General features: G+C 64.7%; 53 protein-coding genes, 2 tRNA genes and 1 other RNA gene (1 of these 56 running past the window's edge). 29 read left to right on the top strand and 27 right to left on the bottom strand.

Translation table 11 applies throughout. The features are described from left to right. Positions 1 to 469, top strand: partial view of an ATP-dependent zinc metalloprotease FtsH gene (ftsH, locus tag ACWIVK_RS02355; RefSeq protein WP_448574929.1) — the final stretch only. 1490 nt of this gene lie to the left of the window's left edge; only the last 469 of its 1959 coding nucleotides appear in the window; its start codon lies off the left edge, out of view; the stop codon is at positions 467 to 469. A gap of 66 nt (positions 470 to 535) precedes the next feature. Here the strand turns inward: ftsH and ACWIVK_RS02350 are convergent, their stop codons facing one another. Then, entirely contained in the window at positions 536 to 808 is a 273-nt protein-coding gene (locus tag ACWIVK_RS02350; protein ID WP_448574928.1) for a hypothetical protein, read from the bottom strand. 92 nt (positions 809 to 900) lie between these two features. Next, a tRNA-Ala gene (locus ACWIVK_RS02345) sits at positions 901 to 976 on the bottom strand. Between the two features lie 496 nt (positions 977 to 1472). Here ACWIVK_RS02345 and ACWIVK_RS02340 point away from each other — a divergent pair. Next, a tRNA-Gly gene (locus tag ACWIVK_RS02340) sits at positions 1473 to 1545 on the top strand. Positions 1546 to 1828: 283 nt separating this feature from the next. On the opposite strand, the gene ACWIVK_RS02335 is transcribed toward ACWIVK_RS02340, so the two are convergent. Beyond that, on the bottom strand, positions 1829 to 3172 hold the full coding sequence (locus tag ACWIVK_RS02335) for a hypothetical protein (RefSeq protein ID WP_448574927.1): 1344 nt from the start codon (positions 3170 to 3172) through the stop codon (positions 1829 to 1831). A gap of 42 nt (positions 3173 to 3214) precedes the next feature. Further along, the gene (locus tag ACWIVK_RS02330) at positions 3215 to 4390 is read right to left on the bottom strand and encodes a hypothetical protein (protein ID WP_448574926.1); all 1176 of its coding nucleotides are present in this window, start codon (positions 4388 to 4390) and stop codon (positions 3215 to 3217) included. 259 nt (positions 4391 to 4649) lie between these two features. Here ACWIVK_RS02330 and ACWIVK_RS02325 point away from each other — a divergent pair, with 259 nt between their 5' ends. Beyond that, entirely contained in the window at positions 4650 to 5426 is a 777-nt protein-coding gene (locus ACWIVK_RS02325) for an enoyl-CoA hydratase/isomerase family protein (protein WP_448574925.1), read from the top strand. Here ACWIVK_RS02325 and ACWIVK_RS02320 read toward each other — a convergent pair. Beyond that, a complete protein-coding gene (locus ACWIVK_RS02320) occupies positions 5423 to 6238 on the bottom strand; it encodes a hypothetical protein (protein WP_448574924.1) in 816 nt (271 codons plus the stop codon). The two genes, ACWIVK_RS02325 and ACWIVK_RS02320, sit on opposite strands and share 4 nt — an antisense overlap. A gap of 116 nt (positions 6239 to 6354) precedes the next feature. Here ACWIVK_RS02320 and ACWIVK_RS02315 point away from each other — a divergent pair, with 116 nt between their 5' ends. Continuing rightward, complete coding sequence (locus ACWIVK_RS02315) at positions 6355 to 7203, top strand: MBL fold metallo-hydrolase (protein ID WP_448574923.1); 849 nt, start codon at positions 6355 to 6357, stop codon at positions 7201 to 7203. Here the strand turns inward: ACWIVK_RS02315 and ACWIVK_RS02310 are convergent. Then, positions 7200 to 7658: a J domain-containing protein gene (locus tag ACWIVK_RS02310; protein ID WP_448574922.1), complete on the bottom strand. Its 459-nt coding sequence runs from the start codon at positions 7656 to 7658 to the stop codon at positions 7200 to 7202. The genes ACWIVK_RS02315 and ACWIVK_RS02310 overlap by 4 nt on opposite strands. A 230-nt stretch (positions 7659 to 7888) precedes the next feature. Between ACWIVK_RS02310 and ACWIVK_RS02305 the strand changes: the two genes are divergently transcribed. From ACWIVK_RS02305 to ACWIVK_RS02285, 5 genes are all read left to right on the top strand, one after another. Beyond that, positions 7889 to 8818: an EamA family transporter gene (locus ACWIVK_RS02305; RefSeq protein ID WP_448574921.1), complete on the top strand. Its 930-nt coding sequence runs from the start codon at positions 7889 to 7891 to the stop codon at positions 8816 to 8818. Then, positions 8815 to 10161 (top strand): M20/M25/M40 family metallo-hydrolase, encoded by a 1347-nt coding sequence (locus ACWIVK_RS02300; RefSeq protein WP_448574920.1) that lies wholly within the window; start codon positions 8815 to 8817, stop codon positions 10159 to 10161. Before ACWIVK_RS02305 ends, ACWIVK_RS02300 begins: the two co-directional genes overlap by 4 nt. Next, a complete protein-coding gene (locus tag ACWIVK_RS02295; protein WP_448574919.1) occupies positions 10161 to 10874 on the top strand; it encodes an HAD family hydrolase in 714 nt (237 codons plus the stop codon). The genes ACWIVK_RS02300 and ACWIVK_RS02295 overlap by 1 nt, the downstream gene beginning before the upstream one ends. Before the next feature lie 293 nt (positions 10875 to 11167). Continuing rightward, positions 11168 to 11443, top strand: coding sequence for a hypothetical protein (locus ACWIVK_RS02290; protein ID WP_448574918.1), 276 nt, complete (start codon positions 11168 to 11170; stop codon positions 11441 to 11443). Between the two features lie 68 nt (positions 11444 to 11511). Beyond that, the gene (locus tag ACWIVK_RS02285; RefSeq protein ID WP_448574917.1) at positions 11512 to 12267 is read left to right on the top strand and encodes a rhomboid family intramembrane serine protease; all 756 of its coding nucleotides are present in this window, start codon (positions 11512 to 11514) and stop codon (positions 12265 to 12267) included. Positions 12268 to 12274: 7 nt separating this feature from the next. Here the strand turns inward: ACWIVK_RS02285 and ACWIVK_RS02280 are convergent, their stop codons facing one another. From ACWIVK_RS02280 to ACWIVK_RS02260, 5 genes are all read right to left on the bottom strand, one after another. Then, positions 12275 to 12838, bottom strand: coding sequence for a methylated-DNA--[protein]-cysteine S-methyltransferase (locus ACWIVK_RS02280; protein ID WP_448574915.1), 564 nt, complete (start codon positions 12836 to 12838; stop codon positions 12275 to 12277). Then, positions 12822 to 13976 carry a YibE/F family protein gene (locus tag ACWIVK_RS02275; protein ID WP_448574913.1) on the bottom strand — a complete coding sequence of 385 codons (1155 nt, stop codon included), beginning with the start codon at positions 13974 to 13976 and terminating at the stop codon, positions 12822 to 12824. The genes ACWIVK_RS02280 and ACWIVK_RS02275 overlap by 17 nt, the downstream gene beginning before the upstream one ends. A gap of 9 nt (positions 13977 to 13985) precedes the next feature. After that, positions 13986 to 16949 carry an ABC transporter permease gene (locus ACWIVK_RS02270; protein WP_448574912.1) on the bottom strand — a complete coding sequence of 988 codons (2964 nt, stop codon included), beginning with the start codon at positions 16947 to 16949 and terminating at the stop codon, positions 13986 to 13988. A 6-nt stretch (positions 16950 to 16955) separates the two neighbouring features. Beyond that, entirely contained in the window at positions 16956 to 17714 is a 759-nt protein-coding gene (locus tag ACWIVK_RS02265; RefSeq protein WP_448574911.1) for an ABC transporter ATP-binding protein, read from the bottom strand. Between the two features lie 286 nt (positions 17715 to 18000). Beyond that, positions 18001 to 18486 carry an STM3941 family protein gene (locus tag ACWIVK_RS02260; protein WP_448574910.1) on the bottom strand — a complete coding sequence of 162 codons (486 nt, stop codon included), beginning with the start codon at positions 18484 to 18486 and terminating at the stop codon, positions 18001 to 18003. A gap of 255 nt (positions 18487 to 18741) precedes the next feature. On the opposite strand from ACWIVK_RS02260, the gene ACWIVK_RS02255 reads away from it, so the two are divergent. Beyond that, positions 18742 to 19791 (top strand): M42 family metallopeptidase, encoded by a 1050-nt coding sequence (locus ACWIVK_RS02255; RefSeq protein ID WP_448574909.1) that lies wholly within the window; start codon positions 18742 to 18744, stop codon positions 19789 to 19791. 12 nt (positions 19792 to 19803) lie between these two features. On the opposite strand, the gene ACWIVK_RS02250 is transcribed toward ACWIVK_RS02255, so the two are convergent. Together ACWIVK_RS02250 and ACWIVK_RS02245 are read right to left on the bottom strand one after the other, a co-directional pair. Further along, on the bottom strand, positions 19804 to 20595 hold the full coding sequence (locus tag ACWIVK_RS02250; protein ID WP_448574908.1) for an enoyl-ACP reductase FabI: 792 nt from the start codon (positions 20593 to 20595) through the stop codon (positions 19804 to 19806). Between the two features lie 66 nt (positions 20596 to 20661). Next, on the bottom strand, positions 20662 to 22368 hold the full coding sequence (locus tag ACWIVK_RS02245; protein ID WP_448574907.1) for a sensor histidine kinase: 1707 nt from the start codon (positions 22366 to 22368) through the stop codon (positions 20662 to 20664). Positions 22369 to 22450: 82 nt separating this feature from the next. On the opposite strand from ACWIVK_RS02245, the gene ACWIVK_RS02240 reads away from it, so the two are divergent. Next, a complete protein-coding gene (locus ACWIVK_RS02240) occupies positions 22451 to 24076 on the top strand; it encodes an ATP-binding protein (protein ID WP_448574906.1) in 1626 nt (541 codons plus the stop codon). A 16-nt stretch (positions 24077 to 24092) separates the two neighbouring features. Then, the gene (locus ACWIVK_RS02235) at positions 24093 to 25352 is read left to right on the top strand and encodes a metallophosphoesterase family protein (RefSeq protein WP_448574905.1); all 1260 of its coding nucleotides are present in this window, start codon (positions 24093 to 24095) and stop codon (positions 25350 to 25352) included. 6 nt (positions 25353 to 25358) lie between these two features. Here ACWIVK_RS02235 and ACWIVK_RS02230 read toward each other — a convergent pair whose 3' ends face one another. The 6 genes from ACWIVK_RS02230 to ACWIVK_RS02205 all read right to left on the bottom strand — a co-directional run bounded on the left by ACWIVK_RS02230 (position 25359) and on the right by ACWIVK_RS02205 (position 34180). Then, positions 25359 to 27332: a prolyl oligopeptidase family serine peptidase gene (locus ACWIVK_RS02230; protein ID WP_448574904.1), complete on the bottom strand. Its 1974-nt coding sequence runs from the start codon at positions 27330 to 27332 to the stop codon at positions 25359 to 25361. A gap of 2 nt (positions 27333 to 27334) precedes the next feature. Next, entirely contained in the window at positions 27335 to 28513 is a 1179-nt protein-coding gene (locus tag ACWIVK_RS02225; RefSeq protein WP_448574903.1) for a hypothetical protein, read from the bottom strand. Positions 28514 to 28552: 39 nt separating this feature from the next. After that, positions 28553 to 29902, bottom strand: a complete 1350-nt coding sequence (locus ACWIVK_RS02220) for a (Fe-S)-binding protein (protein ID WP_448574902.1) — start codon at positions 29900 to 29902, stop codon at positions 28553 to 28555. A gap of 21 nt (positions 29903 to 29923) precedes the next feature. Next, positions 29924 to 31219 (bottom strand): FAD-binding oxidoreductase, encoded by a 1296-nt coding sequence (locus tag ACWIVK_RS02215; protein ID WP_448574901.1) that lies wholly within the window; start codon positions 31217 to 31219, stop codon positions 29924 to 29926. Positions 31220 to 31228: 9 nt separating this feature from the next. Next, a complete protein-coding gene (locus tag ACWIVK_RS02210; RefSeq protein ID WP_448574900.1) occupies positions 31229 to 32689 on the bottom strand; it encodes an FAD-linked oxidase C-terminal domain-containing protein in 1461 nt (486 codons plus the stop codon). 354 nt (positions 32690 to 33043) lie between these two features. Continuing rightward, positions 33044 to 34180, bottom strand: coding sequence for an ABC transporter substrate-binding protein (locus tag ACWIVK_RS02205; RefSeq protein WP_448574899.1), 1137 nt, complete (start codon positions 34178 to 34180; stop codon positions 33044 to 33046). 602 nt (positions 34181 to 34782) lie between these two features. Here ACWIVK_RS02205 and ACWIVK_RS02200 point away from each other — a divergent pair. From ACWIVK_RS02200 to ACWIVK_RS02135, 14 genes are all read left to right on the top strand, one after another. Continuing rightward, on the top strand, positions 34783 to 35079 hold the full coding sequence (locus tag ACWIVK_RS02200) for a hypothetical protein (protein WP_448574898.1): 297 nt from the start codon (positions 34783 to 34785) through the stop codon (positions 35077 to 35079). Positions 35080 to 35085: 6 nt separating this feature from the next. After that, positions 35086 to 35262, top strand: a complete 177-nt coding sequence (locus ACWIVK_RS02195) for a YtxH domain-containing protein (RefSeq protein WP_448574897.1) — start codon at positions 35086 to 35088, stop codon at positions 35260 to 35262. A gap of 2026 nt (positions 35263 to 37288) precedes the next feature. Then, on the top strand, positions 37289 to 38110 hold the full coding sequence (locus ACWIVK_RS02190) for an IclR family transcriptional regulator (protein ID WP_448574896.1): 822 nt from the start codon (positions 37289 to 37291) through the stop codon (positions 38108 to 38110). Next, positions 38107 to 39642: an ABC transporter substrate-binding protein gene (locus ACWIVK_RS02185; RefSeq protein ID WP_448574895.1), complete on the top strand. Its 1536-nt coding sequence runs from the start codon at positions 38107 to 38109 to the stop codon at positions 39640 to 39642. The genes ACWIVK_RS02190 and ACWIVK_RS02185 overlap by 4 nt, the downstream gene beginning before the upstream one ends. A 22-nt stretch (positions 39643 to 39664) precedes the next feature. Next, positions 39665 to 40843, top strand: coding sequence for a carbohydrate ABC transporter permease (locus ACWIVK_RS02180; protein WP_448574894.1), 1179 nt, complete (start codon positions 39665 to 39667; stop codon positions 40841 to 40843). A gap of 10 nt (positions 40844 to 40853) precedes the next feature. Then, complete coding sequence (locus tag ACWIVK_RS02175; protein WP_448574893.1) at positions 40854 to 41879, top strand: carbohydrate ABC transporter permease; 1026 nt, start codon at positions 40854 to 40856, stop codon at positions 41877 to 41879. Positions 41880 to 41898: 19 nt separating this feature from the next. After that, entirely contained in the window at positions 41899 to 42651 is a 753-nt protein-coding gene (locus ACWIVK_RS02170; RefSeq protein WP_448574892.1) for an SDR family NAD(P)-dependent oxidoreductase, read from the top strand. A gap of 13 nt (positions 42652 to 42664) precedes the next feature. Next, positions 42665 to 43045, top strand: coding sequence for an L-rhamnose mutarotase (locus tag ACWIVK_RS02165; RefSeq protein WP_448574891.1), 381 nt, complete (start codon positions 42665 to 42667; stop codon positions 43043 to 43045). Beyond that, positions 43042 to 44058 carry an aldo/keto reductase gene (locus tag ACWIVK_RS02160; RefSeq protein ID WP_448574890.1) on the top strand — a complete coding sequence of 339 codons (1017 nt, stop codon included), beginning with the start codon at positions 43042 to 43044 and terminating at the stop codon, positions 44056 to 44058. Before ACWIVK_RS02165 ends, ACWIVK_RS02160 begins: the two co-directional genes overlap by 4 nt. After that, the gene (locus ACWIVK_RS02155; RefSeq protein ID WP_448574888.1) at positions 44030 to 44884 is read left to right on the top strand and encodes an amidohydrolase family protein; all 855 of its coding nucleotides are present in this window, start codon (positions 44030 to 44032) and stop codon (positions 44882 to 44884) included. The genes ACWIVK_RS02160 and ACWIVK_RS02155 overlap by 29 nt, the downstream gene beginning before the upstream one ends. A gap of 184 nt (positions 44885 to 45068) precedes the next feature. Further along, on the top strand, positions 45069 to 45461 hold the full coding sequence (locus tag ACWIVK_RS02150; protein WP_448574887.1) for a DUF2267 domain-containing protein: 393 nt from the start codon (positions 45069 to 45071) through the stop codon (positions 45459 to 45461). A gap of 403 nt (positions 45462 to 45864) precedes the next feature. After that, the gene (locus ACWIVK_RS02145) at positions 45865 to 46341 is read left to right on the top strand and encodes an EVE domain-containing protein (RefSeq protein ID WP_448574886.1); all 477 of its coding nucleotides are present in this window, start codon (positions 45865 to 45867) and stop codon (positions 46339 to 46341) included. Next, positions 46338 to 46601, top strand: a complete 264-nt coding sequence (locus ACWIVK_RS02140; RefSeq protein ID WP_448574885.1) for a hypothetical protein — start codon at positions 46338 to 46340, stop codon at positions 46599 to 46601. The genes ACWIVK_RS02145 and ACWIVK_RS02140 overlap by 4 nt, the downstream gene beginning before the upstream one ends. 103 nt (positions 46602 to 46704) lie before the next feature. Further along, positions 46705 to 46929 carry a hypothetical protein gene (locus tag ACWIVK_RS02135; RefSeq protein ID WP_448574884.1) on the top strand — a complete coding sequence of 75 codons (225 nt, stop codon included), beginning with the start codon at positions 46705 to 46707 and terminating at the stop codon, positions 46927 to 46929. Between the two features lie 385 nt (positions 46930 to 47314). On the opposite strand, the gene ssrA is transcribed toward ACWIVK_RS02135, so the two are convergent. Both ssrA and smpB read right to left on the bottom strand, forming a co-directional pair. Further along, positions 47315 to 47667: a transfer-messenger RNA gene (gene ssrA / locus ACWIVK_RS02130) on the bottom strand. A gap of 184 nt (positions 47668 to 47851) precedes the next feature. Further along, a complete protein-coding gene (smpB, locus tag ACWIVK_RS02125; protein WP_448574883.1) occupies positions 47852 to 48334 on the bottom strand; it encodes an SsrA-binding protein SmpB in 483 nt (160 codons plus the stop codon). Between the two features lie 172 nt (positions 48335 to 48506). Between smpB and ACWIVK_RS02120 the strand changes: the two genes are divergently transcribed. From ACWIVK_RS02120 to aroA, 3 genes are read left to right on the top strand one after another with little or no spacing between them, the layout of a single operon-like run. Next, positions 48507 to 49316, top strand: a complete 810-nt coding sequence (locus ACWIVK_RS02120) for a class I SAM-dependent methyltransferase (RefSeq protein WP_448574882.1) — start codon at positions 48507 to 48509, stop codon at positions 49314 to 49316. A 21-nt stretch (positions 49317 to 49337) separates the two neighbouring features. After that, positions 49338 to 49793: a dTDP-4-dehydrorhamnose 3,5-epimerase family protein gene (locus ACWIVK_RS02115; RefSeq protein WP_287425408.1), complete on the top strand. Its 456-nt coding sequence runs from the start codon at positions 49338 to 49340 to the stop codon at positions 49791 to 49793. A 10-nt stretch (positions 49794 to 49803) separates the two neighbouring features. Further along, complete coding sequence (gene aroA, locus ACWIVK_RS02110) at positions 49804 to 51108, top strand: 3-phosphoshikimate 1-carboxyvinyltransferase (protein ID WP_448574881.1); 1305 nt, start codon at positions 49804 to 49806, stop codon at positions 51106 to 51108. A gap of 1 nt (position 51109) precedes the next feature. On the opposite strand, the gene aroC is transcribed toward aroA, so the two are convergent. Genes aroC through rfbB form a run of 6 tightly spaced genes read right to left on the bottom strand, consistent with a single transcriptional unit; the run spans position 51110 to position 56966 of the window. Further along, on the bottom strand, positions 51110 to 52180 hold the full coding sequence (gene aroC / locus ACWIVK_RS02105) for a chorismate synthase (protein ID WP_448574880.1): 1071 nt from the start codon (positions 52178 to 52180) through the stop codon (positions 51110 to 51112). 5 nt (positions 52181 to 52185) lie between these two features. Next, the gene (locus ACWIVK_RS02100; RefSeq protein ID WP_448574879.1) at positions 52186 to 53070 is read right to left on the bottom strand and encodes a GNAT family N-acetyltransferase; all 885 of its coding nucleotides are present in this window, start codon (positions 53068 to 53070) and stop codon (positions 52186 to 52188) included. Between the two features lie 29 nt (positions 53071 to 53099). Then, positions 53100 to 54827 (bottom strand): peptide ABC transporter substrate-binding protein, encoded by a 1728-nt coding sequence (locus ACWIVK_RS02095; protein ID WP_448574878.1) that lies wholly within the window; start codon positions 54825 to 54827, stop codon positions 53100 to 53102. Then, entirely contained in the window at positions 54817 to 55179 is a 363-nt protein-coding gene (locus ACWIVK_RS02090) for an AAA family ATPase (protein WP_448574877.1), read from the bottom strand. Before ACWIVK_RS02090 ends, ACWIVK_RS02095 begins: the two co-directional genes overlap by 11 nt. A gap of 42 nt (positions 55180 to 55221) precedes the next feature. Continuing rightward, entirely contained in the window at positions 55222 to 55935 is a 714-nt protein-coding gene (locus tag ACWIVK_RS02085; protein WP_448574876.1) for a PP2C family protein-serine/threonine phosphatase, read from the bottom strand. Beyond that, positions 55932 to 56966 carry a dTDP-glucose 4,6-dehydratase gene (rfbB, locus tag ACWIVK_RS02080; protein ID WP_448574875.1) on the bottom strand — a complete coding sequence of 345 codons (1035 nt, stop codon included), beginning with the start codon at positions 56964 to 56966 and terminating at the stop codon, positions 55932 to 55934. The genes ACWIVK_RS02085 and rfbB overlap by 4 nt, the downstream gene beginning before the upstream one ends. Between the last annotated feature and the right edge of the window lie 705 nt (positions 56967 to 57671).

Here is a 57671-nt window from a genome sequence, read left to right as displayed (position 1 = left end):
CGCAGCGAACGACATCGAGCGTGCCACCACGCTAGCTCGCCGTATGGTGACCGAGTTCGGGATGAGCGAGCGGCTCGGACCACTCGCTTTCGGCCGTAAGGAGGAGCTGGTCTTCCTCGGTCGCGAGATCGCTGAACAGCGGAATTACAGCGACCAGGTGGCGTACGAAATCGACCAGGAGGTGCGCCGTCTGATCGATCAGGCATATCGGACGGCCAAACAGATCTTGCTGGACCACATGGACAAGCTGGAGAAGATCGCGACCCTGCTGGTCGAGAAGGAGACCTTGGACGGTCACGAGATCGAGGCACTGTTCGACGAGCCGCGTCCGCGACCGGAACTGGTCGGCCCACCGCTCACCCGGCCAGCTGCTCTCATCGCAACGCCGGAGACAGCCCGTCCTGACTCGGCGTCCGAAGCACGGCCGGCAGCGCCGGTGCCGCACATCAAGCCCCAACCTGCATCGTGATCGTTTCGGCCAACGATTCAGCTCGCGGATGGGGCTTGAACTGAGCCCCCTCCACTGTGCTCTGCGTCAGGAGTGCTCGTGGGTGGTGAGCGAGGGCGTCGACTCGGCAGGAAGGGGGCAATCGGTTCGGATCAGCTCCTCGTACGAGAGCCACGTCGCACTGAGGATCGGTCGGTATTCGTAATTGCGGAGGAGCCGCTCGGCATCGCGTGCGGTCACCCGGACGAGGCGCCCGTTGCAACCCGGTCGGAGATAGTACCGACCCTCCTGGTCACGCACGAGCAGGACATCCGGTTGGCTGCTGCGTCGGCCGATCAGCTGGAATGTCCGTGTCTGCATCGATGCCCCCTCTCCGACGAGCAGCGAGGACGCTGAACCAACTCCGCGCGCAGAAAGATAAGGTAGCAGCTCGTGGAACCGATACCGAACAGTGGTGGAGGCAGGGGGACTCGAACCCCCGACCTCGACAGTGCGATTGTCGCGCTCTCCCAGCTGAGCTATGCCCCCACGTTCGCTATCGCCAAGTGTACCGGCCCGAAAGCCCCGTTGTCAAGCACGGTTGCTGCTCCCGCTCGGAGCTTCACGACCTCGTGCGGGTACCGCTGGATCGAAGCCGCGGCGACCGATACGTTCTTGACCGGCGCCGCCCAACCGCTCAGCATCGCGCCAACTTCTTCCCTACCATCCCATCGATCGGGTTGATGATTCGTCACCGGCCGCGTCGAGCCGGGAGCGAACTCGCTCGCAACTGACGCGAACGCGATGCCCCGAGCCGGCGAATCGGCAAATGCGAGTACCGCAACACAAGACCGTCGTTACGAAACGCTCTATCCGGACAGTGCAACGCAGCAGCCGTTCGTACGAATCGAACGGAGCACAAGAGACGAAGACTGATCGATCGTCTCCAAGCCGTGTGCTTCCGCGCGACCGCTCCACAGAGTTCCGATCGAGTCCCCCTGGACAACGCGAGCGGGTCAGGGTATACTAAAAATGACAAACGAGCGCGGGAGTAACTCAGCTGGTAGAGTGCCGGCTTCCCAAGCCGGTTGTCGCGGGTTCGAATCCCGTCTCCCGCTCCGAGCATGCGGACGGTCACAGGATCGTCCGCTTCGTGTTTCAGACCTCTCCGCCGCTTCCTCCCTGCGCTCCGCTCCACCTCGTCGGCTTGTACCGAGAGGGCGTGACCCGCCCGACCCGACCCCACTGGCCGTGGCTCTGTTCCCATACCGCCGCGACACGAGCGCTCTCGTGGGAAACCCGCATCCTGCTGGATCACTCGTCGCTCCAACGCTGACGAGCCGGGAAGGGCGCGATCGTCGCGAACCGTTCTCCTGTGGATTCCGCGCAACGTTCTCGCTTTCAGCCGACCATGTCCGCCGAGCAACCCCGTCGTCCGCCGAGAGTGGTCGGTCGCGACCGGATCGCCACGTCCGACGAAGCCCTCCCCACCCCGCGCCGAGCCGAGAGGACCAAAAGGCACTCGCGCAATTCGGACGAGATCCGCTCATCACACCGGATCGAGCGGCCCAGAAGTGCGTGCGCGTGGACGCGCGTCCGCTCCAGATGATCGAGTGGATCGATAGCCAGGGCGTACAGTACGCCGCAGGCTTCACGCAGGATTCCCTCGAGCAGCAGGAGCTTGCCTCCCACCGCCAGTGACCCATCGAGCCATCCAGCATCTCGTTCCGGGACCCCAGGAAGTCCGAGCCCCACTGCACACGTCCGGGCATAGGTTGTGGGGAGCAATGCCGTCAGCGGACCGGCCGCCTGGTGCCAGCGCTCCAGCGTGCCGATGCCTAGGAGGTGAAACACCGGCGGGAGCGGCTCGTCGGACTGCTTCGCGAACATCATCGTGACGCGATCCGCCAACTCGGCGGCAACCACGTCCGAATCGAACCAGGCAGCGAGAGCCCCGGCCGTCAGGACGGCAGACGCCACCTCGTCGCGCGGATAGTCGTGCAGCTGACCAGTCGACTCTCGCGGCGCCATCGGCGGGTCAGCGAGCGATCGCTCGTCCGCCTCGAGTGTCGCCATCGCTCTCCAGGACGCCGCGGTATCCCGACAGAGTCGCTCCAAGAAGCAGTCCGAGATCGCGAGCTCTCCGCGACTCCGCGCACAGGCGCTGGCAAACTCGGCCGCTGCCTGCTCGTCGAGCGCGAACGGATGCGGGATCCGATCGCGCAGGTGCCAGAGCAGCGGCCAGTCCAACGAAAACCGGTCCGGATCGTACCGGCCACGCACGTGATCTGCCAACTCCAGGACGGCGAGAGCAACCGAGATCGATCCTAGGCTCCAGCGCGAAAAGCGGCGCACCACTTCCCAAGGAACATGCGACCGCCGGGTGCCGGGCAACACACCCGCCTCGCGTTCCCGGAGCGCGACCACGACCCACGGCTCGATCCCGACGAGACCAGCCAGGCGCAGGGCGAGTTGCGTCTCCAGTAACGGCTGCAACTCGGTCACCATGATTCGGAAGAAGTCGAATGCGACCGCGTCCAGCCATGGCTCCCGGATCCGCCCCTCGAGACCCGAGCGCTGCATGGCAACCTCCAGTCCCAACGACTGGCCACGAGCCTGCCAGGCCCGAGCCGCTACCGCGTATTCACCGATCAGCCGATCGCGGCGAGCATCCGCCAGCGTCCTCTCCACGAACGCCCGATGCACCCGTTGTGCGATCTGGAACGTCCGCTCGTTCTCGCTCACGCCGTCGATCCTCTCGCTTCCTGTCCACCACCCATCGACGACTCAACCACCTTGCGAGGCGATCCGGAAGAACTGCTTCATCCTCTCGTCGAACTCGTCCCACACGTCCTCGTACTCTGCGAGCCACGCCTGTGGCTCGATGACGAGCGCGCGGACCGCCCCGGCCGACTCCCGCAGGATCGCCTCGAGCACGATCAGCCGCCACAGGAGGTCGTCGGGGCCGGACTGACTCGTCCGCGACGGACGGAGCACCCACTCGATGCCGAGTACCCGCGCGACCGTGCGGGCATAGCTGCTCTCGACGAGCGGCCCGAGTGCCGTACGGCTGCCCTCCCAGATCTCGAGCGTCTTTGCCGCGCTCAACAGTGCCGGCGGTCGCTCACCCCATCCGTTCATGAGGCCGACTGCTGCGCGCAGGAGCTGGGGGAGGACACCGTCGGCTGGGTCGAACGTGTCCGGGTAATGCCACGGCCGCCACGGCCGGCCCGAGCGGATGCGTGCGAACGAGCGTGGCGGTTCGCCGTAGCGCTCGACCCAGGCGAACGATGCCCGTTCGATGACGAACACCATCTCGTCGATGCCGCGATCCCACTGCTCCACCGCCGCGATGAAGTCGGTGCGATCCGGCTCGTCGATAAGCAACGGGTGAGGGATGCGCTCGCGGAGCGCCAACAGGGCGGGCCAAACCACCGGCTCCGCGGTGACAGCGCGCGCGATGTATTCAGGAAGAACGACCTGTCCAGCGACGTCGATCATCTGGAGGCCGAGCGCCCAGTTCCCGACCCATTGGATGACCAACTCCGGAACGTCCAGATCGGTCGGATCCTGCTTCTCGCGGCGCACGCGGCGCGGATAGACTGTCGCGAAGACGTACCACGGCTCGAGACCGAGCATGCTCGCTAAGGCGATCGCGCCTTGTGTTTCCGAGAGGGGCTTCAGCTGGTCGATGATGTCTTGCAAGAAGTGAATACCCAAGAGTTCTCGATACGATCCGAAAAGGTTTTCCCTCGGTAAGCCGGTCCGCGGATCGACGAGCGAGGGATCGACCTGCGCGAGTGCACGCCCCAGATCGAGTCGTTTCCCGCTCTGCCGCCATTCCTCGGCTGCTGCGAAGAGCTCGGAGAGCATCGTCGGTCGCTCCGTTCCGCGATCGCGTAGCCAGATCGCCATCAGTGCAGCTTGCCCGGCCATGACGAGCTTGCCGAAATCGATCATCACGCATCTCTCCTTACCTCAGCGACGATCCACCCCGTTCCCAGTCTCGGAGGTGTGCGGGAACATAGGGGTTCCTGCTTCTCGAGCGGTCCTCGCAATCCGATCGATCGTCCGCTCTTCAGGCTCTCGTACGCAGAGACCAGTGGACGACCCTCGTCAACGCTCGCAGCGAGTAGCGTGTGCCATACTCGGTCGTGCGGTAAGGAAGTCGCCACCAGTTACGAAGGGGACCTCACCTGATCGACCGGAGAGGACAGAAGCGATGGAGCAACCGGTCCTCCTCGTCACCCGCCATGCTGGGATCGTGACGCTCACGCTCAATCGGCCGGCTGTCCGCAACGCGCTCGATCTCGCTCTCGCCCGAGCGATCGCGACGACCGCACGGGAGCTCGCCCAGGATGCGAGCCTGCGCCTCGTCGTCCTGCGCGGTACCCCGCCCGCTTTTTGTGCCGGAGCTGACCTGACCGAACGTGCGCCGATGTCTCCACGCGAGCGGACCGCTCACACCGATGCCATCGCCGCCGCGGTCGAAGCGATCGCCGAGCTCCCGATTCCGACGATCGCTGCGATCAGCGGCGCCTGCTTGGGAGGCGGAGCAGAACTCGCCCTCGCCTGTGACCTCCGCTTCGCCGATACCACTGCCCGTATCGGCTTCCCGGAAGTGCGGCGCGGCATCTTTCCCGGAGCAGGCGGTGTGCTGCGTCTGCCCCAGCTCGTCGGCCGCGGGCGCGCAGCTGATCTCCTCTTTTCCGGCCGAACACTCGATGCGCAGGAAGCGTTCCGCATCGGGCTCATCGACCAGCTCTGCGAGTCGGGTCACCTCGACACCATGCTCGACCATTGGATCACGGAACTCCGGCAAGCGGCTCCCGGCGCAGTGCGCGCGGTCAAGGCTGCTCTCCAACGGGCACTCACCACCGACGCGGTCACGCTCGCCGATATCCGGTCCCTCCGTCGCGCACTCGACGAAAGCCCGGAGTACGAGGAAGGACTCCGGGCCTTCACCGAACGACGCCCACCGGGGTGGGTGACCGGTTAACTCGCGTCCACCATAAACGTCGTCTCGAGGTCGTTGACGACCAGGGTGTACGTTCCTGGTTCCAACTCACCGAGATCGACGGAGGTCGTGAACGGTCGCAGCACTTGTGCACACATGAGGCCGCGTGGTCGCTGCCACTGCACGGTCACGATCACCTTTGTCCCGTCGAAGGTGAGCTCGGGTGGGTTCACCAGTTCAGCGCAGGCATCAGGCAATGCTCCCTGGATATCGACGACGACCTGCTGCGGACGCCCGTCACCAGCGCGCACCTCGACCTGTTCGATCATGGCGTAGCCGTACTCGTGACTCCCGCTCCCGGGATCCTCACGTGCGACCGAGTTCACGTCGATCTCCACTCGGTTCAGCTCGATGATCCAGTCGTCAGTGACCACGACGCCGAGCGGGATGACCAGGGTCTCTTCGCGGAGCACCTGTGCACACAGCTGGTCGCTCGGCCCCTCTGCCCACACTTCGACTCGGACACGCTTCCCGTCGATCGTGACCGCATGACGAGGCTCCGTACACGCATCGGGGAGCGTGAGATCGATCACGAGCTCTGTCTGGTTCGAGTCTGGGGACTCGCGCAACGCCACGCGCTGGTAGAAGATCCCACGCCGCTCCATCTGCGGTGTTGGGTCAGCCGTCGGCTCGATCATAGCCGGTGCGCCTGGGGCAGACGTACCGCCAGTCGGCCCCCGATCGCTCGCGTTCGTCGCTGCGCCGCATGCGGCCAGTACGAGGCCAGCGAACAGCATGACGAGTGTCAAGAGCGTGCTCAGGCTGATCGTCCGTCTCTCGTTGGGTCGTCGCATAGCATCCTCCTCTCATGCTCTCGTCAATGAGACGATCGGCAAGGGAGGCAGGTTCCCAGAGGGTTGCCGCTTTCGCGACCGGCTAGACTTGGATAATGAGCGAAAGGAGCAACGCGATGCCGGTGACACTCGCTGGCTACACGGTGGAACCGCTCGTCGATGTCGAGGGAGCATTCTTCCCGCTCGCGGTCGTTTTCCCCGATGTTCCACGCGAGGCCTGGGAACCGTACCGAAACCGCTTCCCGGACACCTTCGCCCACGAGACCATGCTCTACACGCGTGTCGCCTGCTACCTGATCCGCAGCCATGATCGCACCGTGCTCGTCGACGCGGGCATCGGCCCCGGCCCCGATCCACTCTTCGGCCATCAGCGCGGGCGCTTACTCCAGGAATTGGCTCAGCGCGGACTCACGCCAGGCGATATCGATGCGGTCATCCTGACGCATTTGCACCCCGACCATATCGGCTGGGCAGCCCAGGGCGGACAGCCGACCTTCCCGCGCGCCCGGTATCTGGTGCACGCGCGGGAACTCGAGACCTTCCGCCGTGAAGACGTGCGTGCGGCCATGCACCAGATCGCGCCCGGGTACCTCGACCGCTGCCTCGACCCGCTCGAGCAGGCAGGCGTCCTGGCAACGGTAGACGATGACACCGAAATCGCGCCTGGACTCCACGTGACCATTTCGCCCGGCCACACACCCGGGATGCTGCGCCTCGTCCTCAGCGCAGCGGAAGGCCCGCTTTGGCTCGTGGCTGATACGTTCACGCATCCAGCTCAAGTGACCGAGCCGACCTGGTGTTCCGCATTCGATATGGACCGTTCGCAAGCGATCGCGACACGTCTCGACGTGCGCAGTCGAGCCGCTGAAGAGGACGCACTCGTGATGGCGAGTCACTTTCCGACGATGCCTGGTAGGATCCGGCAGGAGAACGGTTCGTTCCGCTGGGAGCCCATCAGCGATTAAGACCAGCTCTGCAGCAGGGTCGTCAGCGCGCTACTCGCGACCAGGAGGAGAACGAGCACGGCGACGAAGATGATCGTCACCGCCAAAAGCTGGACAAAGGCTGCTACATCAGCGGCGAACCAGGCTCGTGTTCGGCGAGCCGGCATTGGTCGAAATGGAGTCGGTGCTGGAGCGATATAGCGCTGGAACAGGAGTTCTGCAACTGCTCGCTGGCGCAACTGCTCGTCGTAGACTCGCCGCCGAGCCGGATCGCTCAGCACCGCGTAGGCAGCGTTCAGGAGTTTGGCTCGCTCCTCGGCGACGCGGCGTTTATCGGGATCCCTTACGCGATCGGGGTGACAATGACGGATGAGTCGCCGATAGGCACGCCGGATCTCGTCGCCCGTCGCCGTGACGGGAACCCCGAGAATCTGGTAGTAATCCATGGTCGGATCGAAATCGTGCACCCCAGTCATCGTCTCTCGCCCTGCTCGGCTGGGCGACCCTCCAATTCTAGCGCTCCTGGCGCCGAGCACGCTCCCCTAACATTTCCTCCCTCTCGGAATGTGAAACAGGTTCCTTAGTCCTGCCTTCGGCCGCCCTGCGCGAGCGAGTGAGCGAGGCTGGACAACTGTCACACCGCCGGACCGGAACCATGGTTGTGTCGAGGCGAAAGCTGGGAGACAATGACCCAAGGGGTGTGGCGGTGACGGCCGGTTGGCGCACCCGTGTCGAGCGAAGATGGCTCGTCGGCATCGACCCGCTCGGTGCTGGAGCCGTCGTACTCTCCGCCCTCGGTTTCGGCACGCTAGCCACCCTCACGAAGCTGGCCTACAGTGCTGGCGTGCCCGTCCCGACGCTGATCGCCTGGCGATTCGGGATCGCTGCACTGCTCGTGATCATGGCACTCCCGCCCGAACGTTGGCGTCGAGGGCAACTCGTCGGGCGTCAGCCCTGGAGCGTCCGTCGGCGTTTGGCGACGGCAGGAGCCGTCGCCTGTTTCGTGGGCAACACGACCCTGTACCTCATCGCCCTGGAACGTGTCTCGGTCGCGACGGCAGCGATCCTGTTCTACACCTATCCGCTCGTGGTTCTCGCTCTGCGGCTCGTCGGTTGGCGAGAGATGCCCACGCGGCGCCAGCTCGCCGCTCTCCTGGCTGGCTTCGGAGGCATCGCGCTCACGCTCGGCTGGCGCTGGCACGCCATCGACTTGACCGGTTCGCTTTTCATGCTCGCTTCGGCATCACTCTACGCCGCGTACATCGTCTTTGGTCACCGCGGTTTCCGCGACGCATCGCCAGTCTTGGCGACGGCCTGCACCTTTTCGGCGACAGCAGTCGTCGCATTGGCGCTCCTCTCCATCGAGCGTGCTCCGCTCCTCATCGACCGTTCGGCACTACCTCCGGTGCTCGGCATCGTGCTACTCGCCACCGTGCTGCCCGTTCAGCTTTTCCTGATCGGTACCCTTCGCTTGGGACCAACCCCAGCGGCTATTCTGGGTACGTTGGAACCGGTCGCCTCGGTCTTCGTCGCGATGATCGTGCTCGGCGAGCAGCTGTCTCCGGTACAGCTCGTGGGTGGACTCCTCGTACTGACCGCGGTTGCGGTGATCAGTGGACAAGGAGGGAAACCGTGACCGACTGGGGAATCGATTGGAATGCGGTTCAGGACGAAGTCGCTCGCCACTTGCAGGCGTTGATCCGCTTCGAGACGGTCAATCCGCCCGGCAACGAGACCCCGCTCGCCGAGTATCTCGCGGGGGTGCTCAGGCGCGAGGGGATAGCCGCCGAGGTCGTCGAAAGTGCACCCGGCAGAGGCAACCTGGTCGCTCGTCTCCGCGGTCGGGGGCGCGGTCGTCCGCTCCTGCTCATGGCTCACAGCGACGTCGTCAGCGTGGAGCGCGACAAGTGGACGCGCGATCCGTTCAGTGGGGAACTGGTCGACGGGAAGGTCTGGGGAAGAGGTGCCGTCGACACCAAGGGACTGGTGGCCTGCGAACTGGGCGTGATGCTGCTGATTCAGCGCCTGGAGCTCCCGCTGGAGCGTGACCTCGTCTTTGCTGTCTTCGCCGACGAGGAAGCCGGTGGTCAGTACGGGGCATGCTGGATGTGGGAGCATCGGCGCGACCTCATCGACGCTGAGTTTGCGATCAACGAAGGGGGCGGTATGGCGCTGACCCTCGGTGGCCAGCGCTTCTATCTCTGCCAGACCGGCGAGAAGGGCGCAGCACGCTTGCGCCTGACCGCACGCGGTCAGCCGGGACACGCTTCCATGCCGATCCCCGACACGGCGATGCAGCATGCCGCCCGAGCGATTCTCACCCTCTCCACGCATACCTTCCCGACGGTCCTCACGCCAACCGTCACCCGCTTTCTGCACGAGATCGGTCGCGCCTTGGGCGGCTCGGTCCGTCAGCAGATCGAGTCAGCACTCGCGGATCCGACGTGGGAACGGCTGGCAGCCTTACCCATCGGCTCGGGAGAGCGCCGTCTTCTCTACGCGATGACCCGCAATACCGCTGTCCCGACGATCGTGCGCGGTGGTCACCGCATCAATGTCATTCCCTCCGAGGTCGTGGTCGAAGTCGATGGACGGATCCTGCCTGGCCAAGAACCGGAAGCCTTCGCCGCCGAAGTCCAGCGACTCGTGGGCCCGTACGTCGCGGTCGAATTGACGACGCGCGGTCGAGGACTGGAGGCAGATCCTGATTCCCCCCTCTTCCGCACGATCGCTGAGACGATGGCCGAGCTGGATCCGGGTGCGCGGGTTGTTCCCTACTTGATCCCCGGGGGAACCGATGCCAAGTGCTTGCCCGGGATCACGGTGTACGGCTTCATGCCGATGCGGGATCATCCAGAGGAGTTCGAGCTGGCGCATGCCCACGACGAGCGCATTTCCGTCTCGACGCTCGGCTTTGCCACTCGTGCGCTCTTCGAAATCGTCACACGTTTCTGCGCACCCCGGGCCAGGAGCCGGTGATGCCGCTGCTCGTCCTCTTCGATATCGACGGCACGCTGTTGCGCGCCGGGGATCCGCTCCACGCCCAAGCCATGCGCGAAGCGCTGCACCAGATCGTGGGTGAACCCGTCCTACTCGACGGCATTCCGCTGGCCGGTATGCTGGACCGGCAGATCGCACGCTTGGCCTTGCTCCGGCACGGTTTGGACGAAACGACCATTTCCGAACTCCTCCCCAAGATCATGGAACGGACCGGTGCGCTCTACGCCACTCGTCTCCGTCCCGGCGAGCGCATGGGTTGGGTGCTGCCTGGCGTGCGACCGCTTCTCCGCCAACTCGCCGCTTCTGGGCATGTCACCGGTGTCCTGACCGGCAACGTCGAACTGGTGGCTCGTGCCAAACTGACTGCTGCCGGATTGGCTGAGTACCTCCCTTTCGGCGCCTATGGCGACCAAGCCGACGAGCGGCATCAGCTCGTCGAACTCGCGCGCGCCACGGTGCGCGAGCGGTATGGGCTGGTCATCCCTCCCGAGCAAACGATCCTCGTCGGCGACACGCCACGCGACATCGCTGCGGCCCAGGCGAGTGGGGTGCGGATTCTCGCCGTCGCGACCGGCCGCTTCGGCGTGACGGAGCTGGCGGCCTGCCAGGCCGATGCAGTGCTGCCTGATCTCGCTGACACGGCGGCGGTGCTTCGAACCCTGGAGGCACTCGCCGACACGCATATACGGTGAGGCGAGTTCGTCTCTCCACGCCGGGCTCACCGCGCGGCCGACATCGAGCGACGGCTGTTCAGCGGGCTCGCTCCAGCAGCTCTCTCCTCGCCGCCCGAGGCGTCACCGCCATCCCGAGACGGTCACGCCATGCCCCGCACCGCACCAAAGAACGGTGAGGACAGTGCCTCATCGCTCACGACTCTCGCGTCGTCCTTCCCGTCCTCCAGCATCCGAGTTTCGCTGATGCTTGCCAGCCCGAGACCCGAACGGGTATCGTCGTGCATGAGACTCGATTGGAGGGAGGGAGCGAGATGGCGGAAACTCATCCGTTTCGATTGCACCCCGACGAAGTCGCGCGCCGCGCCCGCGAGTATTTCACCGAACAGCTCGGTATTCCTTTGGTGCGGGACATGGCTGGGTACATGCGTTTCGAGGATATCCACGGGTTCGTCGAGCTCGACATCCGTGGCGATGCCAACAATCAGTCACGCGTGACGTTCCAGTACCAGGGGTACGAGCGCGAAGTTCACGAGTTCCGGCGTTTGCTCGCCGAGCAAGCGCAAGAGGAAACCCGCCAAGGGGAGTGACCAGGGAGCCCGGGGAACAGATCACCCGGTCTCCCCACTTCGACGTTGCGAATGGAGGCCAGGAGACCGTGTTTCCAATCGGTGACGACAACAGCGGAAGGCAGAGCTTCCCCATCGTCAATACCATCTTGATCGCGGTCAATGTCCTCGTCTTTTTCTACCAGCTCCTCTTGCTCGTCCGATCGCCCGTCGCACTAGAGAACTTCGTCTTCAAGTACGGCGCCATCCCTTACGAACTTACGCGTGGAGTTGATCTTCCACCGACTGTCGGCTTTCCTATCTATCTCACCATTTTCACTTCGATGTTCTTACACGGAGGATTTGCTCATTTGATCGGGAACATGTGGTACCTCTACATCTTCGGTGACAACGTCGAGGACTCGATGGGACATTTCCGGTACCTGGTCTTCTATCTCCTCGGCGGCATCGCAGCCGCCTGGGCCCAAACGTTGCTGGACCCAGCCTCGCGGATTCCGATGATCGGTGCCTCGGGCGCCATCTCCGCTGTCATGGGGGCTTATCTCGTCCTCTATCCTGGCGGCCTCATTCGTACCGTCACCTTTTTCGGCTTCATTCCCATCTTCTTCTATCTACCCGCGCTTATCCTCATCGGTCTCTGGTTCGTTTTCCAGTTCTTTGCCGGCATCGCCTCGCTCGGTGTCCCGACCGCACCGACCGGTGGCGTCGCCTACTGGGCGCACATCGGCGGGTTCGTCGCCGGGCTGGTCTTGGTTTGGTTCTTCCGGAATCCCGAGCGGGTCGAGCGCCAACGCCTCGCCCGTCGAGCACACCGCGCCTTCCAGCGCCTGGAGCGCGGCTGGTGAGATCCGCTCAGGCATGCAAGCGTTCGTGTTCGAGAAGCCAGGCCTTGCAGTGCAGGCCACCGGCAAATCCGGTCAGCCTGCCGTCCCGTCCGACGACGCGGTGACAGGGAATCACGATGGGCAAGGGATTCGCCGCCACCGCTGCACCGACTGCCCGCACAGCACGCGGGCACCCGAGTCGCTGAGCGAGCGCGGAGTAGGTCACGGTCGTCCCGTACGGGATCGTCGTCACGAGTCGCCAGATATGGAGCTGGAAAGGCGTTCCGAGCGGGTCCAACTCGAGTGCGAAGTCCCGCCGCGTCCCAGCGAAGTATTCCTCGAGCTGCTCGCGCACCGCTCTCAGGGCGGCCGCATCCGCAACGAATCGGATAGCCTGCGCTCGATCTCCTGACAGGCGTGCGGCAAGCCGCGCCCGGACTCGCGCATGGTCCTGACCTGGCAGGACCACCGCTACCAATCCGCGTTCCCAACCGTACACGTCGAGGTGCCCGATCGGCGTGAGGAGGCGGGTGGTGACGACGATCACCCGTTCTCGCTCGCCCATCGCTTCTCTCTCAATGATGGTGCGCATGCCCGTGATCCAGCTCGGTGAGCGCCTCGACCGGCGTCCGCACCGCGAGCCAGGCAGCGAAACCGGTCGTGAGCGGGACCGCCGCGATGAGCCCGAGACTGCCGACCAGCGTTTGCACCACTTCCTGCGCGATGATCTCCCGGTTGAGAACCCAGAGGAGCGGTTCGTCGAGTTGACTGAACAGGAGGAGGAGCGGCAAAGCGGCGCCCGCGTAGGCGAGGACGAGCGTATTGACCGTTGCAGCGATGTGATCGCGCCCGACCCGCACCCCGGCGGCGAAGAGTTCCCAGCCATTTAACCAGGGATTCGCTCGCCGCAGCTCGAACACGAGTGAACTCTGCGAAACGGTGATGTCGTCGAGTACCCCGAGAGCACCCACCAGCATACCGGCCAGCAGGAGGCCGCGCGGATTCATCGCGCGGTCCCCGAGCACCACTTGGAGAAAACTCGCCTCCTCATCGGCTAAGCCGGTCAACCCGGCTGCCGCAACGAAGAGTGCCGCCAGCACACCAGTGAGGATCAGACTCAGGCTGGTCCCGGCCAATGCTGCCAGTGCCATGCGGCCGACGCCATGCGTCACCACCAGCGTTACGGCAAAGACGACAAAGGAAATGACGATCGCGACCGCGACCGGTGGGTACCCCCGCAGGATGAGCGGAATCAGCACCCAGACTAGCATCACGAACGTGAAGGCGAGACCAACGAGTGCTCGAAGCCCCTTCCAACGTCCCAGCGCGACGATCGCTCCCGCGAAGAGAACGGCGAGAACAGCGAGCGGTGTCGTGCGATCGCGATCGAGTAATGTATAAGCCTGCCTGCCGTCCGGCCCGGTCGACACCGACAGGAAAATCCGGTCACCTGGCACGAAGCGCTGGCCCGCCGTGTTGAGGTCGCGCACCCCGATGGAGACCTCGACTGCCCGTCCTTTGTCCGGTCCACTCGTCAACTCCACCAATAGACGCTGGTACGGCTGAGTCACCGGTCCGACCTGGGTGACACCTTCCTCGAGCACGCGCACCACTCGTGCGCTGACCGTTTCGGTCGGTACTTGGCGCACCGAATCTTGAGCAGCAACGCTCTGTGCACCGGCGGCCAGCCCCAGGAGCACCACGGCGACCAGAACGAGCCGAACCAGCACCCGTTTTCCTCACTCGTACCGGAGCGCTTCGGCGATCGACACGCGCGAAGCCTGACGGGCCGGGGCGTACGCCATGAGCAAAGCGATACCGAGCGCGAGACCAGCGAAGAGCGCGAGCTGCCCCCACGGGATGACCAGCGAGAACTGTTCGAACCTACCCGCCAGATCCTCCTCTCCCGTCACCACGTTGCGCGCCAACAAGACGCCCAAAGCGGTTCCGCCGGCGATTCCCGCGCTGGTCACCAGCGCCGATTCGAGGAGAAACCCGAGCGCAACCATCGCACGCCGGTAACCGATCGCCCGCAACGCACCGATCTGATGGCGTCGCTCGATCACGGCTCGATAAGAGACGACACCCAATGCGGCGATCCCAACGACCAGCCCGAGCGCCATGAACCCCTGGATGATGCGGATGAATCCGCGAATGATGCCCGTCGCCCGACCGATCAGATCAGCGATCGCTTCTGCCTGAGCGCCGTATGGAAGCAAAGCTGCTTCCACTGTGCGCGCGAACGCCCGCGCATCCGTGGCGTCGGCCAGCCGCAAGTAATAGTCGACGGTCGTCGGGCGCCCGAAGATTGCGCTGACCGCCTGCTCGGCGACAAAGACTCCCTGTAACGAGGAAACACGGCCGTCGATCACGCCGATCACGCGCACCGTACCGGACTGCGCACTCGTATTGTCGCGAACCTCTAGTTCGAGTGGCCGGAAGCCATCCCGCAACTCCGGAAGATAGAGGTTCGCTGGGTCACCACCACGCTGCTGGAGCACGTTCGCATCGACAATGGCGAGAGACGGGTCACGCGCGACGGCCTCCCACGCCTCCCGGTCCGTCGCATAGTCGGGGCTGCGCAGTTGCAGCGGCGCCTCGACCGAACGGGCAAAATCGTCATCGATCCCACGAACTGGGTACCGTGCCCACTCCTTCTCGGCGCCGGCGACGCGCACGCTGGCTCTCGTCCAGGGCACACTCGTGGCGCTCCCCGAGGCGACGATCGCCGAAACGTCCACCCCACCTTCCTTCAGCGCCCCCTCGAGATCCGGTATCCGTCGACCACCGACGACCGTGACCTCCACATCCCAACCGGCACTCGCCAGCGGACCGGCGAAAAGGGCCACGACATTGGCATAGATGGTCGACATGACGACGAGCGCGAAGAGGATGAGGCTGAACATCGCCACGGTCAGCCCGGTCCGCCCGCGCGAAGCCATCGGATAGGCGATGGCGATGCGGACAGCCGGCAACCAGCGGCGGAAGGCTCGCCCGAGCCTGCCGACGAGACCGACGGCGACCTCGATGTTCCACACCAGGAACACGGTCAGCGCCGCGACCATCATGAGACCGGAGAGGACAAACATTTCGAAGCCACCGCTCATCGGCCCGAATAGGCGCTCGTGCCAACGATCCGGCAACAGCCAATAGGCCAGGACGACGAGTGAGGCCACACTGTAGAGCGGCCGGGCAGGTACTCCAAACCGGCGCAAGACCGCTGCCGCACTGAGCGGCAGGAGCGAGAAGCCGAGCGCGAACCACGCGAGACTCTCTTCACGCAGCCCGAACCAGGTGAGCCCCCCACCGAGCAGCAGGCCAGCCAGACCAGCGACGAGCCAGCGCCGGCTGGCCCGTGGCAGTTGCGGTTCGGGCAAATCGCGAATCGCGGTCACGATATTGAGACGGCTCACTCGCCAGGCAGCGATGACCACGGTCACGAACGTCACCACGACGCCCAAGAGATACGCGAGCGCGAGATCGCGCGGTCGCCAGGAGGGCTCGATGGTGAAAAACTCGCCGACCAGCTGACCCATGAAGCCAGCGATCGTGAACGCGACCGCAACACCGGCAACCGCACCCACCGCCGCCGCCACGAGGTTGTAACCCATGCCTTCGAGCGCGAAGAGGGCGACCAAGTGCCAGCGCTTCATCCCCAGCGCCCGCATCGTCCCCATCTCGGTCTTCCGCTCGGCCGCGAGCAGCGCGAAAATGAGGAAAATCAGCAAGATACCCGCCGCCACTGAAAAGAGGCCCGACAACAGGAACAGATTCGTGAAGGTCTCGCTAGCTTGCTCCGCTTGCTCGACAGCTCGCTGCTTGACGGCGACAGCTCGGTACGGTGTCCCCTCCAGAGCCGCATTGACGGCATCGGTCACCGCCTGGCTATCGGCGAGGCCAGCACGGTTGTTCAACGCCACGAAACTGATCCCATCGCGCACGCCGAGGAGCTCCTGCGCCCGGGCGAGCGAGACCGTGAGTCCCCCAGCGTCGCCGACATTGAGCGTCCCGGTGAAGAAACTGTCAGGTGCGATCGCTGCGACGCGCAGCTCGACAGGCCGCCCCTCGATGAAGACCTGCAAGCGATCCCCGACCGCGGCATCCAAGCGCTTGGCCGCCTCCTGCCCGAGGACCACCCCGTCATCCCCCAAGTTTCCGAACTCGATCGCGCGACCGTCCCGATCGGTCAATCCGCCGACCTGGGCCAGTCGATCCGGTGGCACGCCGATCAGGTTCAACGCTGGCTCGCTCTGCTTCGTTCGCAGATCGATCACCGCCACCGGCTGCCAAAGTGCAGGGATCACGGCACGCAGACGTGGCTCGCTCGCTTGCAGCGCATCCAACCGGTCGACCAATTCGTTCGAAAGATACACCCCAGGCTGCGGTCCAGCGAAGCCGGCATCACCGCTCGCCTGCACGACGAGCTCGTCTGCCGGACCCGCAAGCCGCAGCACTTGCCCAGTAATGCTGCTCTGCAAGGTCGTACCGGTGGTCAGCGATGCGGAAAAGATGAGGGTACTGAGCATCAGACCGATGACGATCAATACCGTCTGGACCGGCCGACGCGGGATGTTGCGCAGCGCCATCCGGCCCAGAACGGGGCGCCAGATCCAGAGGGCAATGGTGACCGCGACGATCGCACCGAAGGCGACGAGCAGGACGCGCAGGACGAGTGCGAGGGACACCCCGAAAATCTCGTTCATCGCCGCTCACTCCCCGCCAGCAGCCGCCTGGAAGGCAGCGAACCCATCGTCGATGATCAACCCATCGCGCATCTGGATCACGCGGTCACACATCGAGCCGATCCGCGGATCGTGGGTCACGATGACGAAGGTCTGGCCATTCTCGCGATTCAACCGGCGCAGTAGCGCCATGACCTCGTCAGCCGTTTCCGTGTCCAAGTTGCCGGTCGGTTCGTCGGCCCAGATGATGTCCGGCTGGTTGACCAGAGCACGAGCGATCGCGACTCGTTGCTGCTGGCCACCGGAGAGTTCAGCCGGCTTATGCCCAGCTCGGACAGCCAAGCCCACTTGCTCGAGCACCGTCCAGGCGCGCCGTCGTGCCTCGCTCGGCCGCATGCCCGCCAGAAGCGCAGGAAGTTCGACGTTCTCCAAAGCACTCAAGACCGGAATGAGATTGAAGAGTTGGAAAACGAAACCCATATGACGGGCCCGGAACTCCGACCGGACATCGTCCGGTAGCCGAGCGAGCTCCTTCCCCGCGATCAGAATCGTCCCCTCGTCGATCGTGTCCAGGCCGGAAAGACAGTTGAGCAGTGTCGTCTTTCCGCTTCCGGACGGCCCCATGATCGCGACCATCTCGCCCCGATACACAGTCAATGAGACCCCGCGCAGTGCCGGGACCTTCACACGTCCCGTGTCGTAGATCTTCACGACATTCGTCGCCTCGACGATCGGAGTTCGCTCCTGTTCTTTCGTCGTGCTGATGGTTTTCAAGACGGTCTCCATGACTTGCTTCCTTTCGCCGGGATCACCTCTCCCGCGGAACGTATCGATGGTACCACGGCTTACTGGCAATCCGCCGATCCGGCCACAGTCGACCGCGACTCAACCTCACGCCTCAGCGGAGGCAACCGCGACCACTGGCTCCCCTCGATCGTAAAAAGACGACGTAAACAGACGGTAAACGAGAGGAATTGGTCATGCAGCAAGAGAGTTACGCACCGCGATTTGCTGATCGCTCGCGGAAAAGAACGGACGAGTCCAAACCGGCCGACCGTCACCATGCTTCTCTTCAGGTAGCAGCGGACTGTCGAAGCGCCTCTGCCTGCTCGACGACAGTGTCGAGCGATTGATCGAGTGCTTCCCAAGGAATCACGAGCGGAGTGCCATGCTGCTGGATGAGTTCCTCCGCTGCTCGCCGACGCTCGGGATCCAGATCCGCGAGGAAGCGCTGTGGCCGATACACCTGGACGACAAGGTAGCGCCGGTTACCCACGGACTTCGCTTCGACTCGGCGCACGCTCTGCCACGGCACCCGTCCGGCGCGAACTGGCGACCCCCGATCGGTCAACCCCTCTTCGTCGATTTCGAGGACAGGAGTTCGATCCAACGCGATCAACGTCGAAACGCCTGCCACGAGACCGAGAAAGATGGCCATCGAGACCGCAAAGAGGCGTTCCAGCCAGGATCCGGTCTGCCAAGCGAACCAGACTGCTGCCACGCAGAAGGCCAGAGCCAGCATCGCGATGAGCAGGCTGCGGAGACGACTGCGACGCACGATCAGCGATCGGCTAGATCGGGTGGCTTCCCGTCCCATGCCTCCACCACCAGCAGCCGCTTTCCCAAGCGGAGTGTCACACCAGACCGCTGTTCAGGCAAGTCGCTGACCGGAAACCGAGTGCCGTCACCCGACTCTCGTGGTTGCTGGCACCTCGCCAGCGCCGCGAAGGCTACCTGGCGAGATTTCCGCTCCGCCTCGACTCTACGGTATCCTGGCGCCAGAGTACCGATCGAGTGAGCGAGGGGCAGAAGGATGCGCGAGCGAATCGCCGAGATACTGACGGAACTGATGGCACTTCCCGGGCCTACTGGTCGGGAGGAACCGGTTCTCGCGTGGCTGGAACGTGCTTGGGCTCCGCACGTCAAGCGACTCTGGCGCAGTCGAATCGGCAACCTGCTCGCCTACGTCGGTGGTGCTGGTCCTCGGCTCCTGCTCACCGCGCATGCCGACGAGTTGAGCTTCGTCGTTCGGTCGATCGATTCGTCCGGCTTGTTGTGGCTGACGACCGGGCAGGTCCGTGGGGAGCCACAGGAACGGTTCCCAGTCGGTCAACCAGCGCTCGTCCTCGGTCGCGATGTGGCGGTCGAGGGGATGTTCGTCCTGGCCACTGGTCATGTGGTGCCGGAAGAGCGACGGAGCAAGCCGGTGACCTTCGCTGACTTGCTGGTCGACATCGGTGCCAACTCGAAGCAGGAGGTACTGGAGCGCGGCATCACGGTCGGTTCGAGTGTCATCTGGAACCCGCCGACTCGTCGCCTCGGATCGCGCCTCTATGGGAAAGCGATCGATGACCGGGTGGGACTCGTCCTTTTGACCCTACTCGTTCGCCAGATCGACGCGCAGCAGCTCGAGTGCGCGCTCTACCTCGCCGCTACTGTGCAGGAAGAAAACGGACTCATCGGAGCCAGCTCGCTCCGAGTGGACCTGGACGTCGACTGGGCTATCGCGCTCGATGTCGGGCTCGTCGGCGACCTGCCGACTATCGGCGAGCAGTGGATGCCAGCGACACTCGGTGGCGGGCCACAACTCGTGCACAAGGATGCGGCCACCCATTACGACCAGCGTTTGCTTTGGCGGCTCGCCGACCTTGCCGATCGCAATGGGATACCGGTCCAGCACGTCGTCTTCGATCGCTACGGGAGCGACGGCGCCGCCCTCATCCGCCAGGGAATCCCGACCGCGCTGGTCGCGGTCGGGGCTCGCCACACGCATGCTCCCTTCGAGGCGGTCGATCTCGCAGACGTCGAAGCGACGCTCCACTTGCTCGAACATATCATCTACGAAGGGCCCACCGAGCAATGACGTCCTGTCGGGCTAGGGAACGAGCGCCTCGCCGCCATCCACCCGGATCACATTGCCAGTGATCCAGCCGAGCCCCGGTGCGCTGAGCGCGCGGATCGCTCGCGCGACATCCTCCGGGCTCGTGAGTCGCCCGCTCGGGTTGCGCCGCTCGGCTTCGCGCAACATCTCCTCCGCACCTGGAATCTTGGCCTGTGCCGGGGTAGGTGTCACGCCGGCCTGGATAGCATTCACCGCGATCCCGTAGCGGGCGAGTTCGACGGCGAGCTGGCGGACATGGGCCTCGAGCGCCGCCTTGGCAGCGGAGACCGGACCGTACCCGCGCCAGACGCGCGTCGAGCCCTCGCTGGTCATGGCATAGATACGAGCATCCGGCGCGAAGAGACCGGCATGGAACAGATCCTGTGTCCAGTACACTAAGCTGTTCGCCATCACATCGAGCGTCATTTCCAATTGCTTCTGTGTCACTTCTTGCGCGGCATCATCGTCGATGTATGGCCGCAGCGTACCGAAGGCGAGCGAATGCATCAGCACGCGCACCCGTGCGCCGCGCTCCCGAAGCGCCGAAGCGACCTGTTGCCGGGTTTCCGCATCGGCCGCATTGGCATTGACGAACAGAGCCTCGACTCCTGCAGCCTCGACGTCGGCCTTGACTGCCTCTGCCATCGGCAAAGTCGCCCGGCGATCCAGATGCACGCCGCAGATGTGCATTCCCGCCCGGGCGAGCTCTCGGGCAGTCGCTGCACCGAATCCACTGGATGCGCCCAGGATCACTGCCCAGTATCCGGTAAATCCCGCGTTCCCCATCGTACCCTTCCCGTTTCCACCGCGTCGCTCGACTCGGCTGGAGTATCCGCAGCGGATGCAGTGCCGTCAACTCACCGGTGGCGCGGCGGCAACCCGCCCTTCCGGGACGAAGCGCACGCGCACCACGGTCCCACCGCATGCACCGGTTCCGAGCTCCAGATCACCGCGGAGATCGACTTCCACCAGCGTCCGGGCGATTTGCAACCCGAGCCCTCGTCCCCGCAGCGGATCCAAATCGGCTGGCAGGCCTCGCCCATCGTCCTCGACCTCGAGGAGCGCGCGATCACCCTCGCGCCGAACGCGGACGACCAGATGTCCGGGACCACCCGCGAAGCCGTGCCGGACCGCATTCGTCACGAACTCGTTCAAGAGCAGCGCCAGCACGGTGGTCTGGCGCGAGGAGACCGTAACCTCCTCCCCCTCGACAGTCCACTCGACAGCCAGTTCGTCCCCGTACAACGAATGGACGGCTTGGGTCACGACGATACGGGCGAGTTCGGTGAGGGAAACTTCCGGCAGCTCGCGGCCACTCAGGAGATCGTGCACGACTGTCAAGCTCCGGATCCGGCTCACCGCATCCTGGAGCACGGCACGCGCCTCCGGCCCGGCACGACGCGCTTGGAGCGAGAGCAGCGCCGCTACCGTCTGCAGGTTGTTGCGCACGCGATGATGCAGCTCACGCAGAAGCGCCGACGCGCGCGTCAGCCCACGCCGCGCTTCCTCGTAGAGCTCCGCATTCTCGATCGCGATGGCTGCCGTATCGGTGAAGGCATGGAGCAATCCGGTTTGGGTCGGCATCGGCCTTCCCGCGGAGTAGACCAGGCACAGTGCGCCGACCGCCCGTCGCCCGGTGATCATGGGCAGCGCATAGATGGCGAGATGCTCGGCGAGCGGGTCGCGCCAGACCGCTGCGCCGCTCTCCAGCACCTCCTCGACGACCTGACGAAAGGCCGTTTCCAAGCCCCCGGCGAGCCGGACCGCCAGTTCCACCGGCGCAGCCCGCAAGAGTTCCAGTTCGCCACCCGAGGCACGCGATTGTCGGAAGATCGCCACCCCGCGAGCGCCCGACAACTCGAGCGCGCGATCCGCGATCGTCCCCAAGAGCTCATCGAGATCGAGGGTGGAAGCGACTGCGCGCCACAGCTGCTGCAAGAGCTCGAGTTGCGCGATCCGACGGCGCAGTTCGGCATCCGTCTCCTGGTACAGCAGCGCGTTCTCGATCGCGATGGCGATCTCTCCAGCAGCCGTTTCCAGGAAATCGATCTCCTCGGGCCAGAACTCGCGCGGTTCCAGCGTCAGCACGTTGAGAACGCCGAGCAAACGTCCTGGCTGGCGGGCGATGAGCGGGACGGAAACCTGACTGGCGAACGGTCGATCGTCCACGTGCGGATAATCGACATAGGCCGGATGACGCGGCGCATCGAAGGCGATCTGCAGCCGGCGCGTGAGCGCCGCTTGGCCGGTGATGCCGACTCCGAGTGGCAGCGTGAACCCGCCAGGACGGTCCGGTGCCACGCCATCGACCGCCCGCAAGGTCAAGGTACCGGAGGACTCGTCATAGAGGAAAACACCGCAGGAATCGACGCGCATCGTCTCGCGCAAAACCCGCGTGACGGTCGAGAGCATCTCGTCGAGGTCGAGACTGCTCGTCGCCGCGCGGGTGATCCAATGCAGTGCCTGCAGGCGGCCGACGGGTCCAGCCAGGACGCGTCGACTCGGATCGACTGGTGCTTTGAGAAGTTCAGCTAACGTTTCCCATTCGTTATCCAGCATCCTGCTCGTCTCCACCGATCGAGTTCTTTTCCATGGTACAATCCGGGGTGCGAGCGCGTCAGAACGCGAACGGACGAGGATCATGAGCCTCGACGGCCAGCACAACGCCCACGTCACCGACCGAGTCGGCGACAACGCGTTCCTCGGTGTCGTGACCGACGGCCGATTCAGCCAAGGACTTCGTGTCCGGCTCCTCGACCCGGCTGCCGTCGAGCACCTACGCGTCGGTAGTTTCGTCGTCCTCGAGGGGATCGAGCGCCGCTACTTCGGAATGATCACCGATCTCTCGCTCGACACCACCGACGCCGCCTTGCTGGCTGATCCACCGATCCGCTCCCCCTTCCTCAGTCGCATCGTGCGCGGGACACACGCCTATGCCACCGCCGAGATTCGTCCCTCGCTCGTTCTCGAACCGGAAAACGACCAGCCACAACCCGCACGCAGCATTCCGCCCCACTTCGCACGGTTGCGTCAGGCCACGGCGGACGATTTCGCGCTCGTGTTCGGGCACGAGGACAGCACGCATTTCGCGCTCGGCACACCACCAGCGATGGAGATCCCGGTCCCGATCGACTTAGCCGAGCTGGTCAAGCGCTCCAACGGCGTCTTCGGGCAGAGCGGGAGCGGGAAGAGCGTTCTGACTCGCCTGCTCCTCGTCGGTCTCGTCCTGGCCGACCAGGTCTCGGTCTTGCTCTTCGACATGCACAACGAATATGCTCACGCCCCGACTGATCAGCCTGAACTGATCGGCTTGCTCGAACTTTTCGGGCCCTCGCGAGTCCAGGTCTACACGCTCGACGATCGGACGGAGCGGAGTGCGAGTGCCCGCACCATCCAAATCGGACTCGATCAAATCGAACCGGAAGACATCGAACTCTTGGCCGAGGAGCTCAATCTCAACCCGACCTTCGCCACGGTGGCGCATCACCTGCGGGCGCGCTACGGGGCTCAGTGGATCCGCCAGACACTGGAATTCGATGCCGACGCAGTCAAAGAGTTCTGCGCGAGCACTGGTGTCGCCGAAGCCTCGGTCAATGCCTTGCGGGCCAAACTGGGACGCCTGGCCAATCGGCCCTATATCCGCGAGACACTCGACACGTCCGCGATCGACGAAATCATCGGCAAGCTGCAGCGGGGTACCCATATCATCGTGCAGTTCGGTCGCTGGGACTCGTTCCTCGACTATATGCTGGTCGCCAATCTGCTCACCCGCCGGATTCACGATCGCTATACCGAAGATGTCCTCGGGGCACAACAAGCGGGTGGGCAGAGTAACCTGCGACCACTGGTCATCGTCCTCGAAGAAGCGCACAAGTTCCTCACTCCCGAAGCCGCTCGGCAGTCGATCTTCGGTACCATCGCGCGGGAAATGCGCAAGTACCGTGTCACCTTGCTCATCGTCGATCAGCGGCCCTCCAGCATCGATCGCGAGATACTCTCCCAGCTGGGCACCAAGGTGATCGGGCCGCTCAGCGACCAGCACGACATCGAGGCTGTCTTGACCGGCGTCGCCGATCGTTCCGGCCTCCGCAGCCTCCTCGCCAATCTCAGCCCACGCCAGGAATGCGTCATCGTCGGACACGCGGTGCGCATGCCGGTCGCTATCCGCACGCGACAATACCGACGCGATGAGATCCTCGCGCTGGTGCGCGGACGGGGAAAGACGACGGACGACGAGCGCCATCTGCGGCTGCTCCTCGGCCAGTGACGCGAAGGCAGAAACGATGCTTCGCCTGATCCACTTCGCAGACCTGCATCTGGGCGTCGAGACGCACGGGCAGTTCCGTCCAGATCTCGGTCATAGCTCCCGCATCCAGGACTTCCTCGACGCCTTCGATCAGATCATCGACGCAGCGATCGAGGAGCGGTTCGACGCCGTCCTTTTCGCCGGCGACGCGTTCAAGCACGCCGAACCGAGTCCGACCCTTCAGCGTCGCTTCGCCGAGCGCATCCAGCGTCTCCTCGCAGCGGGAATCCCGATCGTGCTCCTCGTTGGGAACCATGACCGGCCGCGCAGCGTGATGCGTTCGACACCGATCGATATCTACGCCGCACTGCGTCTGCCCGGCGTCATCGTCGCCAACCGGCCGGAGCGATTCACCATCGAGACTCCGAGCGGCCTACTCCAGGTCATCGCGCTCCCCTGGATACCACCCCGCCTCCTGCTGGCCGACGACGCGCTTCGCGAGGCCGGCGCACCGGAGCTGGAGCGTCGCTACAAGGAAGTCATCGCGACTGCGCTGGCTCCCCTGCTCGCTGCGCTCGACCCAGCGACCCCAGCAGTTTTCCTCGGCCACCTCTCGCTGGAAGGCGGACGCTTCGGGAGCGAACGCAGCGTGATCCTCGGGAACGACCCGCTCTTCGGGCTGGACGAGCTCGGTCTGACCAGCGCCCCCATCGATTACGTCGCGCTCGGCCATCTCCACTCGCATCAAGTGCTCCACGAGCGACCACCGGTGGTGTATGCCGGCAGCGTCGAGCGGATCGATTTTGGAGAAGAGCGCGAGGACAAAGGCTACGTCGCGGTCCGGATCGCCGCTGGACCATACCCGCGTGACGTCAGCTGGGAGTTCCGGCCGCTCCGGACCCGTCCGATGCGCACGTTCCGTCTCGACATTCTGACCGACGCACCGATGGACGAGATTCGCCGCGCGCTCGAGCGGCAGGCAACGCTGATCCCGGACGCGATCGTCCGACTCCTCATCACCACCACGCCGGAACACGCGGCAGCCATTCGTCCCCTGGAGGTACGGCGCTGGCTCAGTGACTTGGGAGCCGCACACGTCGCTGGTATCACGGTGCAGACCGAACGCGTCGCGCGTCCCCGCGTCGAACTCGGACGATCCTCCCGTCATGACCCGGCCAGTCTCTTGGCACGTTGGGTCGACTTGCAATGCCTCCCAGACCAACTCGCCAAAGCCGTCATCGAGCGCGGCCGGGAGATCATCGACCGCGTCGAGAGCCGCAGTTCGGAACCGCGCTGAAGCGCTCTAGAGATACGTCCGGAACCAGCGCAACTCGTGCGCGAGGTGCTCGAGCCGGTGACGTGGCCGGCCGCTCCGGGTCAGGTTGTGACCTTCACCCGGGAAGCGGACGAGTTCGACCGTGCGCCCCAAGCGGCGCAGCCAGGTGAAGAGCTGCTCGGCTTGCGCGATCGGGCAGCGCCAGTCTTCCTCTGCGTGCAGGAGCAGAAGCGGCGTGCGGATATGCGGTGCGTACGTGAGCGGAGAAAGGCGGCGGTACCGCTCCGGATCGTCCCACGGGGTCGCACCGATTTCCCACTCGCTGAAATAGACGCCGATATCGCTCGTCCCGTACATGCTCGCGAGTTCGGACACGCAGCGCATGGAGACCGCCGCGCGGAAACGGTCGGTATGGCCGATGATCCAGTTCGTCATGTACCCGCCGTACGAGCCGCCGCAGACGCCGAGACGCTCCGGATCCGCCCACCCTTGGGCGAGAACCGCATCGACGACCGCCATGAGGTCGGGCATATCGGCCTCGCCCCAGGCTCCGCGCGTGCAGGCCAGAAACGTCTCTCCGTAACCTTGACTCCCGCGCGGGTTCGCGTAGACGACTCCGTACCCTTCCGCTGCGAGAACCTGGAACTCGTGACAATAGGCCCAGCCGTACATTCCGTGCGGCCCGCCATGGATCGACAACACGAGTGGCACCCGCTCACGGCCAGCGTTCGCGGGCCGGAGAACCCACGCATGGATGGGATGCCCGTCGACCGGGCTCGGCACCCAAATCTCCTCCGGGCCGAGGATCTCGACCTGCTCTTTCCAGTCCGCATTGGGATCGGCCAAGCACCGACTCGCGCTCCCGTCGGCTGCCAGCAGCCACACCGCCCCTGGCTCGATCGGGTCCGCGATGACAGCCGCGATCCAGCGCCCGTCAGCGCTCAGGCTGAAGTCGAGCACGCGCCGCGCGCCACCGATGATGCACTCCGGGGTACCGCCGCTGACCGGAAACCGGTAGAGTCGGACCGCCCCCTGCTCGCTCACCTGGGCGAAGATCCAGCGACCATCCGGTGACCAGATCAGTCCCGGCTTCGACGGACCGAACGCGTCGGTGAGCAAGCTATCCTCGAGGGTCGCGTCGAAGTCAGCGGAGAGGTTCCGGCGCTCGTTCCCGTCCGGCGTCATCACCCACAGTCGCTTGTGCCGCGCCGAGCCTGCCCAGGCCTCGAAGTGACCGACAGCTGCGATGAGTCGCCCATCCGGCGACCAACTCGGACGCCCGAGCGCTGCCGATGGTCCGCCGGTGACACAGGAGAGCTCGGCCGGTCGGCCCGCCGCATCGAAGCGCAGCAGCCAGAGTTCGCTCGCTGCGTTCCACTCGCGCTCTTCCGTGCGATTGGACGTGAAGACGAGCTGCGAGCCATCCGGTGACCAGGCTGGCCAGTCGTCGTCCCAGTCACCATCGGTCACGCGTTCCACCGTTCCCGTTCGCACGTCGACGACCCAGATATGGCTCCGTCGCTCGTGGAGAAAACCTCGCTGGCCATCGAAGCGGTAGCGGAGTCGCGTCAAGCGGACGACGTCGGTTTCCGGATCGACCTTACCCTCTGCCTGTTGCGCACGCGTCACGACAGCGATGCGCTGCCCATCCGGTGACCAGGCAAAGCCAGTCACCGGCTCCGCGAAGTTCGTCAGTTGCCGCGCTTCTCCACCATTTCGGGGAATCACCCACAACTGATCACTACCAGTGCGATCGGACAGGAAAGCCAGGTCCTCACCACTCGGTGACCAGCGAGGCATCGTGTCGCGATGCGTTCCGCTCGTGAAGCGACGCGGTGGTGAGCCATCGGCCGGTGCGAGCCAGATCGCCGAGCGATACCGATCCGCTTCCAGATCCATCGTCGTCACCACATAGGCGACAGCGCTCGCATCCGGTGCGATCTGCGCATCGCTCGCCAGTTGGAGAAGCGCAAGATCCTCCGCACGGACCGATCGTTTCACAGTCAGCTGCTCCTCTCGACACCCTGCTCGCGGGCGACGAGCTGCCGTAAGCGCGCCAGGACCGCTGATCGCTGCTCCTGGTACGCCGTCTCGTCGAGTTCGCCCGCTGCCCGCGCCTCGTCCAACCGATTGAGTTCAGCAGCAAGTTGTAGCCGCTCGTCGGTGGCCGCGTGACTCGTTTCTGTCCCCACGCGGCGTCGGCGAAGAACGATCACGGTCAACACCGCTGCCGCGATGAGTCCAGCGAGACCGACCACCAGCGCGATGATCGGTCCGGTGATCAGATCGAAGAGCAAGCCGGTCCGCGGCAAACCAGTAACCTGGACGACGTGGGTATCGCCGACGACTGGCGCATCGACCGCTAAGACGCGATAGGTCACGCCGCTCACTTCGACCGTGCCCGTGGCGATCAAGCTGCGCGAGCTGAGTCGGTACGTCCCGTCGCGCACCAGGACACGGAGCGTACCGGTCGGCATGGCAGTTCCGATGGAGAGCGCCGCCCGCGTTCCTTCGTAGGGGACGGTATAGCTCAGGACGACCGTTTGCGAGCCAGGTGGAAGCGGACCGGTCGTCAGGAGCACACCGTCCTCGAGTCGTGGCTGGCCGTAATCGAATCCTGGTTGCGGACTGATCTCCTGCGCCCCTCGGGGCAACGGTATGCGAAGGACGACACCGGATCGATCCCCGAGATACGTGCGGTCACCCCCGTTCTCGACGATGAGGATGTCCATGATGTCGACTGCCCGCAGCTCGGGTGACGCACCAGCGATGACGAGCGAACGCGAGGCGATCCGCACCGCGCTGGGATCCGTGGTCGTTTCATAGACCGTGAGCTCGACCGTCTGCTCCGGTCGCTGGTCGAGTTGCACCAAGCCGCTGACGTAGTCCACCCCCGTATAGCGAGCGACGACCAGGTAGGCGTCCTGCGGGCTAGTCGACAATCCATCGAAGCGGAACGATCCGTCGGGGCCAGTCTGCGTTTGTCGCTCCTCGGCCAATTGCATCCCAGCGAAGTGGCGCAGGGTCACGGTGAGGCTACTGACCGGTCCACCACCGGCCGTCCCGTTCTGCACCCGGCCACTGATGACCCCGTTCCCTTCTTGCGCGTGAGCCGGCGACACAGAGAACGTGAGAGCGAGCCAGACGAAGAGGAGCCAGCGTCCGAGTCCGCGGCGCACCACAGAGCGCTCCTTACGATGGCACCAGAGCTGCGCGAGCGATCAGTCGGCGACCGCTGCCAGAATCTCAGCCGGCCTGCCTTCTGCCGACGCGTAGGCCCGATCCAGCACTTCCACGACATGGAGGACGGGGAGGCGCACACCGCGCGCCCGGAGCCCGGCCTCCAGCTGGAGCATACACCCGGGATTGGCCGAGACGATGACGTCCGCGCCGGTGGCCAACGCGTTGTCCAGCTTGCGCGCCAAGAGGGCCGACGCCATGTCCGGTTGCAAGAGGTTATAGATGCCGGCCGAACCGCAGCAGAGCGCCGATTCGGCCATCTCGACGAGTCGCAGCTGGGGAATGGCGCGCAGCAGGACACGCGGTTGTTGAGTGATCCGCTGCGCGTGCGCGAGATGGCAGGGTTCCTGGTACGTCACGGTCCACGGCAAGGGTCCCGGTTGGGCCGTGAGGCCGCATTCGACGAGGAACTCGAGTACGTCGCGGACCTTTTCAGCCAGCTGGCGAGCTCGCTCGGCATAGTCATGATCCTGCCGCAACAGCGCCGGGTACTCTTTCAGCATCGCGCCGCAACCAGCGGCATTGACGATGATCGCATCGAGGTACGGTGACTCCAGCGCCTCGATGTTCTGTCGCGCCAGCCGACGACCCAACTCCGGCTCGCCGCTGTGCACGTGCAGCGCACCGCAACATTGCTGTCCAGAGACGAGCACGACATCGAAGCCGTTGCGGGTCAAGACGCGGATCGTCGCCTCGTGCACGTGCGCATACGCCGTGCTCATCACGCAACCGGTGAAGAGCGCCACCCGACCACGTCGCTCCCCTCGGGCCGGTACGAAACGCCCATCAGCAACGACGAAGCGATCCGCGATCGTCGGTAGCAATGCCTCGGCATGCTCCAAACCGAGCAGCCGCAGGACACCGCTGCGACGAACGAATGACCGGAGAGGGCTGCGCTGGTACCATCGCAGGAGTGCGTTCGCCGCCCGGAAGCGACGCATGTCACCCAGGAGAATGCGGAAACCGACCAGCCGGAACAGTCGCTCGCGCCATGACTGCTGGCGATGCTGCACGAGTTGGGCACGCGATGCTTCCAGGATCTCGCCGTAATGCACGCCGCTCGGGCACACGGCCTCGCAGGCTCGACAATTGAGGCAAAGCTGCATTTCCTCAGCGAACACTGGATCGAGAAGATCCAGTCGTCCTTCGGCCACCGACTTCATGAGCCAAATCCGGCCGCGTGGTGAGGAGCGCTCCCGCCAGGTGATCCGGTAGGTCGGGCACGACGGCAGACAGAAACCACAGTGGACACACTTCCGGATCGCGTCGTACGATGGCGCATCCCGACCGCTGAAACCACGCTGACGCGCTGGTGCCGATGTCGTTGTCATCGATGCCTCCTCGCTCCATGCTCAGAGATGGGCGATGAACCGCCCGCGGTTGAGGATGCGCTCGGGGTCGAAAGCCTCTTTGAGTCGGCGCATCACCGGGATTCCCTCCGGATGGCGTCCGAAGACGTCCTCCCCGGCCTTGACCTCGATCGGCGCACCCAGGAGCGTCGCATGTCGGCCCAACTCGCGCAGTTCACCCCAGCAAGCGCGCAGCTCGCTCGGCTCTCCACTGACCGTCGCGTAGGCCAATCCGCTCCCGCTGTCGAGGACGAGGCTGCGCAGCGCGCTGCCATAACGGCGCTCGAGGCGTGCTGCGAGTTCGCCGAGCCGAGACGGCAACTCACCGATCCGCACCCGAAGATCGCGTTCAGACGGTGTCGCCTCCAGTTCCCCCTGCAACGACGACCAGAAGGCCAGCGTCTTGCGGTCATCGAGCACGGCCGACCCGCCACTCGCCATCCCGGCGCTCGCATGCAGGCGCTCGACTTGACGCTCGACCGCTCCCTCCGGTCCCTCGCAGCGTGCGGCCAACACCCAGCGCTCCAGATCGGCGAGTCGCTGGGCTACTGGCGGCGCGAGCACGACGAGCGCAGTCGGCGCGAGCTGCGAGGTGCGCAGGGTCGAGGCGGCCGCTGCCGCCTGATCCGATTCCCGGAAGGAGAGAAGCAACGTCCGCTGCGCTTCCGGGGCCGGAAGCACCTTGAAGTTGGTCTGGATGATCACCCCGAGCGAACCGAGCGCACCGAAGTGGAGGCGCATCATGTCATAACCCGAGACGTTCTTGACGACGAGACCGCCACCGCGCGCCAGTGTCCCGTCCGGCAACGCCACGGTGATGCCGATGATCAGATCGCGCAAGCTTCCGTGCCCGAAGCGCCGCGGGCAACCGATCCCGGTAGCGACCAGGCCACCGATGGTGACACGCTCCGGATCAGCCGCCTCGATCGGCAGCATCTGACCATGAGCCGCCAGTTCGCTGCTCAAGCCGGCGATGCTCCGCCCCGCTTGGACAGCGATCGTCAGGTCGTCTGGCTCGTAATGGGTGATCGCGCTCAGCGACCGCAGATCGAGGGCGACATCGTACCGCTCCGGGAGGTTCCCCAACCCCATCTGCCGACCGCCGCCCCAGGGAATGACAACCAGTCCTGCCGCGGCACAGACGGCGAGAGCCTCCGCGACCGCCTCCGCCGTCTCTGGGGCGAGAGCGACTTGCGGCTCCAAACCGTCCACACGATAGTTTTGCGGATCACGGGGGGCACCCAGTGCGGCGAGATGCTCCACCGCCACTGCAGGCGCCAGTCGCGTCGTCCCGGTCATCCCGCTCCCTCACACGTACTCCAAGCCGAGCCGCTGGGCGATCGCCTGCTGTCGCAACGCCGCCACCTCACCACAGCGGAAACCGGTGGGCAACACTTTCTCCGGGTTGAAGAGTTCGCGGGGATCGAAGCTCCGCTTCAAACCAGCCATCGCGCACAAGTCTTCGGTCGTGAAGACCAGCGTCATGTAATCGCGCTTTTCGAAACCGATCCCGTGCTCACCGGACAACGTTCCGCCGGCATCCACACAGTAGCGCAGGATTTCGGTCGTGCACTCCAGGACGCGCTCCACCTCGCCTGGTCGTTGCCGATCGAACAGCACCAGCGGATGGAGATTTCCATCGCCCGCATGGAAGACGTTGGCGATCGACAGCCGATATTCTCGGCTCAGTTCCTCTACTCGCCGCATGGTCGCGGGCAATTTCGTCCGCGGCACCGTCGTATCGACGAGATAATAGTTGGGTGCCAGTCGTCCCATCGCACCGAAAGCCGACTTGCGTCCGAGCCAGAGGAGATCGCGCTCCTCCTTGGTGCGGGCGACGCGCACCTCCCATGCCCCATGCTGCCGACAGAGCTCGGCGACCCGGCTCGTGTTCTCCGCAACGATCTCCTGCAGGCCATCGAGTTCGACGAGCAACACCGCCCCTGCCTCGCGCGGATAGCCGGCATGGAAGGCATCCTCGACCGCCTTGATCGTCAGTTGATCCATCATTTCCAGAGCCGCTGGGAGCATACCAGCCGCGATGATCGCCGAGGTAGCATGCGAGGCCGACTCGATGTCCGGGAAGGCCGCCAAAAGGACGCTCACCGCCTCGGGAAGTCGCGTCAGTCGCACCATCACCTTGGTGACGATACCGAGGGTCCCCTCGGAGCCGACCAGCACCCCGGTCAGATCGACACCCGGCGTCTCGGGAACCGGTCCACCGGTCCAGATCCGCTCACCGTCCGGCAGGACGACCTCCAACCCGAGGATGTGATTGGTGGTCACCCCGTATTTGAGACAATGCGGCCCACCGGAGTTGTTCCCGACGTTTCCACCGATCGTGCAAGCCCGCTGGGAAGCAGGGTCAGGAGCGAAGAAATAACCGCGCGGCTGTAATACCTGCGTCAGCTCGAGGTTGATGACTCCCGGCTCGACGATGGCATAGCCATCCTGCTCGTTGACTTCCAGGATTCGATTCATCCGCGTGACGACTACGACGATGCCACCGCGCAGAGCCAGCGCTCCACCAGCCAGCCCAGTGCCAGCGCCGCGCGGGACCACCGGAATCCCGAACTCGTTCGCCAGGCGGACGACCGCGCTCACCTGCTCCGCCGTCCGCGGGAGTACTGCGAAATCCGGGCGATGATGCCCGGCAAAGACTTCGTCAGATGCATCGTATTCGTACACGAGGAGTTCCTCGGGATCGTCGAGCACTCCATCCGCGCCGACGATCTCCACGAGACGGCTGCGTATCATCGCACGGTCCATGGGGGCAATCCTCTCTCGATCACGCGCCGACACTGCGAAACCGATCGAGCCGGCGCGCCGATTCGCCTCAAGTATGCGACAGAATCCCTGGACCCGCAATCGGTGCCGACTCTACGCGGTGGGCAGATCCGGTCGACCGCTGGAGACACCCGCATTCGCCGGATCACCAGTGCATGCTCCTCGCTTTCCCCCTCCGAAAGCTCGCCTCCATCGGATCGCAGGGGGTAACCCGCCGCCACAAAGGAGAAGCCCGCGAGTGCGGACCGGCTCGGGAAGTCACCGTGCCGCTGCACAGCCGGATCACCGGTGTCCCGCAACCGAGTCGGTGCCCCACGGACCGCTCGCCCCCCCATGTCAGAACGAGACATCGTCGACGTCGCGGACGCGGTCGAGCACGACGTTGCCCAACTCACCGTTCGGGAGTCGCTCGACACGACGTACGAAGACGGTGATCACGGCGCCTTGGGATTCCGGGTGGAAGCGAAACCGACCGGTCGGACCAGTGAACTCGACTGCTCGGAGCGCAGCGAGGAACCGCGTCCGGTCTTCAGCGGCTCCATCGACTGCACGTAGTGCCTCGGTGATCACGCGACCAGTCAGGTAACCCTGATAGACGAACTGGTTCGCCCCGACACCGAAGCGCTCGTGGCACCGCTGGACGAGCTGGCGGTTTTCTGGCGAGTCGTACAGCACCGCGTAGTGCGAGGAACTGACGAATCCCAGCGCCGCCTCTCCCTGTTCCGCCAGGATGCTCTCGTCGACCGTATCACCTGAACCGAAAAGGGGCAACCGCTCCAACAAGCCAAACTCGGCATATTGCTGGACGAAGCGTACTGCATCGACCCCGGAATAGAATGCAAAAACTGCATCGGCATCGTATTGCCGGATCCGCTGCAGGTAGGGTCCATAGTCGGCCGTGTCGACCGGTGCAAAGACCTCGCCGACGATCCTCCCCCCTGCTGCCTGGAAATGGTGACCGAACGCCCCGACCTTGTCGTGCCCGGCAGAGTAGTCCAAGCCGGTCAGGACAACGCGACGGTAGCCGAGCTTCTCGTAGGCGTAGCGACCGAAGGGAGCCTCGTGTTGCCCATTGGCGAAGGAGACACGGAAGATGAGCGGGCTACGCAGTTTGGGATCACGCGTCAAGCCTGGTAGCCCGGCATTACTCACGAGAAGCGGAATACCAGCGGCAACGACGTCATCGCGGAGTGCCCCGGCCTCGCTGCTCAGCGTCACGCCAGCGAGGATGTGGACACGTTCGCGCTCCACGAGTTGACGTGCCTTGGCCAGTGCCTGATCCGGATTCCCCGCAGTGTCCTCGACCTGCACGACGATCGCTCGGTCACCGGCTCGCTCGTCGACTTCCTCGAGCGCGAGCTGGAGCCCGCGCACCAAATTCTCGCCGAGGGAAGCGAAAGGACCGGACAACGCGACCAGCATGCCGATCCGTACCGGCTCACCCGTCACTGACGTTGCCGGCGTAGCCGTCACTATCGAACGCGGAGATCCTTCCGTCACGGTCCTAGCGGGCGAACCCGGAACCGATCTCGTCGCCGCCCCGCACACGCGGTCAGAAGCGCGCTCGCCACGGCACATCCCAGGCCGACTAACGAGCGCCGCGTCATCCTTGCCCTCGAATGCATTTCGGCCTCCGTTCGACTCTCATCGCCGCGCTTCATCGTCGAGCCGAGAACGATAATAGATTTATCCATAAAGTATATCCCGGAAGCTCCGCCAGTCCATCGCCCAGCCTGCTGGAGAAATAGCCGGCGAGCATGCTGATTTCGTCGACACGGTCGGTCTTCCCGAAAACACGCGCTCTCGTCCCGGAGCCACCTCGGGGTCGGAAGCGAGCGCGAGCGCCTCGTTCCGATCGACCGGGGTCGAACGCACGAGCAGAGCGACCTCGACCTCGTTCCCGGCCTTTCACCGAAGAGACGAGCATGATCACAGCTCACTGCGCCGGATCATCGACGCAGCGCCTTCAAGGCTCCATCACGCCGCTTTCCCCTTGTCCCCTGGCAGTTGACCGATTACACTGCTGTTGCACGGTCCGGTCAGCAGCAGAGGAGAGACCGGGAGGGAGGTCGGCCATGAGACGAAGATTCATCCGCAGCTTCCTCAGCGGTTTCCTCATCGGTACCGCGGTCGGCGCGCTCGCTATATGGTTGTCCAGTTCGGAGCGCCGCGCCGGTTCGGTCATCTGGCGCGAGCGAGCCAGCCAGCTAGCGCAGCAAGCCCGCAGCCAGGGCGAGCAGATCGCCGCGCTGGCGCGCGAGCGGCTCGCATCGGCGCGGGAGTTGCTCGAGACACGGTTCTCCGCAGGGGAACAGGCGACCGGCACAATGCATGCAGCGACGAGCGAGGTCACGGTCAGCACGGAGAGCTAGCGAGCGATGTTGGACCGCTTGCGCACCGCCGCCAAATTCTTCACCTGGGGTCTCGCGCTCGGTCTGCTCTTCGCACCCGCGAGTGGGCGAGAGCTCCGTCGCCGCATGCTCCGGTGGGTGATGGGTCGACTCGAAGCGTCCGTGGCACGCGCTCGCCAATGGCTGACCGGCCAGCCGACCTAAGTACTCATCTAGAGACTGAAGAGCGGTTCTCGGCTCCCGCGCGGTGCAGGTGTTTCTGCACTGTCTCTCGCGCGAGCCGATGCTGCTTGCCCGATACCTTTGACCCGCCACCGCAGGCAACGCCGGCCGGTCGTCGCTTCGTCAGGAGCCCCAACTGCGTACTCTATCCTTCGGTCAGCTCGACCCGGTACATGAGTACTCCTTTTGTCAACCTCCCAGCGGGTTCATACTTCGTCGCGCGCAAACCACCTCCTGTTCATCGCCCGGTACCAGCCTCGCTGTTTCAGGTAAAGCTCCACTCCCTACTCATCCCTTCTCCCGACGAGATGTTCCCAGCCGGTCGGCAGTTCTGGTCACTCGAGCGCGGGGATCCTCACGACTCCACGACGGCTTTCTCCCTGGCACGCTCCCCCACGTTACCGGCGAGCCGGTCCCGGCTCGCCATCTCGGCTCGCTCGTCGAGATGTCCTTGGGGTGCCGCTCGACGGCTCGGCACAGCGAGCAGCTGAGCGGCATCTTGCACGGTGCGCGCCTCGAGAAGCATGCTGCCAGCTCACGACCGTCCAGAGAACAGACACAGTGTGCTCGCGTAGACCAAGGCGCCGACAGGAGAAACCCTGAGCTTCGTCACGTTGTGCTTCCCCTAAGCGGCCTATGTCGGCCTGGTCTGCCTGATCCGGTATCCGCCGGACGCACCGCAGCTGCAGCTCCGGCGCCTCGCGCCGATCTTCCCGATCGCCGCGTTGCACGAGCCGATCGCCAGAGATGGCCGAGAGCTCCCGAGCCGTGCATTCCGCAACACCCCTGAGAAGCGAGCCCACCGATCACCCCTGCGTGTCGTCCCGCGCAGTGACCGAGCGAGTCGCGGAGCAGCACAGCGAGAGGAAGAAGAGTAGTCGGCGCGCGGTGATCGTTGCCGAAAACGGATAGCGTATCGTTTTCGAGGTCGATGACGGTACCGGTCGGGTCGTGGTCGATCCGGTCGGCGGGGAGCTCGTCGGGCGCAAGCTCCAAGACGGATTCCGGCGAGTGCAGATTAGGAAGCGATTCTGCGCATCGCGGGGACGCCGTCTCGAGTCCACCCGGCCGTGTGGCGGACACTGGGATATCGGAAGGTCGAAGAGCAAGTGCCCGTCGGGTATCCAGTGAACGTTCTCGGCGACCGACCGGACGACGGCAGCACTGGCTGTCCCTCGATGGCCTGAGGGGTGCGTGAACTTCTGCTCAGGGCCCGCTCCGAGGAAGAACGCGCGACCAGCTTCCGTCAGCGGACCTACCTGCTCAAGGCTGGCGCGATCAGAAGTTTCGTCGTGACCGGCATGTTCCCTGATCGCACCGCTCATGCGGGCGATCGATGCGTTCCGTCGATCGGACGTCGACCTGAAACCAGGCAGTACGCGCGCCGCGTTTCGCCGCAGGGGAGCGTGGCCCGACGAGAATCCGGCTCGGTCATCGGCGGTCACGCATTCTGATCGAGACATCCACCGGCACTCGATCGAACCAGCATCGCTGCCGGGTCGCGGCGGGCACTCCCCACCTGTCCAACAGACTCCGAGGGGCTCTGTCCCGTTCGAGACGTGGGGCCGCAAGACGATCTCGCTCCCGCCGGACTCCGAAACCGGAATCGGTCAAGCTCGAACCGCTGAGCCCGGCCCCTACGATGCCCGCCAGCGATCGCTCACCGTTCGCGTCGGGACTCACGGCCGCACCCCAGCGAGGGTAGACGGTGCGAGCCGCTCCTCGTTCCGGGACTCCTTGCGGTCGCACGGACCAGGACGGCGTCTGCCGATCTCGCCGGCCACCAGCACGAGCGTGGCACGCTGGCCGGCTGCCGTGCCTCCAGGGAGCGCTCCGGTGCTGCGCAGCTTTGCCGCGCGGGCGCACTCGCTCAGGTGACTGGCGATCTTCCGTGAGGAGAACCGCCGCAACGCACATTCCCCTCTTGACAACGACCACTGTCCCTCCTAGGATGGAGACAGTTCGGTGAGCGGAACAGCTTTCGAGATACCGAACGAGGGTGGTGACGATGCCGGTACAGTCTCCAGCCGTCTGGCGAGCGGTGGCGAGTCTGCACGCCCTCGCACGAGCCGGCGATGGGTTGACGCTCAGCGAACTGGCCCGGGCGATCGGCGAGTCGAAGAGCACGCTGCATGCCGTCCTCGCCACCTTGGTCGAGGCCGGCCTTCTGGTTAGGGATCAGTCCAGCAAGCGGTATCGGCTCGGCCCCCACATCGTGACGCTCGCCGGCGCCTACGCTCGTCAGAGCGACTTGCTCCGCGCCTTCACGGAGGTGGCGCGTCCGCTCGCCCGCGAACTCGGCGAGACGATTCAGCTCGCCATCCTCCAGGGGCGCGAGGTGCTGTATATCGGCAAGCAGGAAGGCACCCAATGGGTTCGCTTGGCCTCGGAGGTCGGCACGCGCCTCCCAGCGCACGCGACCTCCCTCGGGAAGTGCCTCCTGGCCTGGCTGCCCGAGGACGAACTCGAGCGCCTCTTGGCCGAAGGGCCATTGGTCGCCCTCACCTCGCGCACCATCACCGATCCGGAAGCGCTCCGAGCCGAACTGGCTCAGGTTCGCGCGCAGGGATTCGCCATCGATCGCGGCGAGACGCTTCCCGACGTTTGGTGCTTCGGTGCGCCAGTCCGCGACGCACACGGTATCGTCGTGGCTGCCCTCAGTATCTCCGTTCCGGTGACCCGTATCGGTGTCGAGCGCGTCGAGGAACTCGTCCGAGCGGCCCGCACGGCGGCCGACGAGCTCTCCCGACAACTCGGCTTTAGCCGGGTCGATGATCGAGCGATCGATGGGATGGCAGTTCACAGTTCGAGGAGGAGGGTTGCACCATGACGAGGAAACTCTCGCGTCGGCACTTTCTCGGAACCACGCTGGTGGCAGGCGGGAGCGCACTGCTCGCTGCCTGTCGCCGCGGCGAGGCGACACCCACCCCTGCCCCATCGGCTGGAACGCCGGCCGCTGGTCAGCAGTTCGAGGGCGTCGAGGTCAACGTGATCACCTTCACCGGACCACAGATTGCCGAGCCGCTGCAGCGTCGCGCACCCGAGTTCCAAAAGCTCACCGGCGCCAAGATCAACGTGATCACGGTTCCCTTCGCGGACCTTTATCAGAAGATCTTGACCGACTTCACGACTGGTACCAACAGTTATCACGTCATCGTCTTCGCTCCGCAGTGGATGGCCGACTACGTCGAGCCCGGCTATCTCGAAGACCTCACCCCACGCATCGAAGCCGATCCCGCGCTGCAGTGGGACGATATCGCGCCCTTCTTCCGCAACTTCAGTGCCACCTATGGAGGCCGCATTTATACCATCCCCTTGGACGGTGACTTCCAGATGGTCTATTACCGAACGGACTTGCTCGAAGCCGAAGGGCTCAAGCCACCGGAAACCTGGGAGGACTATCTGGCTATCGCCCAGAAGTTCCACGGCAAGGACCTGAACGGCGACGGGGTACCCGACTTCGGCTCGGGGATCGCCAAGCGCCGCGGAGCCCAGAGCTACTGGATGTTCTGGTCGATCGCCGCTTCGTTCCTGCAGAGTCAGGGAACGCAACAGGGTGCCTTCTTCGACGTCGACACCATGGAACCGCTGACCATGAACGAAGCGTTCGAGCGCGCGCTGGAGATTTACAAGGAGACCGGCAAGTACGGGCCACCGGACGAACTGAACTGGGACGTCGGTGACAGCCGTGCTGCCTTCGTCACCGGGCGCTGCGCGCTGACGCTCGATTGGGGCGACATCGGCACGCTCGCCATCGATCCCGAGCAGTCGAAAGTGAAGGACAAGGTCGGTGCGGTCATCCTGCCCGGCACCAAGGAGGTACTCGATCGCAAGGCAGGCAAGCTGGTCGCCTGCGACCAGACGACCTGCCCGCACGCGATCAACGGGGTGAACCATGCGCCCTATGCTGCCTTCGGTGGTTGGTCGGGCGCGATCAACAAGAACGCACCGGCCAAGGTCAAGGACGCGGGTTATGCTTTCCTCTCCTACATGAGCCAGCCGGCGCAAGCCAACGTCGACGTCACGATCGGGAAGACCGGTTTCAATCCGTACCGCATCTCCCAATTCGAGAACATCGATCTCTGGGTCAAGGCCGGCATGAGCGAGGCGGCTGCCAAGAACTATCTGGGAGCCATCAAGGAGAGTCTCAACAGTCCCAACATGGTGCTCGATCTCCGCATTCCCGGCGCGCAGCGCTATCAGGGCGTCGTGCTCGATACGGTGCTCTCCCGCTATCTCGCCGGCGAACTGACGACCAAGCAAGCGATGGAGGAACTGACCAAAGGCTGGAACGAAATCACCGACGAGCTCGGACGCGAGAAGCAGAAGCAGGCCTATCGCGCTAGCTTGAGCATCCGCTGAATCCGGAAGGATCACGCGACTCGTGCGGCAGACTCGACCGAGTGTCCTGCCACCACGAACGGGGGATGCGGTTGCGGCGCCGACCCGCCGCATCCCCCTCAGCCGCGAGCATCTGGTGAGCTGGGCCGATCAGCAGGCGGGAGCAGTCCTGGTGCTTCCAGCCGTGCTGGTGATTCTTGTCCTTTCCATCTTCCCACTCCTGTTCTCGCTCTATCTCTCGCTGTCGCGCTTCCAACCCGTTTCGGGCGGATTCGAGATCCATTTCCGGGGGCTCGCGAACTATCGCAAGCTCTTCGTCGGCTCCGAGCAGCAGCACTTGCTCGGTCAGCTCGCCCGGCTCGATACGGCCGGTTGGTTGTTCTTCCTGGCCACGAGCGTCCTGGCCGTCTTCCTGCTCGGACGCTCGCTGCGCAGCGGCCCGCTCGCTTTCCCGCGCCTGCTCGGCCATGGGACGGTCGCACTCGGCTTGCTGCTCGCGCTGTGGCTCATCGCCCGAACCGTGGTCAGCGGCGGACGACCCGGCACGCTGGTCGTGACCTGGGTCTACGTCTTCGGCGGCGTGGCCCTGCAATTCCTGGTCGGACTCCTGCTCGCCTCGCTCTGTGCCCAGCAGTTACCAGGACGACGCTTCTTCCGCGTCGTCTTTCTCCTACCCATGATGATCACGCCGGTCGGAGTCGCCTATACCTTCCGCATGCTGACCGACACCGGCAAGGGACCGTTCGCACCGATCGCCAACTGGCTCGGCTACGCCAACGTCAGCTGGGTCAACGATCCATGGGGCGCACGCATCGCCGTCATGATCGGTGACCTCTGGCAGTGGACGCCGTTCATGTTCATCGTCCTCTTGGCAGCGCTCGAAAGCCAGTCACCCGAGCCGATCGAAGCGGCGATCGTCGATGGTGCGAACCGCTGGCAGATCTTTTGGCATATCACGCTTCCCCAAATCGCTCCGGTGGCGAGCACCGTGATCCTGATCCGGCTCATCGAAGCCTTCAAGATCTTCGATATGCCGAACGTCTTGACCGGAGGGGGACCAGGCACCGCCACCGAATCGCTCACCCTGCACGCGTACGTGCTCTGGCGATCGCTCGACTACGGCACGTCCGCTGCCGTCGCCTATACGCTTCTCTTCGTCGTCACCTTCGTCGGCATCGCGTACGTGCGGCTGCTTCACCGCCGGTTGAGCCAAGCGCTTTAGGGGGATCGTCATGGCATTCCGCTGGCAGACCAGTCCGACTCGCCCTGGCCCCCTCGCCGCCCTCCTTTCCTACGCCATCCTGTCTTGCTGGGCAGCGGTCGTGCTCTTTCCGCTCTACTGGTTAGCCATCACGGCCTTCAAACTTCCGGTCCATGTCAACGAAGGACCGACCTATCTGCCGTTCGTTGACTTCCAACCTTCGCTGCATGCGTGGCGCTATATCCTGGTCGATCTCGGCAACGATACGCTTCGACCGTATCTCAATACGGTGATCGTCGGCGGAACGAGCTCCGTGCTTACCCTGCTCCTCGGTGCCGCGGCCACCTACGGGCTGAGTCGCTTCACCTATCGCGTCCGATTGACTAGCGTCCTCTTCTTTCTCGCCGGCGCGATTCTCGCGGGCATCGGGATCCAACTGGGACTCCCGTGGCCATTGGCGGTGGTTGGCGGACTGGGAGCGTTCGTTCTCGCCCGTGCGACCGCCTTGCGGCGCGTCGCTGGTCCCAAGCTCGGCAACGCCGACATCGCCTTCTGGATGATCTCGCAGCGCATGCTCCCACCGGTTGCGATCGTGATTCCGATTTACATCCTCTTCCAGCGACTCGGCATGTTGGATACGCGGACGGCACTCGTCGTGTCGTACGTGGCGGCGAACCTTCCGATCGCCGTCTGGCTCCTCCGCGACTACTTCCACACCATCCCGATCGAACTGGAAGAGAGTGCAGCGATCGACGGGGCCAACCGCTACCAGATTCTCTGGCGGATCGTTCTGCCGCTCGCCCTGCCCGGTCTCGTCGCGACCTTCTTGTTCATCTTCGTCCTGGCCTGGAACGAATACCTGCTCGCCCTCTTCCTGAGCAGCGCCAAGGCGCAAACGATGCCCTTGCTCGTGGCGGCACAGAACGCGACCCGCGGCCCACAGTGGTGGTACATGTCGGTCCTCATCCTGCTCATGATCGCACCGGTGATCGCGCTCGCACTCGTCCTCGAACGGTACATCGCGCGCGGTCTGCTGCTCGGCGCCGTGCGCGGATGAACAGGAGGAAGGCAGACCGATGCAACTCCACGACCGTATCGCTCTCGTGACCGGAGCTGGTTCCGGGATCGGTCGTGCGATCGCCGAGCGGTTCGCCTCCGCCGGTGCGCTCGTCATCGCAGCGGACCTGGACGCCGCCGCGGCCGAGGAAACGGCCCGGCGGGTGCCGGAACGCATCGTTCCCGACCAGGTCGACGTGCGCGACGAAGCGAGCGTGCGCACGCTCATGGAGCGGACCCTCGACCGCTTTGGTCGCCTCGACATCCTGGTGAACAACGCCGGGATCGGCACGACGAAGGATCTCGTCGAGACTGATCTGGCCGAGTGGGAGAATGTTTTCGCGGTCAATGTGCGTGGCGTCTTCTTGTGCTGCAAGTATGCGCTTCCCAGCATGCTCGCCCGTCGCTCCGGCGTGATCATCAATATCGGGTCGGTGGCCGGCCTGATCGGGATTCCCAAGCGAGCCGCCTATTGCGCGAGCAAGGGGGCCGTGGTCACCTTGACCAAACAGATCGCCATCGCTTATGTCCGCGAGGGTATCCGCTGTAACTGCATCTGCCCGGGAACCGTCGACTCCCCATGGGTCGAGCGACTGGTCGCGCGAGAACCGGATCCGGTCGCCGCACGCCGAGCACTGGAAGCGCGCCAACCGATGGGGCGCCTGGTGAAGCCAGAGGAGGTCGCGGCAGCCGCGCTCTACCTGGCTTCCGATGAGGCTGCCGCGGTGACCGGTAGCATCCTCGTCATCGACGGCGGCTGGCTCGCTCAGTGAGGAGGTCGAGCCGATGAAATGCTATGGTCTCACCCTCTGCCTGCGCGACGATCCGGACGCTATTGCGGCCTACATCCAGTACCACCAGGCGGTCTGGCCGCAAGTGTGCGCCCGGATCCGCGAAGTCGGAATCCACGCGATGCGGATCTTTCTGCGCGGTCGTCGGCTTTTCATGTACATCGAGACCGACGACGCCTTCGATCTCGCACGCGACTTCCCGCGCGTGAACGAGGACCCTGTCTCAGCCGAGTGGAACCGCCTCATGGCGACGCTCCAGGAACGCGCACCCGAGGCGAACCCCGACGAATGGTGGGCACCGATGGAACTCGTCTTCGACCTGGATTGGCCGCAGCACCGCCACGGTCTCGCTCAGGAAAGGGAAACCCCGTCATGATGTCGCTGCCGCGTCGCATGCTGGGTCGGACGGGGCTCGAGGTCAGTAGCGTCTGCGCGGGTTGTGCGCCACTCGGCGATATGCCGGAAGCGTTCGGCTACCGCGTGCCGGCAGAGCAGGCCCTGGCGACGCTGCGCGCGATCTTCACCAGCCCGATCACGTTCCTCGATACCGCGGCTGCGTACGGTGACGGTGAAAGCGAGCGACGCATCGGGATCGTCCTCCGTGAACTCGGTGGCCTTCCACCCGGCTACGTTCTGGCGACCAAAGCCGACCGCGATCTCGCCACCGGCCGCTTCGACGCCGAGCAAGTGCGCCGCTCGGTCGAGCGCAGTCTCCATCTGCTCGGGCTCGAGCGACTCCAGCTGGTCTATTTTCACGACCCCGAGCACGCTGGCTTGTCGGTGGCTGAGGCGATGGCGCCGGGCGGGCCAGTCGAGGCACTGCTCGCGCTCCGCGATGCGGGAGTCATCGAGCATGTCGGGGTGGCCGCTGGTCCGATCGATATGCTTATCGCCTACATCGAAACCGGGGTTTTCGAAGTAGTCATCACCCACAATCGATACACCCTCCTCAACCGGACGGCCGAGCCGCTCATTCAGCGAGCGAACGAACTCGGGGTTGCCGTGGTCAATGCCGCACCCTATGGAAGCGGCCTGCTGGCCAAAGGCCCGAGTGCGTTCCCCCGTTATGCGTACCGCGCGGCACGGCCTGACGAGATCGAGCGAGCCCGGACGATCGAGGCGATCTGCGCCCGCTACGGTGTCCCGCTGGCTGCAGCTGCCCTGCAGTTCTCGCTGCGCGATCCTCGCATCAGCTCGACGATCGTCGGTATGAGCCGACCGGAGCGCGTCACCCAAACGATCCAGTTCGCCACCTGGCCGATTCCGGACGCCTTGTGGGAGGAACTGAAGCAGCTCGAACCGCTCCCCTACGACCCACAGACAGGCCAGCTCGTCGCCACCGGAGAGGGAGGAAGCCAGGATGCCGATCGCCGGCGTGCCGATCACTGATACGCACGTCCATTTCTGGGACATCGAGCGGTCCGATCTCTACTGGATGACACCCGACCTCGCCGAGCAGCTCCGCCCATTGCAGCGGAGCTTTACGCCGGACGACCTCGATCCTCAGCGGCTGGCTGCCGGTGTCGACCGCATCGTCATCGTCCAGGCAGCTCGCTCCGAATGGGATCACCATTGGTGGTTCTCGCTCGCCGAGCGGTATTCCTGGATCGCCGCCGTCGTCGGCTGGGTCGACCTCGCCGCGCCGGGGGTCGGTCAGCAGCTCGACCGCCTAGCGAGCCATCCTGCCTTCCGCGGCGTCCGTGCGACGGCCGAGAACGTCCCCGATCCGGACTGGCTGGCTTCACCAGCCGTGCAACGCGGCATCGCGGCGGTAGCCGAACGCGGCCTCACGCTGGATCTTTTGGTGCGCGTCGAGCATCTTCACCATGTTCCACGCCTCGCCGAACGCTTTCCGGATCTCACGCTGGTCGTCGACCACTTGGCCAAGCCACCCATCGCCAGTGGTGACCTTCAGCTGTGGCGCGAGCGGATGGCGGCGCTCGTCCCCTATCCCTCCATCTGGTGCAAGCTCTCCGGTCTACTGACCGAGGCCGGCTCACATCCGACGGTCGAAACGCTCCGACCAGCCGTCGACTTCGCACTCGACCGATTCGGGCCACAGCGCCTCCTCTGGGGGAGCGATTGGCCGGTAGCGACACTGGCCGCTGACTACCTCAGCACGTTCCGCACCTACGAAGCGCTCACCGCCGGTCTCACGACCGAGGAGCGGGCAGCGATCTTCGGTGGCAACGCGCAGCGGGTCTACCGACTGTAGAGTCGGTCGCGTCCGAGCGTCCCGGTAACCAGCGAACCACCCGAGGTTGCCTGCCAGCAGTTCTGCTCGTTGGGCACCGCGCGAGCCGATGCGCGAGCGGCCAACGAGACAGCCGGGCTTGCACGGACGAGCACGCACGGGCATGCTGGACGTGCACGAGTCGATGAGGCAGGGAGGAATGACGATGCAGTTCGACGAATTCATCGGCAAGGTCCAGCATCGGGCACGCTTGGCCTCGCGGGGCGAAGCGGAACGCGTCACTCGTGCCGTCTTGGAGACGCTCGCTGAGCGGCTGGCCGGGGGCGAAGCCAAGGACCTCGCCGCGCAGCTCCCGATGATCGTGAAGGACTATATCTTGGAATATCCCCATGCCGGTGAGGGACGGCACATGTCTCTCAAGGAGTTCTACGAGCGTGTCGCCGAGCGACTGCACGCGCCGATGCCGGAAGCCGCCTTCTGGGCTCGTGCGGTCATGAGCGTCGTGCAAGAAGCGGTCAGTGCCGGCGAGCTCGATGACGTCAAGCATCAGCTCGGTCCCGATTACGCACCGCTTTTCGAGTGGGAAGGACCACGCTGAATCGACGCTCCTCGCTCCACGGGAGCGCCCAAGTCCGAGCATGGCTCGGACTAGGGCGTGGGTCATTCGCCTCGTCCGATCAGCTCCCCTACTGAACAGGTGGTCACTCCTTCCCCGCCGACTGGGCAAGAGCGACAGTCGGGATTGCGTGGCCGAGTGAACGGATGACTCCCCCCTTCTGCCCCAGCGACGGCGGATCGTCGCCTTCGAACCTCATCGAGAGACGATCGCACCGGGGAGAGCGCTCGTGCCCTTCACGGACCAACGGTCGGAGATTGCGCTGCTCTACGCTTCTTCCGGTAAGACCACTGGTCGCACGCTCGGCGTACCCTGCCGAGCACCCTGCGGGGATCCGCAGTAGACTGGTGACGGGCGGAACGAGCGATGCGGGAAAGGAATGCTGATGGCTGAGCCGCAGTACTGGATCCTCGTCGGATCGGCCGAGAACCTGGAAGCGACGCGAGCGCACGGCTTCACCGTGCAGGGCTTCAAGTCGCGTCACCGCAAGAAGGCGGAGGCGATGCGTCCCGGTGATCGCCTCGTCTACTACGTGACCGGTGTGCAGGGCTTCGCCGCGACTGCCCGGGTGACTTCGGACGCTTTCGAGGATCACACGCCGATCTGGAAAAGCAAGGACCCCAAAAAGGCTGCGGAAGACTATCCCTGGCGTGTCCAGATCGAAGCGGAGGTCGTGCTCCCTCCCGGCGTGTATCTTCCTGCTGAAGACATCGCTCTCCAACTTCATCATGTCCAGAAGTGGCCCAAAGACCATTGGCGATTAGCCTTCCAAGGGCAGCTTCATCGCATCGACGAGCACGATTACGAGCTGATCCGCACAGCGCTCGTCCAGGCAGCGAGTCGGCAGAGTGTCGCCCCATGACACGCACGGTTTGGCGGCTGATCAAGAGTCTCGGTGTCGCGCTCGCGGTGATGGCCCTGAGCATCCTTCCGCCAGGTCTGCACCTCGTCTTGGGGCCCCTTTCGCCACTGATCGGAGGTTTTGCCGCTGGCGTCGTCGGAGAACTCCGTGCTGGAGAGGCATTCGTGCTCGGCCTCCTCGAGGCGATGGCAGCTGGTCTCGTGGCCGGCTTCATTCTTCCGGTACTCGCTCATTTGGAGTTGGGAACCGCGACGCTCTGATTTTTCGGTGTCGGGGCTGCCATCCACGCTAGCACACTGAGCGGGGTCGCGGCGTATTTTGGAGGCCAGCAAGGTCGGCGTGCCCGGTGAGAGAGGGGGAGCGATGGGCTATTGTCCACGTTGCGGTGAACACACCCCGTACCGAGAAGCGGATCGGGAGCGGACGATGGAACTTCTCCCGATCCGCATACCAGTCCATTCCCGCATCGTGCCGATTCCGCCGGACGTTCCTGATGGAGCAACGATCCGATACGCTGGATGCCTTTTCAGTGTGCGTCGGGTGGGGGAAGCGTACGAGTTGACGCTGCTGCGCGTCGGTCACGCCTGAGCCTGCCGGTACCTCGGTACGAGTGGCAGCCAACCCAGCTAGCTGATCGCTGAGCAGAAAGCTGCCACGCCGAGCCATGTCACGGCACGCGACCGGTGGACTCTCCGCAAAGAGCGATCGGCTCGACACCGACTCGACGGCCCGGTCGTCGCGAGCGGGGGAGAATCGAGACGATCGCGTGCGGTGAGGCGCATCCACACCGGGCGAGCGGTGACGTACGCGAGTGTCGCGGCCGGGAATGCGGTGACGAACGCTTCTCACCCACACTGATCGCCAAGTGAAGCGCAGAAAAGAGCAGAACTCCCGCTCGCCCAGCGACCTCGTGCGTTTCCCGCCGCGCGGGGTAACAAAAACGAGCGCCTCGACGAGCTAGCGAGGCGCTTTCCGGTGGAGATGGGGGGAGTCGAACCCCCGTCCAGAGCGTTCAGCCGAGGATATGCTACAGGCTTAGTCGGTGTTCTGCTGTCGCTGCCAGGCTCCCACCGACAGGATCCCGGTCAGCCGAGCCGGATCACACTTGACCTCGCCCGCACCGGCGCTTGGGCGAGGGGCACCCCGGTCTTGCGACGCCCGCTCCGAACCCACCGGGGAAGGGTTCGGGCAGACGTGGCTGCGTGAATTACGCAGCCAGAGCGAGTTCGCGCTCGCCAGTTACTTGGCTGCCCCTTTTTACGAGTTCGTGGGCGACCTCGGCCTGCAATCCTCGCACCTACGGCCCTGTCGAATCCAGTCATCCCCAGGGCTCATCGTCGCGAGCGCGAACGAAAGTATACCGCATCCGGAGCGTTCCGCCAAGAGATCAGCCCTGTCCAGCGGCTCGGCCGTGCTTTCGCCTGGTCTTCGCATCCGCGCCAGCGCACTGAGCAGGCGCGACGCGCTTCGGCTCCTTCTCCAGGGAATCGTTCCCGTCAGTCCCGAACCGTCACCAGCGCGGGCTCATCGCCCGCTCGATCTCGCGCCGCGCTTCCCGCTCGGCGATCGTCTCGCGCTTGTCGTACTGCTTCTTGCCGCGCGCCAAGCCGAGATCGATCTTGGCCAGGCCTCGACGGATGACCAGCCGGAGCGGCACGAGCGTATACCCGCGCTTTTCCAGCTTGCCGCGGAGATAGTCCAACTCCCGCTTGTGCACGAGCAGTTTTCGCGGACGCGTCGGATCGTGCTGATGCTTCCCACTGGCACCCGGATACGGGCTGACATGCATACCGATGAGCCAGAGTTCACCGTCCTCGATGCGCGCGTAGGCATCGCGGAGATTGACTCGCCCAGCTCGGATCGACTTGATCTCCGAGCCGGTCAGCTGGATGCCCGCCTCCAGCTCCTCTTCGATGAAATAGTCATGGTACGCCTTGCGGTTGACCGCGATGACCTTCTCGCCCTCGCGGCTCTTGGTCGTTCCCTTGCTCATGCTTCAATCCTACTCCGCCACGCCGGTGCACTCCAGACTGCTTCCGTCGGCCACCACACGGGACGACACGATGCCTCGAGGCGACTGAAGAGTCCAGCTGGGTTGCTGCCGCTCGGTCCAGTCAGCAAGCTGATCGCGCACTCCGTCGCCGCGCTGAGTACACTGGATCGGGATGGACGAGACGATCGACGCCTACGAGATCATCGCCGAATATTACGACCTCGAGTTCGCCAGCTTCAGCGACGACATCGAGGTCTATCTGGCCTTCGCCCAGCGCACCGGCGATCCGATCCTCGAGATCGGCTGTGGAACCGGTCGGCTCCTCGCGCCGCTGGCGCGAGCCGGATACACCGTTCACGGTGTCGATCGTTCTCCCGCTATGCTGGCCCGCGCTCGCGAACGGCTCCGCGCCGAGGGACTCGAGCATGTCCAGCTGTTCCAAGCCGATGCGGTCGATCTCCGACCACTGGCCGACGGTCTCTACCGGCTGGCCATCATCGCTCTGAACGGGTTCCTCCATCTCCTCGATCGAACTGCCCAGCAACGAGCGCTGGCCGAACTGCATCGTGTCATGACCACAGGCGGGCTCCTGCTCCTCGATCTGCTCCACCCCACCCCGGCGCAGCTCCAGGCCTTGGAGCAGCCGCTCAGCTGGGACGGCAACTGGCACTTACCGGACGGAAGTCGCCTCGACCGCTTCGCCAGTCGCCGCGTGCATCCGTCGGAGCAGACTATCATCACGACACTCTTCTACGACCGGACTGATGCACGATCCGGCCAGGTGACCCGCCGGGTCGTCAGCTACACGCTCCGCTTCGTTCATCGCTTCGAGCTGGAACTCCTGCTCGAACAGGCTGGGTTCGCGGTCGAAGCCGTCTATGGCTCGTACGATCTCGACCCGCTCACCGACGAGAGCCCGCAGATGTTCGTCGTAGCGCAGCGCCAGCTGTCCCCGGCTATACTCGCTGCGCGTCGAGCGTGAGATCGTTGCGGAGGCACGGCTGTGATCCACGGGGTCGAAATCAAGCGACTGGTCACCCACGTCGACGAGCGCGGTTCGCTGACTGAACTCATTCGCTGCGACGATCCCTTCTTCGAGAAGTTCGGTCAGTGCTACGTGTCCGTCTCTTGGCCCGGGGTCATCCGCGCCTGGCATTGGCACAAGAAACAGACCGATTACTTCGTCTGCATCCGCGGGATGATCAAGGTTCCCTTGTTCGACCTGCGTCCGGAGTCCCCGACCTACCGCGAGCTCAACGAATTCTTCCTGGGCGATGACAATCGGATCGTTCTCAAGATTCCGCCGGGCGTCGCACATGGGTTCAAGAACATCGGGACGGAACCCTGTTACCTACTCAACTTCCCGACCGAGCCCTACGATCCGGATGATCCCGACGAATATCGTCTGCCCTACGACACACCGGAAATCCCGTACTCGTGGGAGATCAAGTATCGCTGAAGGAGCTGCTGTGACGCTGCATCGCACCTATCCGCCTCGCTTGCCCATTCGACCCGCCGAGCAGCCGGTGGACGCCATCGTCCGGCTCCCGGGTTCGAAGAGCTTGACCAACCGGGCACTCGTCCTCGCCGCTTTGGCGGATGGCACGAGCGTGCTCGAAGGAGCCCTCCTGAGCGAGGACAGCTGGGTGATGATCGATTCGCTGCGCCGTCTCGGCATTCCGGTAGACATCGACGAGACCGCGCAACGCATGATCGTGCAGGGGAAGGGCGGCACGCTGCCAGCGACCCACGCCGAGCTGTTCGTAGGCAATTCGGGCACGACAGCTCGTTTCCTCACGGCGATGACTGCGCTCGGTCACGGCGAATACCTGATCGACGGCGTGCCGCGCATGCGCGAGCGACCGATCCAACCGCTCCTCGACGCACTGGCGCAGTTGGGTGTGCAGGCTGAATCGCTACTCGGCACCGGTTGTCCGCCGGTCCGGGTGCGGAGTCATGGGCTTGTCGGAGGAACCATCCGCCTGAGGGGCGACATCTCCAGTCAGTATCTCAGCGCGCTCCTCATGATCGGCCCCTGCACGCGCGACGGTCTGCACATCGAACTCGAGAGCCCGCTCGTCTCCGTGCCCTATGTCGAGATGACACTAGCCGTGATGGCTGACTTCGGGGCGATCGCGACGCACGAGCAGGCTCGGGTCTTCCACGTCCCGGGGAACCAGCGCTACCGATCCCGCACCTACGCCATCGAGCCGGATGCCTCGGCCGCATCCTACTTTTTCGCCCTCGCCGCCGCAACAGCCGGTCGTATCCGTGTCGTCAATCTGGGCACGCGATCTCGCCAAGGTGACGTCCAGTTCGTGGACCTTCTGGAACGCATGGGCTGTACCGTCATTCGCGAGCCCGATGCGCTGACGGTCATCGGGAAACGACCGCTCCGCGGCATCGAGGCGGACATGAATGCGATTTCCGATACCGTTCCGACGCTCGCCGCTCTCGCGCCGCTCGCCGAAGGGCCGGTCATCATTCGCAATGTGCAGCACATCCGGTACAAGGAAACCGATCGCATCACAGCGGTCGCGAACGAACTCCGCCGCTTGGGCATCACCGTCGAAGAGTTTCCCGATGGACTGCGCATCGAGCCCGGTCCCGTCCGGCCGGCCGTGATCCGGACCTATGGGGATCACCGCATGGCGATGAGCTTCGCGATCCTCGGCTGCGCCGTCCCCGGCTTGGAGATCGATGACCCGGGATGCGTGGCCAAGACCTTCCCGGACTTCTTCGAGAGGCTGGAGGCAGCGCTCGGTCGCCGCTGAGTCATCGAACGCGAGCCGCGCGATTCATCAGATAACAGTCAGCCAGGACCAAGAGGAGCATCGCCTCGGCCACCGGCACCACTCGAGGGCAGATCGACGGATCGTGGCGCCCCTCCACCACGATCGTGCGCTCGTGACCGTGGATATCGACCGTTCGCTGCGGCCGTGCGATCGAGGAGGTCGGCTTCACTGCCAGGCGAACGATGATCTCCTCGCCGGTGGAAATCCCTCCCAGCATGCCGCCGGCATGGTTCGTCAACGTCCGCACGCGACCATCGTCCAGGATGAAGGGATCGTTGTGCTCATGACCACGGAGGCGCGCGGCAGCGAAGCCGTCGCCGATCTCGACACCTTTGACGGCTGGGATGCTGAGCATCGCATACCCGATCAAGGCATCGAGCTTGTCCATCGTCGGCTCACCGAGTCCGGGTGGCACGTTGAGTGCCCGGACCTCGACGATTCCCCCGACGCTCGTCTTCTGCTCCTTCGCTTCGAGGATAGCTGCCACCATCTTTTGCGCTGCGACCGGATCCGGACAACGCACCGGATTGCGGTCGATCTCGTCACGATCGAACGTCTCGATCGTGATTCCAGCGAGTTCGCGGACGAAGCCGTAGACCTCGACGCCCGCCACCGTGCGCAAGAGTTGGCGCGCGATCGCACCGGCAGCGACTCGCCCCCACGTCTCGCGGGCACTCGAGCGCCCGCCACCTCGGTGATCCCGGTGCCCGTACTTCACCCAGTAGGTGTAGTCAGCATGTCCGGGACGGAAGACATCGCGCAGCGGTTCGTACTTGCTGGAATCAGCGTCGGCATTGTAGGTGATGAGCGAGATCGGCGCTCCGGTCGTTTTCCCCTCGAACACTCCGGACAGGATGGTCACGCGGTCGCGCTCCTGACGCGGCGACGTCACTTCGCTCTGCCCGACGCGCCGCCGATCGAGGTCACGTTGGATGATCTCCTCGTTCAGTTCCAGGCCTGCTGGACACCCGTCGACGACCACACCCAGTGCGGGCCCGTGCGATTCGCCCCAGGTCGTCACGCGGAACAATCGTCCGAACGTGCTGCCCATCGTCCCTACGCTCCTCCGTTTCCTCGCCAGCGGCGTCGGTCCCAGGCTTCGATCGGATCAGCCAGCCAGCGCCCGTAGAGCCGGTAATCGAGTTCGGGAACGCGCCGGAATCCGAACCGCTCGTAGAGCCGCCGGCTCCGCTGATTGCTCGCTTGCGTGCTGAGCGCAATGCGATGCGCTCCACGAGCAGCCAGGACCTGCGCTGCCCAGATCAGAGACTCGTATCCGTATCCACGTCCCTGGAACGCCGGCGCCACTGCCAGCCGATCGAGATGTCCCCACCCGCGCAGGCGCGTGATCCCCACATAGCTGACCGGCGTACCGTCCCGTTCCCGCCCCAGATAGACGTCGACGCGCGGATCGCTCATGTACGCATCGAACTCCTGCTCACTATTCCACCAAAGCCACGCGAAGGCATCATGATCCAGATCCAAGAGTTCTCCCATCGCGAAGGAGTCTTCCAGCGCAACGCGCTCGAACCGCAAGCGGGCTGGGACCGGCGGCGTCGAATAGAGAACCATCTCGTAGACGAGGATCTCTTCGATCAACGAGAAACCCAACCGCTGGTAGAAACTGCCCGATCGCCGCTCCTCCTGCTCCGTGGCGACCAGGAGCTGTTTCCCCTGCTCGGTGGCCGCGCGCGCCAAGGATTCGATCAGTTGATCGGTAAGGTTTCCCGTCGTAACCTCGAGAAGCGCAACGATCTCCTCGCGGTGACGCCACGGACCGGCCAGCACGTACTCGCCAGTCCTGGGTGCCCACAAACTGAGTCCGGGCGCCTCGCGCACGAGACGAGCCACGCCCCGGAGATCGTAACGAGTACCCCACTTCAGCCGGAGACGAGGCAGGTCTTCCGGTTCCAGAGGAACGATGAGCGTCGATCCGACCATCACGCAATTGCCCTCGGCCGATTCTCGCATCAACGGGCAGCACGCTCCGGCGCGATCCAAACTCTCTCCAGACCGAGGATACCCAAAGGGGTAACCGGAAGGTCGCGCACCCGCGGTGCGACGAGCAAGTATTCCACGTCGAACGTCAGCGGCAACACCACTGCGTCGTCGAGGATCTGCTGCTGCGCTGCCACGAGCAACGCCTGCCGCTCCAGTGGATCGCTGGTCCGCCGGGCAGCTGCGAGAAGCTCTTGCACCGCAGCATTCCGATACTCGATCGGCCGGTTCGGACTGTCCTCAGCGAAGAGCGCATCGATCACCGCCTCCGGATCGGGATAGTCGGCGATCCAAGAGAAGACGAAGATCGGTAGGCGCCGAGCATCGAGCTCGGTCAAGTAGTCGGGCCAGTCGTACTGAAGCACTTCGACCTCGACTCCGAGCTCGCGGCGCCACACCTGCCCTAGCATGACTGCGACGTCACTCCCAGCGCTGGCGATCTCCAACCGAAGCGAGCGGCCGGTCAGTGTGCGGCGCGCCTGCTCCGGGTCGAAGGGCGGTACCGCCGCTCCCCAGGGACCTCCCGGCATACCCTCCGGAATGAGTCCGTGTGCCAATGGCACCTTTCCCTGGAGCGTCACCCCGGCGACCTTTTCGCGCGGGAACGCCTGGATCAGAGCTCGCCGCACGACGAGGTCGTCCAACGGCGGAGCACCAGGATTGAAGAACACGTAGGTTCCACCGAAGAGCGGCTGGGCGATCAGCTGGTCGCGATACGGCGACTCGGGTGCAGTCAACCGATCGACCGCCCAAACCGGAACAGCAGCGACGTCGAGCTGTCCCCGTTCGTACTGGTTCAGCGGGGACAAGGCAGCTGCACCGATCCGGATGCGAACTTCGCGCAAGTAGGCTGGCGCAGGCCGGTACTGTGGGTGACGCCCTAGCACGATTTCCTCGTCAGTCCAGCGCACGAGCCGGAAGGGTCCACTTCCCACCGGCTGACGCCACCAGTCCGATCCGCGCTCGACAGCGTCGCGCTTCACCACACTCGCCACCGGAAGGGCCAAGCGGAGGAGAAACGTGGGGCTGGGCTCGACGAGGAGAAGGCGGAGCGTTCGCTCGTCCACGACCGCGATACCGGGGACATCACTGCGCCGGCCGAGCATCCGCGCCTGCGCACCGACGAGGTCGCGTAGGAAACCCCAGGCTGGTAACGCGCGGCCATCGCCATCGGCTAAGGCAGGATCGCAGGCCCGTTCGAGGGAGTACTTGACGTCCATCGCGGTAATCGGACTTCCATCGTGAAACCGTGCATCAGCACGCAGCCGAACCGTATAGGAGCGCCCGTCGGGCCCGATCTCGATCCGCTCGGCGAGCTCCGGGACAGGATTGAGCGCGCGATCGAAGCGGACGAGGCCGCGGAAGAGCTGCTGGACGACGAACGCTGATTCCACGTCCCGCACGAGCGCCGGATCGAGCGTCAACGGGCCCTCCGGCGTGCCAGCTAGGGTGAGGAACTGCTCTGCACTCGTAGGCGGTGGCGTGGGCACTGGTGGGGCCGTAAGAACGGTTCCCGGTAGAAGCGTCGCAGTGACTGACACCGAGACGGGCACGGTGGGAGTCGGCGACGCCTGGCCGGGGAGCACGAGATCGGGCGTGGGGGTAGCTGGCCCGGATCGGCTCAGCGGCAGACTGAACCGACACCCAGTGAGCAACAGGGTGATGAGGAGGAGAAGCGAGAGGAGTCGGTCACGTCGCATGCTGACCCGCCCTCTCGAGCGCTCGCAGGATCTGCTCCACCACTTCGTCCACCGTCAGCCGACCGGTATCGAGCACGAGGTCAGCATGCGCGCGAGCTTCCGCCAAGCGCCGCTGCTCCTCCTCGTAGAGCCAGGCCGGCCAGTCAGCACCTCGCCGCTCCCGAACCGTCTCCAAACTGGCATCGAGGAACACGACCAGATCAGCCGCCGGTCGGCGCCAGAGATCGCGAACGATCGAATGCTCTTGGCCCACCGCGATCGCTTCCACGCCACGAGCGGCGAGTGCTGCGGCGATCGTCGATTTTCCCGCCCCGCAGGGACCGACGAGCACGACTCGCACGATCTCCCTCACTCGACTCGACCGTGAAGTGTAGCGACTGGGCCAAGCGGCAGCTCACTCGGTCAGCGGAAAGGTGAGCGCGAGTCGGCGAACCGGTTGCCTCACCCCACCGGCCTGCAATCGCAGGACCACCACCGTCATGTCGTCCCGAGGATGACCGCGATCAGCTGCGAGGGCTGCGGACAAGACGCGGTCAGCCAACTGCTGTGCTGTCTCGCAGGCCAAAGATTCCTGGCGGGCCAGCGTCGCCAGATCGATCGTTTTCCCGGCGTGTGCCCCGGCATGCGCCACTCCATCGCTCACGACGAGCACGGTCAGCCCCGGCTCGAGCTCCCACTCGGTCACGCTCGGGCGCGTATGTCGGTACAGTCCGATCCGGCCCCCTGTCGAAGCAAGGAGCTTGACTTCACCGTCGCGAATCAGTACGAGTGGTGCCTCGCTGTTGCGCGTCACCACCAAAGTCCGGCTCGCCAGATCGACCGAGACGATATCGAGTTCGGCCGAGACCCGCCCACCTCGCAGCGTGAAGAGGAAGTCGTGCGCGGCGCGAGCCGCTGCACCATCGCGCACTCCCTCATTGAGCAGCGTCACGACACGACCGGCCACCTGAAGGCTCAACAGTTTCGCGGCCATTCCGCTACCTTGTGCATCGACCAGGACGACCGAGAGCCCACCACCCGGTCGTTCGATGAGTTCGACCGTGTCGCCGCTTTCGCGGTTACCAGCCCGATGCGTCTTGGCCACAGCCAGCTCGATCGTCAGCGTCACGGCTGGTTGCGGTATCCTTCTCGTCCCTGGTAATTGCGAGCGTAATAGGCGGCGAACGCGGCATCGCGCCGCGCCGACCACCAATCCGTTCGCGAGCGATACCACGCGACCGTCCGCGCCAAGCCTTCCTCGAAGTCGACCATCGGCCGCCAGCCCAGCGCCCGCAGTCGACTCCAATCGACGGCATAGCGCCGATCGTGTCCGGGCCGATCGGCGACGTGCACGATGGCACCCGGGTCAGCGCCGAGCAGATGTACCAGCGCTCGCGCCACCGCGATGTTCGGTCGATGCTGCCCGGCCCCAACGTTGTAGGCCTGACCAGGCTCACCCCGTACCAGGACTGTCCAAATGGCTCGGCAGTGGTCTTCGACGTAAAGCCAGTCGCGCTCGTGTAGTCCGTCACCGTAGAGCGGGATCGGTCGGCCACTGAGGAGGTTCGTAATGGCCAAGGGAATGAACTTTTCCGGATGCTGGTAAGGACCGTAGGTATTGCAGCCACGAGTCACCAACACGGGGAGGCCGTAACTCGTCCAGTAGGCGAAGACGAAGTGCTCTGCGGCCGCCTTGCTCGCCGCGTAGGGATTGCGGGGCCGCAGCGGCTCGTCCTCGCCGACCGAACCGCTCAGCACTTCGCCGTAGACCTCGTCGGTGCTCACGTGGAGAAAACGACCGACACCAGCCCGGAGCGCCTGCTCGAGAAGCACCATGGTACCCCACACGTTCGTCTGGATGAAGGCCGCGGGCTCCAGGAGGGAACGATCCACATGCGTCTCGGCTGCGAAGTTGACGACCGCGTCGCAGCCAGCTATCGCCTCGGCCACTGTCGCTGGATCAGCGATATCTCCCACGAGGAAACGGACACGCGGATCACCCAGAATGTCTTCCAGATTCAAAAGGCTCCCGGCATAGGTCAGCTTGTCGAGAATGACGACGCTCGGGATACCGGCTGCGAGCGCCAGACGGACGAAGTGGCTACCGATGAAGCCCGCACCGCCGGTTATCAGGATGCGTCGGAATGCTGCGTCGCTCACCAGATCCTCCCGCTCGCCTGGCCCAGCCTAGCACCGGCGGGGATCGGGCGGCAAGCCCAGCTGACCCCTACCGACGGCACGCTGGGAAACCCGATCCGGCCCCGTCACTGAGGCGACGAAGGCGAATGGGACACCGGCGTGCCAGCGGCACACCTCATGACCGAGCGCCGCTTTTCGCCATGACTCTCGTGCAAAGCCGGTGAGAAAGCGCTCTCGTCTCATCGTCACTTCTCACCAGTGTCCACATCGGACTTCAGCGCGGCGATCCGAAGGACGAAAGTTTGCGTACTCAGGTCTTGACAAGCGGAGCTATTTGTACTACTTTGGTAGTGGCCATTCGTACCGATCCCGGGAAACTCAGACTAAGAGTGAGCGGAATGTTGGTACTACTCGGTGCGGGTCGGTCGCAATACGGGAAGGGGGACCCCGGTGAAGTGGAAGAACTGGAAGATCCGTTGAGTTCTGCGTGCTCCGAGCGAGGAGCGGACCAGGGCCCCGGCTCTCTTTCTCTTCGCGAGGCCGGGGCTCTCCGTCTACGGAGATTGGGGACTTTCCTCCCCTTTTGGGGGACGCGAGTCGCGCCGCAATCACGCACTGGAGTACGATGCTTCGCCCGGAGCAAGTGTGGTACACCATCCATGGACTGATCGGATCCGAGAGCGTCCATGACCGTGCAGCGTTCGACAGTCGATCTCCGGCGGCTTC

The organism is Thermomicrobium sp., from assembly GCF_053493975.1.
The sequence above is the reverse complement of the archived record's forward strand: the minus strand, read 5'-3'. Positions and strand labels throughout refer to the sequence as shown.

Excerpts from the sequence above, each read along its gene's own strand:
- ACWIVK_RS02325 (WP_448574925.1), top strand. The coding sequence starts at position 4,650 with ATGGAGCAACCGGTCCTCCTCGTCACCCGCCATGCTGGGATCGTGACG.
- ACWIVK_RS02140 (WP_448574885.1), top strand. The coding sequence starts at position 46,338 with ATGACACGCACGGTTTGGCGGCTGATCAAGAGTCTCGGTGTCGCGCTC.
- ACWIVK_RS02185 (WP_448574895.1), top strand. The coding sequence starts at position 38,107 with ATGACGAGGAAACTCTCGCGTCGGCACTTTCTCGGAACCACGCTGGTG.
- ACWIVK_RS02235 (WP_448574905.1), top strand. The coding sequence starts at position 24,093 with ATGCTTCGCCTGATCCACTTCGCAGACCTGCATCTGGGCGTCGAGACG.
- ACWIVK_RS02250 (WP_448574908.1), bottom strand. The coding sequence starts at position 20,595 with ATGGGGAACGCGGGATTTACCGGATACTGGGCAGTGATCCTGGGCGCA.
- ACWIVK_RS02240 (WP_448574906.1), top strand. The coding sequence starts at position 22,451 with ATGAGCCTCGACGGCCAGCACAACGCCCACGTCACCGACCGAGTCGGC.
- ACWIVK_RS02160 (WP_448574890.1), top strand. The coding sequence starts at position 43,042 with ATGATGTCGCTGCCGCGTCGCATGCTGGGTCGGACGGGGCTCGAGGTC.
- ACWIVK_RS02135 (WP_448574884.1), top strand. The coding sequence starts at position 46,705 with ATGGGCTATTGTCCACGTTGCGGTGAACACACCCCGTACCGAGAAGCG.
- smpB (WP_448574883.1), bottom strand. The coding sequence starts at position 48,334 with ATGAGCAAGGGAACGACCAAGAGCCGCGAGGGCGAGAAGGTCATCGCG.
- ACWIVK_RS02155 (WP_448574888.1), top strand. The coding sequence starts at position 44,030 with ATGCCGATCGCCGGCGTGCCGATCACTGATACGCACGTCCATTTCTGG.
- ACWIVK_RS02310 (WP_448574922.1), bottom strand. The coding sequence starts at position 7,658 with ATGACTGGGGTGCACGATTTCGATCCGACCATGGATTACTACCAGATT.
- ACWIVK_RS02280 (WP_448574915.1), bottom strand. The coding sequence starts at position 12,838 with ATGCGCACCATCATTGAGAGAGAAGCGATGGGCGAGCGAGAACGGGTG.
- ACWIVK_RS02100 (WP_448574879.1), bottom strand. The coding sequence starts at position 53,070 with ATGGTCGGATCGACGCTCATCGTTCCTCTGGAACCGGAAGACCTGCCT.
- ACWIVK_RS02175 (WP_448574893.1), top strand. The coding sequence starts at position 40,854 with ATGGCATTCCGCTGGCAGACCAGTCCGACTCGCCCTGGCCCCCTCGCC.
- ACWIVK_RS02265 (WP_448574911.1), bottom strand. The coding sequence starts at position 17,714 with ATGGAGACCGTCTTGAAAACCATCAGCACGACGAAAGAACAGGAGCGA.
- ACWIVK_RS02255 (WP_448574909.1), top strand. The coding sequence starts at position 18,742 with ATGCGCGAGCGAATCGCCGAGATACTGACGGAACTGATGGCACTTCCC.
- ACWIVK_RS02295 (WP_448574919.1), top strand. The coding sequence starts at position 10,161 with ATGCCGCTGCTCGTCCTCTTCGATATCGACGGCACGCTGTTGCGCGCC.
- ACWIVK_RS02120 (WP_448574882.1), top strand. The coding sequence starts at position 48,507 with ATGGACGAGACGATCGACGCCTACGAGATCATCGCCGAATATTACGAC.
- ACWIVK_RS02270 (WP_448574912.1), bottom strand. The coding sequence starts at position 16,949 with ATGAACGAGATTTTCGGGGTGTCCCTCGCACTCGTCCTGCGCGTCCTG.
- ACWIVK_RS02145 (WP_448574886.1), top strand. The coding sequence starts at position 45,865 with ATGGCTGAGCCGCAGTACTGGATCCTCGTCGGATCGGCCGAGAACCTG.
- ACWIVK_RS02195 (WP_448574897.1), top strand. The coding sequence starts at position 35,086 with ATGTTGGACCGCTTGCGCACCGCCGCCAAATTCTTCACCTGGGGTCTC.
- ACWIVK_RS02190 (WP_448574896.1), top strand. The coding sequence starts at position 37,289 with ATGCCGGTACAGTCTCCAGCCGTCTGGCGAGCGGTGGCGAGTCTGCAC.
- ACWIVK_RS02200 (WP_448574898.1), top strand. The coding sequence starts at position 34,783 with ATGAGACGAAGATTCATCCGCAGCTTCCTCAGCGGTTTCCTCATCGGT.
- aroC (WP_448574880.1), bottom strand. The coding sequence starts at position 52,180 with ATGGGCAGCACGTTCGGACGATTGTTCCGCGTGACGACCTGGGGCGAA.
- ACWIVK_RS02245 (WP_448574907.1), bottom strand. The coding sequence starts at position 22,368 with ATGCTGGATAACGAATGGGAAACGTTAGCTGAACTTCTCAAAGCACCA.
- ACWIVK_RS02210 (WP_448574900.1), bottom strand. The coding sequence starts at position 32,689 with ATGGACCGTGCGATGATACGCAGCCGTCTCGTGGAGATCGTCGGCGCG.
- ACWIVK_RS02320 (WP_448574924.1), bottom strand. The coding sequence starts at position 6,238 with ATGCGACGACCCAACGAGAGACGGACGATCAGCCTGAGCACGCTCTTG.
- ACWIVK_RS02170 (WP_448574892.1), top strand. The coding sequence starts at position 41,899 with ATGCAACTCCACGACCGTATCGCTCTCGTGACCGGAGCTGGTTCCGGG.
- ACWIVK_RS02290 (WP_448574918.1), top strand. The coding sequence starts at position 11,168 with ATGGCGGAAACTCATCCGTTTCGATTGCACCCCGACGAAGTCGCGCGC.
- ACWIVK_RS02095 (WP_448574878.1), bottom strand. The coding sequence starts at position 54,827 with ATGCGACGTGACCGACTCCTCTCGCTTCTCCTCCTCATCACCCTGTTG.
- ACWIVK_RS02350 (WP_448574928.1), bottom strand. The coding sequence starts at position 808 with ATGCAGACACGGACATTCCAGCTGATCGGCCGACGCAGCAGCCAACCG.
- ACWIVK_RS02165 (WP_448574891.1), top strand. The coding sequence starts at position 42,665 with ATGAAATGCTATGGTCTCACCCTCTGCCTGCGCGACGATCCGGACGCT.
- ACWIVK_RS02150 (WP_448574887.1), top strand. The coding sequence starts at position 45,069 with ATGCAGTTCGACGAATTCATCGGCAAGGTCCAGCATCGGGCACGCTTG.
- ACWIVK_RS02215 (WP_448574901.1), bottom strand. The coding sequence starts at position 31,219 with ATGACCGGGACGACGCGACTGGCGCCTGCAGTGGCGGTGGAGCATCTC.
- ACWIVK_RS02220 (WP_448574902.1), bottom strand. The coding sequence starts at position 29,902 with ATGACAACGACATCGGCACCAGCGCGTCAGCGTGGTTTCAGCGGTCGG.
- ACWIVK_RS02315 (WP_448574923.1), top strand. The coding sequence starts at position 6,355 with ATGCCGGTGACACTCGCTGGCTACACGGTGGAACCGCTCGTCGATGTC.